At 36.3% G+C, this 57,671-nt stretch carries 53 protein-coding genes and 5 pseudogenes (1 of these 58 only partly in view); 27 read left to right on the top strand and 31 right to left on the bottom strand.

The window, feature by feature from the left end:
• The 4 genes from NSS70_RS17040 to NSS70_RS17055 form a co-directional block, all read right to left on the bottom strand.
• Positions 1-7, bottom strand: partial view of a DUF1835 domain-containing protein gene (locus tag NSS70_RS17040; RefSeq protein WP_340882021.1) — the beginning only. Its footprint begins 824 nt before the window's first position; 7 of the gene's 831 nt are visible here — the first part of the coding sequence; the start codon lies at positions 5-7; its stop codon lies off the left edge, out of view.
• Positions 8-37: 30 nt separating this feature from the next.
• On the bottom strand, positions 38-556 hold the full coding sequence (locus NSS70_RS17045) for a general stress protein (protein WP_144598223.1): 519 nt from the start codon (positions 554-556) through the stop codon (positions 38-40).
• Positions 557-1,548: 992 nt separating this feature from the next.
• Positions 1,549-1,854 (bottom strand): diacylglycerol/lipid kinase family protein, encoded by a 306-nt coding sequence (locus NSS70_RS17050; RefSeq protein WP_327856734.1) that lies wholly within the window; start codon positions 1,852-1,854, stop codon positions 1,549-1,551.
• On the bottom strand, positions 1,758-2,432 hold the full coding sequence (locus NSS70_RS17055; RefSeq protein ID WP_327856733.1) for a diacylglycerol/lipid kinase family protein: 675 nt from the start codon (positions 2,430-2,432) through the stop codon (positions 1,758-1,760). Before NSS70_RS17055 ends, NSS70_RS17050 begins: the two co-directional genes overlap by 97 nt.
• Before the next feature lie 677 nt (positions 2,433-3,109).
• Between NSS70_RS17055 and NSS70_RS17060 the strand changes: the two genes are divergently transcribed.
• Both NSS70_RS17060 and NSS70_RS17065 read left to right on the top strand, forming a co-directional pair.
• Positions 3,110-3,529, top strand: coding sequence for a hypothetical protein (locus NSS70_RS17060; RefSeq protein ID WP_340882023.1), 420 nt, complete (start codon positions 3,110-3,112; stop codon positions 3,527-3,529).
• Positions 3,530-4,401: 872 nt separating this feature from the next.
• Positions 4,402-5,237, top strand: a pseudogene (locus tag NSS70_RS17065) (class II aldolase/adducin family protein); the annotation flags it as partial.
• Positions 5,238-5,480: 243 nt separating this feature from the next.
• Here the strand turns inward: NSS70_RS17065 and NSS70_RS17070 are convergent.
• The gene (locus tag NSS70_RS17070) at positions 5,481-6,533 is read right to left on the bottom strand and encodes a 2,3-butanediol dehydrogenase (protein ID WP_094244530.1); all 1,053 of its coding nucleotides are present in this window, start codon (positions 6,531-6,533) and stop codon (positions 5,481-5,483) included.
• A 1,216-nt stretch (positions 6,534-7,749) separates the two neighbouring features.
• On the opposite strand from NSS70_RS17070, the pseudogene NSS70_RS17075 reads away from it, so the two are divergent.
• A pseudogene (locus NSS70_RS17075) lies at positions 7,750-9,231 on the top strand (NADPH-dependent assimilatory sulfite reductase hemoprotein subunit); the annotation flags it as partial.
• Here NSS70_RS17075 and NSS70_RS20915 read toward each other — a convergent pair.
• The 3 genes from NSS70_RS20915 to NSS70_RS17085 all read right to left on the bottom strand — a co-directional run bounded on the left by NSS70_RS20915 (position 9,138) and on the right by NSS70_RS17085 (position 11,874).
• Positions 9,138-9,344 (bottom strand): tautomerase family protein, encoded by a 207-nt coding sequence (locus NSS70_RS20915; protein WP_420534702.1) that lies wholly within the window; start codon positions 9,342-9,344, stop codon positions 9,138-9,140. The pseudogene NSS70_RS17075 and the gene NSS70_RS20915 overlap by 94 nt on opposite strands.
• 36 nt (positions 9,345-9,380) lie before the next feature.
• Positions 9,381-10,295 (bottom strand): catechol 2,3-dioxygenase, encoded by a 915-nt coding sequence (locus NSS70_RS17080; RefSeq protein ID WP_063388369.1) that lies wholly within the window; start codon positions 10,293-10,295, stop codon positions 9,381-9,383.
• Between the two features lie 463 nt (positions 10,296-10,758).
• Positions 10,759-11,874 carry an IS4 family transposase gene (locus tag NSS70_RS17085; RefSeq protein ID WP_003352762.1) on the bottom strand — a complete coding sequence of 372 codons (1,116 nt, stop codon included), beginning with the start codon at positions 11,872-11,874 and terminating at the stop codon, positions 10,759-10,761.
• Between the two features lie 372 nt (positions 11,875-12,246).
• Between NSS70_RS17085 and NSS70_RS17090 the strand changes: the two genes are divergently transcribed.
• The 4 genes from NSS70_RS17090 (at position 12,247) to NSS70_RS17105 (ending at position 14,681) form a co-directional block, all read left to right on the top strand.
• Positions 12,247-13,002 (top strand): S8 family serine peptidase, encoded by a 756-nt coding sequence (locus tag NSS70_RS17090; protein WP_340882029.1) that lies wholly within the window; start codon positions 12,247-12,249, stop codon positions 13,000-13,002.
• Positions 12,953-13,213 (top strand): hypothetical protein, encoded by a 261-nt coding sequence (locus NSS70_RS17095; RefSeq protein WP_063388371.1) that lies wholly within the window; start codon positions 12,953-12,955, stop codon positions 13,211-13,213. The genes NSS70_RS17090 and NSS70_RS17095 overlap by 50 nt, the downstream gene beginning before the upstream one ends.
• A gap of 110 nt (positions 13,214-13,323) precedes the next feature.
• Positions 13,324-13,794 (top strand): YrvL family regulatory protein, encoded by a 471-nt coding sequence (locus NSS70_RS17100; protein ID WP_235600456.1) that lies wholly within the window; start codon positions 13,324-13,326, stop codon positions 13,792-13,794.
• A 332-nt stretch (positions 13,795-14,126) separates the two neighbouring features.
• Positions 14,127-14,681, top strand: a complete 555-nt coding sequence (locus NSS70_RS17105) for a hypothetical protein (RefSeq protein ID WP_339210336.1) — start codon at positions 14,127-14,129, stop codon at positions 14,679-14,681.
• A gap of 160 nt (positions 14,682-14,841) precedes the next feature.
• On the opposite strand, the gene NSS70_RS17110 is transcribed toward NSS70_RS17105, so the two are convergent.
• Genes NSS70_RS17110 through NSS70_RS17125 form a run of 4 tightly spaced genes read right to left on the bottom strand, consistent with a single transcriptional unit; the run spans position 14,842 to position 18,971 of the window.
• The gene (locus NSS70_RS17110; RefSeq protein WP_445206638.1) at positions 14,842-16,194 is read right to left on the bottom strand and encodes an LLM class flavin-dependent oxidoreductase; all 1,353 of its coding nucleotides are present in this window, start codon (positions 16,192-16,194) and stop codon (positions 14,842-14,844) included.
• 27 nt (positions 16,195-16,221) lie between these two features.
• On the bottom strand, positions 16,222-17,043 hold the full coding sequence (locus NSS70_RS17115) for an ABC transporter permease (protein WP_232515604.1): 822 nt from the start codon (positions 17,041-17,043) through the stop codon (positions 16,222-16,224).
• 26 nt (positions 17,044-17,069) lie between these two features.
• Positions 17,070-17,897, bottom strand: coding sequence for an ABC transporter ATP-binding protein (locus NSS70_RS17120; RefSeq protein ID WP_339197349.1), 828 nt, complete (start codon positions 17,895-17,897; stop codon positions 17,070-17,072).
• Between the two features lie 39 nt (positions 17,898-17,936).
• On the bottom strand, positions 17,937-18,971 hold the full coding sequence (locus NSS70_RS17125; protein WP_063388410.1) for an ABC transporter substrate-binding protein: 1,035 nt from the start codon (positions 18,969-18,971) through the stop codon (positions 17,937-17,939).
• A gap of 626 nt (positions 18,972-19,597) precedes the next feature.
• Here NSS70_RS17125 and NSS70_RS17130 point away from each other — a divergent pair.
• Positions 19,598-20,500, top strand: a complete 903-nt coding sequence (locus NSS70_RS17130; protein ID WP_340882033.1) for a TauD/TfdA dioxygenase family protein — start codon at positions 19,598-19,600, stop codon at positions 20,498-20,500.
• 408 nt (positions 20,501-20,908) lie between these two features.
• Here the strand turns inward: NSS70_RS17130 and NSS70_RS17135 are convergent, their stop codons facing one another.
• The gene (locus NSS70_RS17135; RefSeq protein WP_063388408.1) at positions 20,909-21,229 is read right to left on the bottom strand and encodes a MazG nucleotide pyrophosphohydrolase domain-containing protein; all 321 of its coding nucleotides are present in this window, start codon (positions 21,227-21,229) and stop codon (positions 20,909-20,911) included.
• Between the two features lie 225 nt (positions 21,230-21,454).
• Here NSS70_RS17135 and NSS70_RS17140 point away from each other — a divergent pair, with 225 nt between their 5' ends.
• Both NSS70_RS17140 and NSS70_RS17145 read left to right on the top strand, forming a co-directional pair.
• Positions 21,455-22,039 carry a TetR/AcrR family transcriptional regulator gene (locus NSS70_RS17140; RefSeq protein WP_063388407.1) on the top strand — a complete coding sequence of 195 codons (585 nt, stop codon included), beginning with the start codon at positions 21,455-21,457 and terminating at the stop codon, positions 22,037-22,039.
• Positions 22,036-22,446 (top strand): DUF5367 family protein, encoded by a 411-nt coding sequence (locus tag NSS70_RS17145; RefSeq protein ID WP_063388406.1) that lies wholly within the window; start codon positions 22,036-22,038, stop codon positions 22,444-22,446. The genes NSS70_RS17140 and NSS70_RS17145 overlap by 4 nt, the downstream gene beginning before the upstream one ends.
• Positions 22,447-23,109: 663 nt before the next feature.
• Here the strand turns inward: NSS70_RS17145 and NSS70_RS17150 are convergent.
• The 13 genes and pseudogenes from NSS70_RS17150 to NSS70_RS17215 form a co-directional block, all read right to left on the bottom strand.
• Positions 23,110-24,201, bottom strand: coding sequence for an SDR family NAD(P)-dependent oxidoreductase (locus NSS70_RS17150; RefSeq protein ID WP_340882034.1), 1,092 nt, complete (start codon positions 24,199-24,201; stop codon positions 23,110-23,112).
• 35 nt (positions 24,202-24,236) lie between these two features.
• Positions 24,237-24,677 carry a MarR family winged helix-turn-helix transcriptional regulator gene (locus NSS70_RS17155; protein WP_340734185.1) on the bottom strand — a complete coding sequence of 147 codons (441 nt, stop codon included), beginning with the start codon at positions 24,675-24,677 and terminating at the stop codon, positions 24,237-24,239.
• Between the two features lie 246 nt (positions 24,678-24,923).
• Positions 24,924-25,370, bottom strand: coding sequence for a GNAT family N-acetyltransferase (locus NSS70_RS17160; protein WP_340734186.1), 447 nt, complete (start codon positions 25,368-25,370; stop codon positions 24,924-24,926).
• 220 nt (positions 25,371-25,590) lie between these two features.
• Positions 25,591-25,719 carry a hypothetical protein gene (locus tag NSS70_RS17165; protein WP_261308733.1) on the bottom strand — a complete coding sequence of 43 codons (129 nt, stop codon included), beginning with the start codon at positions 25,717-25,719 and terminating at the stop codon, positions 25,591-25,593.
• Positions 25,720-26,032: 313 nt separating this feature from the next.
• Positions 26,033-26,746 (bottom strand): FadR/GntR family transcriptional regulator, encoded by a 714-nt coding sequence (locus NSS70_RS17170; RefSeq protein ID WP_063388402.1) that lies wholly within the window; start codon positions 26,744-26,746, stop codon positions 26,033-26,035.
• The gene (locus NSS70_RS17175; protein ID WP_340882035.1) at positions 26,739-27,800 is read right to left on the bottom strand and encodes an Ldh family oxidoreductase; all 1,062 of its coding nucleotides are present in this window, start codon (positions 27,798-27,800) and stop codon (positions 26,739-26,741) included. Before NSS70_RS17175 ends, NSS70_RS17170 begins: the two co-directional genes overlap by 8 nt.
• A gap of 14 nt (positions 27,801-27,814) precedes the next feature.
• Positions 27,815-28,770: pseudogene (locus NSS70_RS17185) on the bottom strand (hydroxyacid dehydrogenase).
• A gap of 13 nt (positions 28,771-28,783) precedes the next feature.
• The gene (locus NSS70_RS17190; RefSeq protein WP_066248079.1) at positions 28,784-29,938 is read right to left on the bottom strand and encodes a UxaA family hydrolase; all 1,155 of its coding nucleotides are present in this window, start codon (positions 29,936-29,938) and stop codon (positions 28,784-28,786) included.
• Positions 29,928-30,221 (bottom strand): UxaA family hydrolase, encoded by a 294-nt coding sequence (locus NSS70_RS17195; RefSeq protein WP_232515603.1) that lies wholly within the window; start codon positions 30,219-30,221, stop codon positions 29,928-29,930. Before NSS70_RS17195 ends, NSS70_RS17190 begins: the two co-directional genes overlap by 11 nt.
• 374 nt (positions 30,222-30,595) lie before the next feature.
• Positions 30,596-31,690: a hypothetical protein gene (locus NSS70_RS17200; RefSeq protein ID WP_340882039.1), complete on the bottom strand. Its 1,095-nt coding sequence runs from the start codon at positions 31,688-31,690 to the stop codon at positions 30,596-30,598.
• A 20-nt stretch (positions 31,691-31,710) separates the two neighbouring features.
• Positions 31,711-32,673 (bottom strand): ATP-grasp domain-containing protein, encoded by a 963-nt coding sequence (locus NSS70_RS17205; RefSeq protein ID WP_339193332.1) that lies wholly within the window; start codon positions 32,671-32,673, stop codon positions 31,711-31,713.
• 91 nt (positions 32,674-32,764) lie between these two features.
• Entirely contained in the window at positions 32,765-32,968 is a 204-nt protein-coding gene (locus NSS70_RS17210; RefSeq protein ID WP_063388395.1) for a hypothetical protein, read from the bottom strand.
• A 338-nt stretch (positions 32,969-33,306) separates the two neighbouring features.
• Positions 33,307-33,912 carry a response regulator transcription factor gene (locus NSS70_RS17215; RefSeq protein WP_339193333.1) on the bottom strand — a complete coding sequence of 202 codons (606 nt, stop codon included), beginning with the start codon at positions 33,910-33,912 and terminating at the stop codon, positions 33,307-33,309.
• Positions 33,913-34,789: 877 nt separating this feature from the next.
• Between NSS70_RS17215 and NSS70_RS17220 the strand changes: the two genes are divergently transcribed.
• The 5 genes from NSS70_RS17220 (at position 34,790) to NSS70_RS17240 (ending at position 38,768) form a co-directional block, all read left to right on the top strand.
• The gene (locus tag NSS70_RS17220; protein ID WP_339193334.1) at positions 34,790-35,470 is read left to right on the top strand and encodes a YIP1 family protein; all 681 of its coding nucleotides are present in this window, start codon (positions 34,790-34,792) and stop codon (positions 35,468-35,470) included.
• A 16-nt stretch (positions 35,471-35,486) separates the two neighbouring features.
• Complete coding sequence (locus tag NSS70_RS17225) at positions 35,487-35,672, top strand: hypothetical protein (RefSeq protein ID WP_339193335.1); 186 nt, start codon at positions 35,487-35,489, stop codon at positions 35,670-35,672.
• An 83-nt stretch (positions 35,673-35,755) separates the two neighbouring features.
• Positions 35,756-36,271 (top strand): stage II sporulation protein M, encoded by a 516-nt coding sequence (locus NSS70_RS17230; RefSeq protein WP_311066486.1) that lies wholly within the window; start codon positions 35,756-35,758, stop codon positions 36,269-36,271.
• 15 nt (positions 36,272-36,286) lie between these two features.
• The gene (locus NSS70_RS17235; RefSeq protein WP_340882041.1) at positions 36,287-38,023 is read left to right on the top strand and encodes a hypothetical protein; all 1,737 of its coding nucleotides are present in this window, start codon (positions 36,287-36,289) and stop codon (positions 38,021-38,023) included.
• 13 nt (positions 38,024-38,036) lie between these two features.
• On the top strand, positions 38,037-38,768 hold the full coding sequence (locus NSS70_RS17240) for an ATP-binding cassette domain-containing protein (RefSeq protein WP_066248071.1): 732 nt from the start codon (positions 38,037-38,039) through the stop codon (positions 38,766-38,768).
• A 608-nt stretch (positions 38,769-39,376) separates the two neighbouring features.
• On the opposite strand, the gene NSS70_RS17245 is transcribed toward NSS70_RS17240, so the two are convergent.
• A complete protein-coding gene (locus NSS70_RS17245) occupies positions 39,377-40,531 on the bottom strand; it encodes an MFS transporter (protein WP_339193337.1) in 1,155 nt (384 codons plus the stop codon).
• A 1,066-nt stretch (positions 40,532-41,597) separates the two neighbouring features.
• On the opposite strand from NSS70_RS17245, the gene NSS70_RS17250 reads away from it, so the two are divergent.
• The 8 genes and pseudogenes from NSS70_RS17250 to NSS70_RS20920 form a co-directional block, all read left to right on the top strand.
• Positions 41,598-43,238, top strand: a complete 1,641-nt coding sequence (locus NSS70_RS17250; RefSeq protein ID WP_066248067.1) for an AAA family ATPase — start codon at positions 41,598-41,600, stop codon at positions 43,236-43,238.
• Between the two features lie 19 nt (positions 43,239-43,257).
• On the top strand, positions 43,258-43,704 hold the full coding sequence (locus tag NSS70_RS17255; RefSeq protein WP_066248066.1) for a hypothetical protein: 447 nt from the start codon (positions 43,258-43,260) through the stop codon (positions 43,702-43,704).
• 8 nt (positions 43,705-43,712) lie between these two features.
• Positions 43,713-43,925, top strand: coding sequence for a DUF2997 domain-containing protein (locus tag NSS70_RS17260; RefSeq protein ID WP_066248063.1), 213 nt, complete (start codon positions 43,713-43,715; stop codon positions 43,923-43,925).
• A complete protein-coding gene (locus NSS70_RS17265; RefSeq protein WP_339193338.1) occupies positions 43,926-44,642 on the top strand; it encodes a ComEA family DNA-binding protein in 717 nt (238 codons plus the stop codon).
• Positions 44,642-45,265: a 4Fe-4S single cluster domain-containing protein gene (locus NSS70_RS17270; RefSeq protein WP_339195827.1), complete on the top strand. Its 624-nt coding sequence runs from the start codon at positions 44,642-44,644 to the stop codon at positions 45,263-45,265. Before NSS70_RS17265 ends, NSS70_RS17270 begins: the two co-directional genes overlap by 1 nt.
• 1,326 nt (positions 45,266-46,591) lie before the next feature.
• Positions 46,592-46,869, top strand: a pseudogene (locus tag NSS70_RS17275) (hypothetical protein); the annotation flags it as partial.
• Between the two features lie 2 nt (positions 46,870-46,871).
• On the top strand, positions 46,872-47,801 hold the full coding sequence (locus NSS70_RS17280) for a hypothetical protein (RefSeq protein ID WP_339197393.1): 930 nt from the start codon (positions 46,872-46,874) through the stop codon (positions 47,799-47,801).
• 249 nt (positions 47,802-48,050) lie between these two features.
• Positions 48,051-48,161 (top strand): annotated as a pseudogene (locus NSS70_RS20920) (hypothetical protein); the annotation flags it as partial.
• A 238-nt stretch (positions 48,162-48,399) separates the two neighbouring features.
• Here the strand turns inward: NSS70_RS20920 and NSS70_RS17285 are convergent.
• The 4 genes from NSS70_RS17285 to NSS70_RS17300 form a co-directional block, all read right to left on the bottom strand.
• The gene (locus NSS70_RS17285) at positions 48,400-49,023 is read right to left on the bottom strand and encodes a hypothetical protein (RefSeq protein WP_340882045.1); all 624 of its coding nucleotides are present in this window, start codon (positions 49,021-49,023) and stop codon (positions 48,400-48,402) included.
• 103 nt (positions 49,024-49,126) lie between these two features.
• The gene (locus NSS70_RS17290) at positions 49,127-49,771 is read right to left on the bottom strand and encodes an ABC-2 transporter permease (protein WP_066248048.1); all 645 of its coding nucleotides are present in this window, start codon (positions 49,769-49,771) and stop codon (positions 49,127-49,129) included.
• A 7-nt stretch (positions 49,772-49,778) separates the two neighbouring features.
• Positions 49,779-50,627: an ABC transporter ATP-binding protein gene (locus tag NSS70_RS17295; RefSeq protein WP_066248045.1), complete on the bottom strand. Its 849-nt coding sequence runs from the start codon at positions 50,625-50,627 to the stop codon at positions 49,779-49,781.
• Positions 50,628-51,251: 624 nt separating this feature from the next.
• On the bottom strand, positions 51,252-51,431 hold the full coding sequence (locus NSS70_RS17300; RefSeq protein WP_130157211.1) for a hypothetical protein: 180 nt from the start codon (positions 51,429-51,431) through the stop codon (positions 51,252-51,254).
• Between the two features lie 346 nt (positions 51,432-51,777).
• Here NSS70_RS17300 and NSS70_RS17305 point away from each other — a divergent pair, with 346 nt between their 5' ends.
• From NSS70_RS17305 to NSS70_RS17320, 4 genes are all read left to right on the top strand, one after another.
• Positions 51,778-53,394, top strand: coding sequence for an alpha-glucoside-specific PTS transporter subunit IIBC (locus NSS70_RS17305; protein ID WP_130157209.1), 1,617 nt, complete (start codon positions 51,778-51,780; stop codon positions 53,392-53,394).
• Positions 53,395-53,582: 188 nt separating this feature from the next.
• Positions 53,583-54,941, top strand: a complete 1,359-nt coding sequence (locus NSS70_RS17310; protein ID WP_066250754.1) for a 6-phospho-alpha-glucosidase — start codon at positions 53,583-53,585, stop codon at positions 54,939-54,941.
• 404 nt (positions 54,942-55,345) lie between these two features.
• Positions 55,346-56,137 (top strand): MurR/RpiR family transcriptional regulator, encoded by a 792-nt coding sequence (locus tag NSS70_RS17315; protein ID WP_094244504.1) that lies wholly within the window; start codon positions 55,346-55,348, stop codon positions 56,135-56,137.
• A 526-nt stretch (positions 56,138-56,663) separates the two neighbouring features.
• Positions 56,664-57,164: a PTS sugar transporter subunit IIA gene (locus tag NSS70_RS17320; protein ID WP_066250760.1), complete on the top strand. Its 501-nt coding sequence runs from the start codon at positions 56,664-56,666 to the stop codon at positions 57,162-57,164.
• Positions 57,165-57,671 lie beyond the last annotated feature (507 nt).

Raw genomic sequence — 57,671 nt, forward strand, 5'->3', positions numbered from 1 at the left:
GTATCATTTATAATCTTCCTTCCGCTATCTTATTACTTTATCCTAATCTTTCAAAGTCTTTACGTAAACACGATTTTTTCAGCTTTTTCGACTTTAAGAGGTACTTCATATCAGAAAAATTGTCATATGAAAGCTGAATATGAAAATAGTTTATATACTCAAGTATGGCAAAAACATAAATAAATCCCGCTATGTACAATCCTGTTGCAGGTACCGACGGATACCATCTGACTAGATCGACAAAAAACATGAAAGGCGAAATGATGATAAACAGTGTATTCCATTTCTTTATATTTTTTAATCGATGGACGATATAAGCAGGAGTTATGGCAGTATTTTCTTTTTTTAATCGCTTCCATTTTGCAAACCAATACACACTACCCTGAAATAAGAGAAACTCTAACAGAAAAAACGAAATCCAAAAAGAGTACAGCGAATATAAATGCAAATGGGCAAAGACTTTATTCCAAATGAAACTAATGATAAAAAAAATGACTGCTGCCATTGCCTCCCCAGTATATAAATAGAAAAATCTCTTCTCCAATTTTCCCCTCAAGTGCATCACCTAGTTCCTTCGTCTCGGATGGCTGATTAATCGTTAAGGATGTAAATACGGTATAGCACCATTTTCATACGTCTCAGCTCTTGTTTTGTTTCACTAGATGCTGTATTCATTGATATTTAACGGAGAAACTTTATGTGCTTTTCGCACCGAACAATCCTAATTTTCCATTGCCAACATCTAGGACACAACTTGAATCGCAGTGTTTAAAAATTGACTAAGGTACTTTATTTTTTAATAAAAAATGGGTTAAAATTCTGAATTGATTCATTGCCCTTTTCCATGAAAATGTTTTATCATTTTTTTACTTTCTCCTATTTTTTGATTGAACGATCAAGAGCCTTCTCTTCAAACTATTTATTGGCAAATAATTTAAATTGCAACAATTTTACAATGAGAAGTGAGCAAAACATTATTTTGGATCCACGAACATATTCTCGTTCTAAATAAAGTTAGATTAAAAAAGAGACACAGATTAATATAGTAATAGACTAAAATCCATAAAAAATGCGTTATGAGTAAGCTGTAATCATCAAACAGTTCGTTAGCGAAATCAAATGTACAAACGCTCATGAACTCTGAGAAAAAATACAAACTTGTACGAAAAATATCAGAAACTCGCCACATCTTCCAAAGATTTTAATTTCCTGACTGTTTTTTTTGGCCTAAAACTAATATATCTGCAACGTTGAAAAGATTAAAATTTATTATATTTACAAACATTCAGTAAATAACTTTTGCATTTAAAGTCCAATAACGATTTTATAATTCCCCAATTTTCAAATTGATAATAAAGCTATCTTAAGAAAATCTTTTTATTGAGAGACATTTACATCCCTTATAAGTTAACAAGAAAAGACTTGGAATGCATGTGTATTAAATTGTTTTTCCATTTTATACTAATTATGATGAATGACTTCCTAAACAGAAATACCTAATTCGTGTTCTCACTAAGATCATTAATCTTTACAATGACCGGCCACTATTTAAATGATAAGCAACCCACCTCTTTGAATCGTCACACTCATCGGAGTTTTAGTGAGAATCTCGCCATCTCCTTGCACAATAACAGGTAATTCGGAGATAACTTCCACTTGTTTTCCTGTTATCATGGTTACACCAGGATGTAGTATATGTTTGCCTTTAAACGCCTTTGGAAAAGTGCGCAACAGCTCCCATTTATTCATGCCGTGTACTATACAAATGTCAAATAGTCCATCATTATAACAAGCATTTGGACATATTTTAATACCTCCGCATAGTTTGAGATATTGGCAATTGCAATTAACCATACATTACAAAAAACTAGTTTCTCCCCATCAACCATTAATTGAATGCTGACAGGACGATATTTTAATAAAACATGCAAGAAGCTAAGTCCATATGAAAGATTACCTAATCTAATAAAATTCAGCCAATTTTTATATTTCGAGCCATTGTTTATCTCGGCGACTTTACCGTCAAAACCGATCCCCATTACAGTAATGAAGTATTCGTTGCCAATTCTTCCAATATCAATTTTTCTTTGTTTTCCCATTAAAATACGTTTTAAAGCCTTTTTATAGTCCTTTGGTATATCAAGAGCCCTTGCAAAATCGTTTCCCGATCCTGCAGGAATAACACCCAAAGGTATATTCGAATTGATTAACCCGTTAGCAACATCATGGATTGTACCATCTCCTCCTACGGCTACAACAGCATAACATTTTTCAGAAGACAACTCCTTAGCAATTTCTGCTGCATGTTTTGGACGATTGGTAAAGCGCACTTGATAATTTATCTGTTTTTCTTGCAGCAACTTTTCAGTCTTTTTCCAAACTTTTAATCCTTTTCCGTTTCCTGAGATTTTATTGACGATAAAATAATACATACTAAAGATCTTTCCTTTATTAAAGATATGAAAGTTTTATATATTATGCCAAAACCGTTTTATTTGGCATGGTTTTATCATCTCCACATTTACTTCGTTTAGAGGTGGGTGTTTCTCGATGAAGCTTCTTGTACAGAAGAAGGTTGTCGGAAGTTTTCTAGATGGATTAGAAAGCAACAACTGCTTGTTTGCCGATTAAGCGGTTCAACCACTTTCCTGCTTGGTTACCAATCCGTTGATACATTCATCTCGTTTGCACATTCAAATGAAAGATGTTCCCATGCACTGTCTTGCCAAGTTTTTTGTAAATTCTCTATCTATTTTATTACAATTTTCTCCTATTTGCAGGAATCTATTCACACAACTCCATTTATGCTGTCAATGTGAAAAATCCCCAATGATCGTCGGCTATCACTTGAAATACAAGGAATTGATCTTTGTTTTTTCCTAAGTTTACTGGCAATCCTTTAAAAAATTTTTTGATGAGTAACAAAAGACAAAAGAAAAAACTTCTTTACTATCTTTGCAGAAAAAATGAATGAGACATAGATTGAAGGAGCTGTCTTATGTTGCAAAAGGGATGATTGCTTGACATATCCAATAAAATGTTATTTTTTGTAGCAAAGAAAAATTAGGTGAATACAATATAATCGAATTTCAGGAAAGGAGAAATCAATATGCAATATGATTATAACTTGAACTATGCTTATAACCTAGTTCAACAAGTTCCATATGCGAATCCTCAGGAGCCGTACGAAGAAAATATGCATGATCGGGATCATTATGATCACCATGTGAGCAAGCATGATTTTCGCAAAAGACATAAGCATTATTACGTCTTGCTGGAAATGGACGATGGAAAAATGTATGATGGCATTATTGATAAAGCCGATAATGATCATGCCTATTTATTAGTACCTATTGGCGACCAACGAGAAGAAGATAACGAAGAAGAAAGACAATTTGGCTTTGGTGGATTCGGATCTCCTTTCGGTGGATTCGGAGGGTTTGGGCATTTCCCATTTCGTTTTCGGAGATTTAGGAGATTCCGATTCCCGTTTTCAAGGATTCGTCGTTTTTCATTTCCGTTTTCTTAAGTTAATACATTTATGCGGTCGACAGCTTCCTTATGGAGTTGCCCGTTTTTTGCTTGAAAATTTGCTCCGCTTATATTGAAGCTATACTATTGTACACCCCTTGATTTAATTTTCTGCTACCACATATAATTTCCATTTATCCATCCGTTAAGTGTTTTGCGGCTTGTTCCAAAGCAACAATTTTTATTCTGATCTGCCGCCTTTTGTTTGGATTTACGCTTAACAGGATTAAGCGGTGGAAAAAGAGTACTGATTTGCTTCAAGTACTGATCGGAGAGTGGTTTTTACACTAATAATGGCTTGGCATTCTATTTTTATTAGTACAAAAAAATTTTGATGTTATCGTTATCATCAATATTTGCTAACTAAATGTCGTTTACGTCCTTTACGGTACCGTCAAGAATTTTGTGTGTAATGCAAGATAGATAGGGCAGTCTCCTGTTTGGAAAGGAAGAATCCCTTTTCCCCTTTTTTAATATAATAATATGGTTAAATGTAGCCATTTACAAACACATTCGCTGAGTTTCGATGGTAGCTTCTATGCCGTTCCTCCTGTTAGATTTCGAGGAAATTTTTGATTTCTTCCTGCTAAATCAGTTCTAGCTATGGGAGACTAACCTTTTTTGATTGCTGCAACACCATCATAAGTTTCATAACAGCCTCAGCAAATGCAGTATAAATGGAACTTTCAAGTTCATCTAAATACATCATTGGCCCAACAACAACTTTTTTTACTGGCTTTCGAATCCACTTTTTCGCATCTAGACAAATAATCGCAACCGGAAGAACAGGCGCTCCTGTTTTTAACCCGAAAAAGCTACCCCTTTTTTTCGGATTGACACTTCCCCGTTTTTACATCTTTTACCTTCAGGAAATCAGCCTATCCGTATTTAATCAGGTCTTTAGCAAATCATTTAATGTATATCTTACATAACGATAATGAAACAACAGATATTTATTTTCTTACACCTAAACAAGGTATTTATAAATTGGAGTATAGAAAAGGAGAAGAAGAAACATTTTTTAAACAAATTTTTGAAAGATTGGAACCGCTCGCAGCTTCGCAGTTAGTCATTGACAATAATTTTTATGATGATCTTCCGGAAGAGATGTGGAACGGAGATGAGATTACGAGATCATTAAGCGAATACGGAAAAAAGCTTGATCGCATGAATTTACTTCCCGCTCCATTTCCATCGGAAGAATATCTTACACCTCGTGGTCTTCGCCATTTAAAAAAACTTTACGGATTAGGAGGACTAAGCTATGGAAACCTCAGTGCCAGACGGGACAGTGAAAGCTTTTGGATGAGTGCAAGCGGAATTAACAAAGCAGATATGAAAACAGTCGGTGAAGATTTTCTCTTAATAAGTGGATATGATCCTGATAAAAATGCCATGAAAGTAAGCGTTCCCCCGAATATAACACCAAAAAGGGCATCTGTCGACGCTATTGAGCACTGGATGATTTATAAAGAACACCCGGAGGTAGGAGCGATTGTACATGTTCATGCTTGGATGGACGGCATAAAGGCTACAGAGATTAACTATCCTTGTGGAACAATTGAACTTGCAAAAACAGTGGCTGAACTTGTCCGAATTTCAAAAGAGCCTTCTAAAGCTATTATTGGTCTTAAAAACCATGGACTAAAGATGACATCTTTGAACGTATCGAAGGCAAAATTATCCCCCAAGTACCGATGTCTTAACGTATTTACATGTTTTTGAACCAACGGAATTTTTATGGAATGATTAAGGCTCCCGAAAAAAAATTTGGATAGAGAGAGGGGATTTAACCTTACTTATTTGGTTTGTATGTATTTTTAAGCATCGGCAAATCCCCTGCAACTTTCTCCCTGCTCGCCAAACGGTGCACCGCGTTTTTCACATTGCATCCATCTATTGAAGCATCAGCTTGTCCGCACCGTTTTCTCCCTACTCTGCTTAAATGTTTATTCTGGTTTTACCAAAATTTTCACTTGGTCTTTTTCTTTTATCAGCGTTTCAAATCCTTCTGCTACAATATCATCTAGCTTAATTCGTTTCGTAACGAGTTTTTCTGCTTGGAAGTAGCCTCGTTTCATTAATTCCATTACAGCAGGGAAGATATCGCGGTATGCAATAATTCCTTTTACATTTCTTTCTTTTAATACGATATTATTTGGCTGAATGCCCGCTTCTTTTTCCCATATGCTAACGATGACTGTTTCTCCTTCAAATGCAGTGCTGTCAATAGCTTGTTGTAAAACAGCCGGTATTCCCGTTACTTCAAACGCAACGTCGACTCCGCCATCGGTTAATTCATGAAGCTTTTGAACCGGATCTTCCTCTATTGGATTGATGACAGATGTAGCACCGAGTTCTTTCGCTTTTTGCAAACGTTCTTTGGAAACTTCTACTGCATAAATTTCTGCAGCGCCAGCTGCTTTTAATGCTTCAATCACAAGAAGACCTATAGGACCTGTTCCAAACACAGCGGCTTTATCGCCAGGTTTGATTTTGCTTAATCTAACAGCATGCAAGGCTACAGCCGCAGGCTCCACCAATGCTCCTTGTTCATAAGAAAGACCTTCAGGCATTTTATGCACCATATGCTCATCAACGACAGTATACTCAGAGAATCCGCCGCCGCCACCGGATAAACCGTGGAATCCTAAAGATTCGCAAAGATTGTACTTACCTTTTTTACAAGCTGGGCATTCTCCACAGCGAAGAATAGGTTCTACAACGACAGGATCCCCAACCTTTACTTTCGTAACGCCTTCTCCAACTTCAACTACTTGACCAGAAAATTCGTGGCCCATGATAATTGGCGCCACATCTTTACTGACAGGATGAGGCTCTTGAACAGGAACAAAAATTGGACCTGCCGCATATTCGTGTAAATCGCTTCCGCAAATTCCTGCCCATTCTACTTTAATTTTTACTTTTCCTTTCCCTGCTTTCGGTTCTTCTACTTCCTCTACTCGAATGTCTCTAGCGTTGTGCCATCTTGCTGCTTTCATTTCATTTCCCCTCCCAATTTTATAATCGCTTTCATTGTATCATTTTTTAGTCCTATTTTTATCATATCGAAAAAATTCGAAATTATTTTATAAAAGAAATTGCTTATTTTGTGATTGGCTCTTTTTCAAACTATGATATGTACAAGCTTCATGGAACAGGAGCATATTTGTCATGCGGCAATTACCATGATCATGAGGTCAGCTTAAGCCTTAAATGTCAAAAATATCTTATTATAAAAATCAGCCCTCTTCTTTCAAATGTTCTATTTGCCAAATGCCTCTTTACCTGAATTTAGTGACTATTTGATCAATCATATAGTTTTCTGCCAGCTGTCTGCAGCATGCACACACTGTTATGAGGGCAAGCACATTTTTCACAGGTTTTAGGGTTTGCAAATTCCCTTCCTTACCGGATCATGCCGGTTGAAAAAGGAAATTCTCATTTCCCTGACCATATATACAAAAGTCCTAAGTTTTTTCGCATCCCACCTCCTGATAGAACTAAAGTTCTATGAATCTATTTTCATTTTATTACAATATAGGAAGGTATTTCAAGAATATCATGATAAAAAAAACTGATTCCCCCCTTCATTACATTTAAAGGTGCGGGGTGAATCGGCAGAAATGAAATGCTAGTTTAAGAATGCACAAAAGTGATTGGACAAGATTTTAACATGCGCGACCTTGATTAATATTGTACATATCAAAATCACTTAAAGAGAAAAAAACATGTACACTCTTAAACAGTCAACAATGTACATGTTTATGGTTCTTACTCAATCTTGGTGATGGGAAGGAGGTTAATGGAGAAAATGAGTGTACAAATAAGTATTTTTATCTCTGTGTTATCAATGACCTCGATTTTTCACCAAAAGAACGTAAGAACCATGTTTATCCTGACTTTTACAGCAAAAAAAGAAATTCCATTCGTTTACTTTTTTGCGTGTTAATTAAATCTGTATCCTCTAGAACGATTTTTTCCCTGATCCTGCAAACGCAGATTTCACAAATCCTGAATCTGATCCGCACACATTTCCGTATGGAGACGCCTCCTTTCTTGATGACTGCTCCTAACAGCTCACTATATAGATCGGCTGAAAAATATAACAAGTTTTGTAGTGGATGGGTCAAATTGACGTCCTTTTGGATGGTGTGTTTTCGTCTTTTTCTTTATATCATAGTAAACAAATCAGAATTCAGGGAGGAGTGATTGTATTTGTCTACTCAAAACAAAAAAGAATCAAAAATCGAAGTGATTAAGCGACAAAGCCGCTATTTACGGGGGACAATCAAGGAAGCTCTTCAAGATGGCAAACCGATGTTTTCGGAAGAAAATGTACAGGTATTGAAGTTTCACGGTGTTTACCAGCAGGACGACCGGGATTTGCGGCACAAGCTTTTGAAAGAAGGCAAAGAGAAGCATTACTCGATGATGGTGCGTGCCCGAATACCAGGCGGGGTGTTGAATCCGGATCAATATTTGGTGTTCGATCGCTTAGCCGATGAATATTCGGAATACGGGACGCTGCGCATTACGACGCGTCAAACCATCCAGCTTCACGGCATACTGAAAGGGAACTTGAAGGCTACCATAAAAAGGCTGAACGAATCACTAATCACAACACTTGGCGCCTGCGGCGATTCGGGGCGGAACATCATCTGTTGCGCAAAGCCGGGCGATGAGCCGTTCCGCGCCGAGATGCGGGAAGATCTGCTTGCACTGACTGATCGGCTGAGTCCTAAGACAAATGCGTATCACGAAATCTGGCTTGACGGCGAACCGGTTCAGCTTTCTGATGGAGAGACTGAGGAGCCGCTGTACGGTGATGTATACCTCCCGCGCAAGTTCAAGGTTGCGATGGTACCGGAAGGAGATAACTGCATCGATGTGTACGACAATGACATCGGACTTGTGGCACATATCGAGAACGGACACGTTGCTGGCTATACTGTGCTGGTAGGCGGCGGTATGGGACGAACGGCGGTCGTTCAGGCAACTTATCCGAGGCTGGCGAGTCCGCTTTGCTATGTGCCCAGGAAGGATGTCGTAGACACAATCCTTGATACTTGCGTAGCCATTGTGACCATCGAACGGGACTTCGGAGATCGCTCAAACCGCCGTTTTGCCCGCATGAAATATTTAATCGACCGGCGAGGACTGGATTGGTTCCGGCAAGAGGTTGAGACAAGGCTTGGGCGTACTTTAGAGCCACCAAGAAAGCTGGAATGGTACAACGGGCACGACCATCTCGGCTGGCACCGTGAGCGTGACGGGATAAGCTACCTTGGCCTGTTTGTTCCATATGGTCGTATTAAAGATACTGAAACCATGAAATTGAAATCGCCACTTCAAAACATTATGCGCGAATTTCGTCCGACCGTTCGCCTCACCACGCAGCAAAATGTGATCCTGAGCGGCATTCCAGACGAATTTCGACCGGCGATTGAAGAGCGATTGCGCTCTGCGGGAGTGCCGCTTCCACATGAGCTATCAACAGTCCGAAAAAATACAATGGCATGTGTAGCCCTGCCGACCTGCGGACTTGCGCTGGCCGAGTCGGAGCGGGCTCTGCCCGATCTGTTGCCACAGTTTGAGCAGCTGTTTCATGAGCTTGGCCTCTCGGACGAGACCATCACCGTCCGCATGACTGGGTGCTCAAACGGCTGTGCGCGCCCGTACAACGCCAACATCGCTTTTATCGGCAATGGCACATTTAAGGCATGGGCTGCTGCGTCCGATGTTTCTTTTATTAACGCCTCTTTTTGTTCTACTGTAAGACTTCCAAACAATTGAATTTGAATAATCGGCATGTTTTTATCCTCGCTTATGATCAGTTTTGCTTTTTCTTACGTCAATGCCTTGGCGAATGACTCCGTCAACTCTCTTCTGTGATAAAAAATTCCTTGACCGATTTTGTCTTCAGTCCATGTTATAGTTGGAAAATCAGGATAAGTAATGTAACCGCTCGCAAAAGCTTCATTGCGATTGCCTGAAGGATCAAAGAAATAAGTTGTTTGTCCTCGCGTAATGCCATGGCGTGTCGGTGTAACATCGAATTGGACATTATTTTTTGATAAAATATCTGCTGCCTTTAGCACATCATACCAATTGTCAACATAGAACGCGACATGGTGCATCTTCTTGTCCGGTCCTTTAATAAAGGCAACATCATGCGGTTTTCCATTTCTAGCATAAATAAAGCTCCCCACCATTTGTTCTCCATCTACTGTTGTAATTTTTTCACTAACGAACATATCCAGGACTTCAGTGAAAAATCTCGTTACAGTGTCTATATCATCTCCTGTTAATGCTAGGTGATCGAGACGATGCGGCGCAATTCCCCGCAGTCCATCCGGCCATGGGTGAGGATTCCAATCTCCTGTTTTCGTACCGACACGCTCGATTTTATGATACAATTCAACTTGGTGGCCTGTTGGAAGTTCAAAACGAATTGCTTCTCCTTCCGCAATTCTTGTTCCTTTTGAAACCCGTTTTAATGTACACCCGAATTGTTCAATCTTCTTTTCGTACTTGGCTAAATCTTCTTCGTTTTCTACTTTAAAAGCAATGTGATCAAGGCCAGGAGAGTCAGCCTCCTGAAGAATAAGGCTATGATGATCGAATTCATCCCACGCCTTTAAATAAACTCTCCCTTCACTTCTTCTCATCTCTTCAAGACCAATTACATTTGTGTAATACTTGACTGATTCTTCAAGATCCATGACTCTTATTTCAGCCTTGCCAACCCGCATAATAGCCATTTCAACCACTCCTTATATTTGATTTAATTTATGGAATAATTTTAACAATTTTTATTTTCTGATTATACAAACAATTGTGCTGTTTTACCTTTAAATTCTTTGCCATTTTCGCAATAATGTACTAAATTTTCATGAGGAGCTTCGAGAAATACTGAAAAACATATACTTATATGGTAAGAACGAAATCATTGATGATATGTTTGATAAATCCCTGCTGCTTTCAGTTCCTAATCGAAATTAATAAAAACGAAAAATATAATCGAAGTTTAAATTTGTAAAATATATGAAAATATTGGAATTTTTTATAATAGTGTGATCATTAGCATTGCATAAATATAGTTAGAATTTTCTGTTAATTAATTTTTGTGAATTTGTGCCAAAAAGACAAAACCTAAAGAAAGGTGGCACTGCCCATTTGGTAAATATATACAGTTAAACCAGAGCGACAACGACAAAAGGGAGATTATGGACTGGCTCGCCCATCAAATTTTCGCAACCAAACATAAGCTGGTTTCCACAGAGCTCTCTTTAACCAACGAGTAATTCGAAGTAGGGATTTCTTACTTTTCATCTCCAATTGAATGAGAACATGTAAGCAATACGTGATCAGGGCTAAGAAAATTTGATTTTGAATAGCTGTTTCACTCATTCCATAAAAGTGCTTAATTTCTACGTGTTGCTTGAGCCATTTGAAAAAGAGTTCAATAGCCCAGCGAGATCGGTAAATATCACTTATCTCTTCTGGTTTTAAATCAAATCGGTTGGTGATGAAACGAAGTAAGTTCCCTTTTGTGTCCATAACTTCTAGTAGACGAAAGACATTTTCAGTACGATTTTGTGTGGTACCAATGTAGACCATTTTATCGGATAGAACGTGACAATCATCAGGAAGTGAAAATGTATAGACTTCACGAATGACTGCGTTTTTCTTCAGTCTTGAAACGAAGAAATAGCCATCATCTGTCATCCGATCAAAACGTTCATAGTCCACATAACCGCGGTCAAACACATACATGGCTTCTTGATCATCCACTAGGACTTCGAGTTGATTTCGGTCATGTTCTTTTGCTGTCGTAATCACTGCTTTTTCAGGATAGACGGTGTCTTTATCCATGAAAACGAGCCGTAAGTGTAGCTTTACACCAGCTTTTGTTTTCCGGAATTTTGCCCATTTATAATGGGTCAAATTCAACGGGAGTGTACTTGAATCAATGATTTTCAGTGGCATATTCTTTCCGTTTTTATAATGGTACCGTTGAATTTTCCAAACAAGATCCAAGAACAAATTTGCAAGAATTAGTGGGTGGATCTGATTGTTTTTTCGGGATAGCTGAGAGGCACTTATCGATTCAAATCCGAGTGCTTTTTGAAGATCTTCGTCTACAAGTGCATCACTCATTTCCTCTAAGCTCTTAAATTCGAGCAGCTGGGCTACCAATAAAAGTTTAATATAGGCTTCTGTTGTCAGCTTTTTTGTGTAATAGTCCTGTTTCAATTCTTTGACTTGTTCGCTAAGTTTTTGAATATTTATGGGTGAAACCCATTTACCAAATGATGAAATTAGTGTATTCTTGTCCATAACTCTTATCCTTTACGATTGGATTTGGGCAGGAACCACCTGTACTTCCATTGTAAAGGATTTTTTTGTTTCGAAATCAATAAAAAATTGAACATTCTTAGTATTTTGAATCATCAGATTTAATTACTGCAATGCTAGTGTAGTGTGATATACTACTGAATGTTTGGAAATTTTGAATTTGTATAAAGTGGGGTAGAAAAATAATTTAAGTAAAAAGTATTTGTTTGTTCTTCTAAGTATTCCTTTAATATTAGTCTCATTTCCGGTTTATGGTTCTGCCGAATCAAACAATACTGTAGAAAAAATAATTCTCTAGAAAACTACACATATTTATTAAAAAGTCCTAAACAGGCTAAAGAAGTTTTAGAAATAATGAAAAACCAATACCCGTCTTTGAATGTAACAGCAATCGAAGATATTGGATTAATATATGTAGAGAATTCTAAAAATATAGATGTAAATAAAATTGAAAATAAAATAATAGAATATATAGATGTACAAGGGGAATTACCAGATCTCATTTCCCCTTACGAAGATGCCGTTACACCAAATAGAATTCTAAACGAAGTGAAGCAATTAACACTCGATGAGTTTAAAGAATCTAATCAATTTGACACTAATATCGAGTTTCCATCACTAAATTCTGAAACATTTACGCCTTTTAATTGGTATTTAAAAGATGTGACAAGTGATTATAAGAATTTATCTATTGATACAGGGGAACATTCCACAATTGCTTTAATAGATAGTGGAGTAGATATAGAACACCCATTGATAAAAGAAAATATTGATTTAACATTAGCAAAAAATTATGTCACAAATGACATGGATATTACTGATGAATTAGGTCATGGCACAACTATTGCTGGGATAATGTCAAGTATTGCTCCAGATACAACAATTGTTCCTTACAAAGTTATTGGAAATGAGGTAGGGAAATCAGTATGGGTGATAGAAGCTATTATTGATGCAGCTAATAATGATAATGATGTGATCAACTTAAGCGTCGGTACTTATTTTATTAAGTCTGAAAAAGAAGATAAGTTACTGATTAAGGCATATAAAAAAGCTGTAAAATATGCAGAAAGTAAAGGGGCTTGGAATTCCTCAAGGATACACACTAACTGAAGGAACAAGTTATGCAGTAGCACAAGTCAGTGCTACTGCAGCTCTTATTATTTCAGAGTATACAGAACGAACAGGTAATAAGCCTTCTGTTAATAAAGTGCTTAAATATCTAGAGAAGGGAAGTTCTGATATCGGTAAGCCTGGTAGAGACAATTATTTTGGAGAAGGAAAAGTGAATGCATATAGTTCCTTAATGATGATAAATAAATAAAAATTAGAAAAGAGACTTTCTCAGGTTCTTTATATATATATAAATCATTTTTTACTAATAATTGGTAATGATAATTACCCGTTCTAATTTAAAATATTGAGAAAAATAATTTGAAGGAGGCAGTTCATATCAATAAATTTAAAACTGTTGGTATCTCTATTTCTATCGTACTGATAATATTACTCTTTATTGCTTTTTTTGAATACATCATTTTAAGAATAATAGGTTTCCAATATAATTCATTATTGGATTTAGTATTGTTCTTTATTTTGTATTTATTCCTTGAAATACCTCTTGCTTTTATTACAGATGCAATACCAAAAGCTTTAAAATCTGTTGGCATACTTCAAACGAGTAAAGGATGGCTACCATTTATTTTGAATACAACTCTTACCTTTTTATTGATTGAAGTAATAGATAATTTTATGGCAAATATTGAAATCGAATGGCAAGGTTCACTCATATTTGCGATGGTTACTGGATTTATTGGTTGGAAATTAAGAAAAGATGAGGATGAACCACCAGATATTGATAGTGAGGAATTTAAAGAAATAGATAATAAATTTAAACCCAAAAAATAAATCATTAAACATATGTGAATGCTTTATACAAATCTAGGTAACATAAAGCCAACTATGGGAAGTAATGAAAACCGCCAACCCCTTGATACGCAAGGAATTGGCGGTTTTCTGTTTTGACTCGTTTATGCAGGATTTTATACATCCTTGATGGATCAAGGGTTTTCCCCTTTTATGAAGCTCTAAATCTTGCATAAAAAAGGCGGATTTTATGCAGTCCTTCTCTCCCTTTTCCTCCTTACAGAACAGGTAAATGAATTATATCTGTCGAATGCTTCTAAAACGGATAGGAGAACGCTCTATATCCCGTCCCATCCCACTAGGAGGTTGAACGAATGAAATCGCAAGAACGAGCTTACAGTACCAAAGAAGTGAGCCATACCTTAGAAATTGGTGATAGTACATTACGAAAATGGTACCTAGCTTTGGAAAAGAACGGTTATACCTTCATCAAAAATGACCGAGCACAGCGATTATTTATTGAAAGCGACCTAGTCAAACTAAGACACTTCCAAACCCTTGTTCAACAACACAACATGCAGTTAGAGAACGCCGCGATCGTTGTCGTTGACCGGTTTGGGAAAGGGGCGTTCGAAGAAGTAACGGGCCACGTTCCAGCTGAAAAACCAAACGAAAATCGTTCGTTCCCTCATTCGGATGATCACATTTCTAAATTATTGAAACACATCGAGCAGCAAGAAACATTCAATCAAGAATTATCCTTCCAAGCTAGAAATATTTCCATAGCCTCTCACTCCTCGTATACTAAGTTTCAGAAAGTTTTTTTTATCGAATTTCCAGTCCATGCAACAAAAATAGAGTATGAACTTTTCAATTTAAAACATTTATTAATTTCTAAATTATATAAAAAAGATAATTTATATAAATGAATCTTAGTCTAATTCCAATAAAGAAGCGGCCAGCTCTTACTTCTAAAATAAAAAGGATGCCCTAAAGTTTTACTTTTTGGGACACCCCTAACTAATTGACTCGACCATTAAACTGTCATTTTCGCATGACTATTTTTTTAGATGCAATATTTCCCTTCATCTACAGTGTCTCTCCTATTTTAGCAATTAAAGTATTTTCAGGACGTTTTAGCCCTAAATGTTCTCGTAAAGTATTGCCCTCATATTCCGTGCGGAACAATCCCCGTTTTTGCAGTTCAGGTATCACTAAGTCAACGAAGTCTTCAAGTCCTCCGGGCAAATATGGCGGCATAATATTGAAGCCATCAGCTGCCCCATTTTCAAACCATTCTTGCAGTTGATCGGCAATTTGTTCAGGTGTTCCCTTAATTTCTCTATGCCCTCGTGCTCCTGCTATCCGTTGATATAGCTTACGAATCGTTAATCCTTCACGCTCAGCAAGGTCTTTTAACAGCTTAAAACGGCTTTTCCCTCCATTTATTTGTTCCAAATGAGGCAAATCAGGCAAGGGACCGTCGACAGGATACCCTGATAAATCAACACTTAACATTCCAGATAAAAGAGCAACTCCTGCTTCTTCAGGAATAAGTTCTTCCAGCAGCTTCTTATTCTTCTCAGCTACTTCTTCAGTACTTCCGATAACAGGAAAAACACCTGGCATAATCTTCAATTCATCTGGTGAACGCCCATATTTTTTCATTCTTCCTTTCACATCAGCATAAAAAGCTTGAGCCTCTTCAAGCGTCTGCCACGCTGTAAAAATAACCTCCGCGGTACGTGCGGCCAGCTCTTTTCCAGCTTCAGACGAACCTGCTTGGATCACAACCGGATGGCCTTGAACAGGACGGGAAACGTTTAAAGGTCCTTCTACAGAAAACCACTTTCCTTTATGATGAATGGCCTGTATTTTTGAGCCGTCCACAAATTGAGCCGATTCCTTATTAATCACTAAAGCGTCATCTTCCCAACTATCCCATAGCTTTTTCACTATATCTACAAATTCTTCAGCACGATCATAACGCTGTTCATGCGGAAGATGTTGCTCTAAGCTAAAGTTATGAGCTTCTGCTTCCGTATTGGATGTGACGACATTCCATGCTGCCCGGCCTTTGCTCAAATGATCAAGCGAGGCAAATCTTCGCGCTACATTAAAGGGTTCATTAAATGTGGTCGACACGGTAGCTGCAAGCCCAATGCGTTCGGTCACAGATGAAAGGGCTGATAACAGAGTAAATGGTTCAAAAAGTGTATTCACTGTCTGCTCAAATGCCTTGTGATTGCCTGTTCTTACTGCATACGTGTCCGCCAGAAAGATCATATCGAACTTTCCTCGTTCAGCCGTTTGCGCAAGCCTTTTGATAAAATCAAAGTTCATGACATTATGAGCTTCTGCATCAGGATGCCGCCAAGCTGCGACATGATGCCCCGGGATCATGAAAAATGCACCTAATTTCATTTCGCGCTTATTTGCCATCATTTTAATTTTCCCCTCTTTCCTTTATTATTGATTTGTCTTCCAAGCAGAGAACCGTTTTTCCAAAGATACTAAAATATAATTTAATACAAAGCCAAGTATGGCAATGGTAATAATACCGGCATACATTTCGGGAATTTGAAAATTCATTTGAGTATAATTAATTAAGTATCCTAATCCTTCTTTAGCCCCTACCATTTCAGCAGCAATTAATACGAGAATGGAAGCTGTTCCCGCCATACGTATTCCGGTAAAAATAGTCGGAATAGATGCAGGCAAAATAACTTGATAAAACAATTTATATGGCGGTAATCCCATTGATCTTGCCGATTTAATAAGTAACGGATCGACATTTCGAACGGCACTAATAGTATTTAGCAGAACAGGAAATGTACAAGCGAATAAGACAATCGCTACTTTCGATGTTTCACCAATGCCAAACACTAATATAAATACAGGCAATAACGCTAATGCAGCTGTGTTTCGGAATAATTCCAGCACCGGGTTTAACAAATCGCTAACGATCGGGTACCAGCCAATCAATAATCCGAGAGGAATAGCAATAAGCAGCGCAATTCCAAATCCAATAAATGAACGTACAATACTCGCTTGAAAGTGAGCCAATAATTCACCTGAGACAACTAATCCCCACCAGCCTTCAACTACTTTTGAAAAAGGCGGAAAGAACGTCGGATCGGTCACTCCAATGCGAGGCGCCACTTCCCAAAATAAAAGCAGCAGGATAATAACGGCTGTTTGCTTCACAAGTTTTTGAATCCAGTGAAAAGAAAAACGGATATGTTTTCTCGTTTCATATGTAGTTTGAATGGATTTGCTAACACTAGCCAATGTCATCACTCCTTTTATTAAATTTCCTAAGCTGAATGCTCTTTTTTATGATCATTTTGCGATTTACTGACCTCATCCCGAAGTGAATCCCAAATTTGATGGCGAGTCTTTACAAATTCCGGCGTGGAACGCGCATCGTCTTCCTTTGCTTGGGAATGAGCTGAGTTTGTAATAATTTGTTTTATCGTCCCCGGACGTGAAGTCATTACAGCGATACGCTGTCCTAAGTACACGGCTTCATCAATTCCATGAGTAATGAACACGATCGTCTTCTTTGTTTTTTCCCAGATACGAAGCAATTCGTTTTGCAATGTCTCGCGTGTTTGAGCATCCAAGGCCGCAAACGGTTCATCCATTAATAAAACGTCAGGGTCAAAAGCCAAACTTCTAGCAATAGCTACACGCTGCTTCATCCCGCCTGATAGTTCGTGGGGATAACGTTCTTCAAAGCCGGACAAGCCGACTAGCTCCAAAAAATGACGGGCGATTTCCGAACGTTCCTTTTTTGGCACACCTTTCGCTTTTAAACCAAACTCAATATTTCCCTTAGCTGTTTTCCAAGGAAACAAGGCGTACTGTTGAAAGACAATTGCTCGATCTAAACCGGGGCCGTCGATTTGCTTCCCATCTATCAAAATTTTCCCAGATGTTGGTTGAGACAATCCGCCGAGAAGATCAAGCAAAGTTGATTTTCCGCATCCTGACGGCCCGACTAACGTTAGAAATTCTCCATTTTTAACGGAAAAATGAACGTTCCTCAATGCGGTAAACTCTTTAAAGCTTCCTTTTCCCTTTTCAACATCCCGAATTTTAAAAATTTTTGTGACATGGTCAAATTGAATTTTATCTGTCACCTGTTGAACACCTCCTAAACATTTTTGTTCAAGCTTCCTTTAGTAAGGGTTGAATTCATTTGTATATAAGTCATCCAGCCCAATTTCGCCTTTTTTCAACTCACCGCTTTTTATTAGCCAATCGATCCACACTTGAAAATCTTTCTCCTGTATATAACCTCCTTTCGAGCCGATTCCTGTACTTTTCCAAAATTTAACTGTTTCACCATCTTCTTTTCGTTTTCTTTTTTCAATAATTGCTTCATAACGGGCAATGACTTCTTCTCTAGGGGTTGAACGCGCCCATTCAATTGCTTTCGCTGTTGCTTCAACGAATTTTCTCACAGTATTCGGATTTTCTTTAATGAATTTCTCAGTAAAAACATAACTGCCCGCATTAAAAGCACCAAACAAATCATAATCACTAAAGAGCTTCCGAATCCCGCCCCTTTCTAATGCCCGGTCTCGCAGCATTCCGCCTAACACAGCTACATCAATTTGTTTATTACGCAATGCTTGTTCTGCATTGACTGGCGGAATCACCACTATCGTTACTTTTTTAATTTCTTCCTCTGTTAATCCATTTTGACGCAAGTATTCTTTTAACACGAATTCATGGTGTGCACCGAGAGTATTCATCCCGACTTTTTTGCCAATTAAATCTCGCGCCTCTTTAATCGGACTATCCTCTAATGTATAAAACCCACTGAACGTATCTTCATCGCTGCCGTAATAACTGATCACGGCTTTAATCGGGGCGCCGCTGGCTTTTAATTTAATAATTGCTCCATTAAATGCACCGCCAAAATGAATTTCCCCTGTTGCAGCTGTTTGGATATCCTGTGGTCCACTCGTTGTATTTCCAACCCATTCAAGTTTGATTGGATCTAAATAACCTAAATCTTCCGCCAATTCCGGGAAAGTGACTTGTCCAGGAGATCCTTGATAGCGCAGTGTCAGCGTCTCATATTTGCCATCACCTCCGGCTTTGCCTTCTTTTTCAGCAACTGTTTTGTTCTGGCAGCCAGCAGATAAAACAACTGTCCCTACTAACAATAAAATTCCTATCACTCTGCAATTCTTCAACAACTTCATCTTACTCCTCCCTTTTGATTTCAATTGAATAGGAAGAGGTGACTAACCCCCGACCTCTCACACAACCGTACGTACCGTTCGGTATACGGCAGTTCAATTAAGTCCATGCCAGCCCGCATAAAAAAGGTCTTTACATTTTCTGTAAAGACCTCCAGTGTACTGGTCGGCATATTCATCTATTAAAAAAATACCGGAGACATTTTGCAGCAATGTCTCCGGTTGACCGGTGGGAACAATCAATTAACCGATATTTCCTATTGAATTAGTATACATTAGTTATCCTTAATGTTACTGAGCAAATGAAAAATAGTCAAGCTAAAATTTACTGTAAAATATTAATTTTTTATAAATAAAAAATTTTTAAAATTTAATATTGACATTTTTTTCTTGTGAATCTAATATTTTTACTAAACCGATATGAATTCATAGGATTTACAACTGGAATAAAAAGCTGACCAGCCATCTGGAAGCCGGAGCTCATCTGCTCTGGCTTTCTTGCTTATTATCGGTTTATTAAAATGGCTCACTCAACGAGCAAGGAGGTGGGGCTTCTATTAAGTGCCGATGAAATTTTGAGAAAGATGAATATTCCGTAGAATCATAAACTTTCTTGAGGAGGCGATCCTATGACTGATGTCAAACAAGTACAAAATGAATCAGAGATTATTGTCAAACCAGTTGCCGGACGAATTGGCGCTGAAATATCAGGCATCAAACTTTCCGATGAACTAGATGCTGAAACAATTCAATTTATTCGCGAAGCGATCTTAAAGTACAAGGTAGTTTTCTTCCGAAATCAGCATCATCTAGATGATGCGGGGCAGGAAGCCTTTGCACAGCTGCTTGGCAATCCTGTTGTTCATCCAACTGTTCCAGCAAAAGACGGCTCCAATTATATTTTTGAGCTAGACTCTGATCGTGGCGACCGGGCCAATTCATGGCATACAGATGTTACATTTGTAGATGCATTTCCGAAATTCTCCATTTTACGGGGGGTTGTGATCCCTGAAGCAGGAGGGGATACTGTTTGGGCGAACACAGCTGCTGCCTATGAAACTCTGCCAACAGAACTGCGGAATCTTGCTGATCAATTGTGGGCAATCCATACAAATGCCTATGATTATGCAGCACAGCGATATAATATATCTCCTGAAGCAAAAAAGCACTATGACGAAGTATTCACTTCCACTTTATATGAAACCGAGCACCCCGTTGTCCATATACATCCTGAAACCGGTGAACGCAATCTTTTACTTGGTCATTTTGTCAAAAAATTTGTCGGACTTTCCACCTTCGATTCAGCCCAATTGTTCACTGTCCTGCAGCAGCATATTATACAATTAGAAAATACAGTTCGCTGGAAATGGAGTGCAGGAGATGTTGTGATTTGGGATAACCGTGCAACCCAGCATTATGCAATAAATGACTATGGCGACGAACAAAGAGTTGTGAGAAGAATTACAATTGCAGGAGATGTTCCTGTTAGTATAGACGGCCGCCGCGGCATTACACGAAAAATAGAAAAATAGTCCCATCAGGATTTTTCTAACCAATAATTTATAAAAGCCTTTCAGTTAAAAAGTTAAACTTCAAAAATTTTTATAACCAAATAAAAACGGCATCTCCCTTATGTGAATATCAAGCTATATAAGTTCGGAACCGTTTTACGCAGAATCGTCATCCTCTGATGCGAACACTGCCTTTTATCTAATAACCTTGGAATCGTTTTTATCGCTAATGACTTTTGAAAATTGGGCATCCCCCCTATTGCCCGGAAAAGAAAGTTTATTTGCAATTGGTCGACCATAAAAAGAAATGGATTTCACAATCTATTCAACAATCGTTTGCGGCATCAAAGAATACGGAAGAATCCGTTCACCACGTGGAACAGCGATGCCGCAATTTTACCTTATTACGGAATTTTTAAGACATAAAACTTAAACAGTAGAATAACGATCTAACAGCTTCTTTTTATGTGAATGAAATACTTCTTCCAAAGGAATATTGTATTTGTTTGCAATCACTATGATGTTTCCTAACACATCTCCCAGCTCTTCGATTAATGCCTGTTTATTTTCCTCAACTGAACCTGTTGATTCGTCTGGTCTGTCTCTGCCAATTTCAAGCGCTCTTATAGCTCGGGCAACTTCCCCCGTTTCTTCGGCTAAAAATCCAATGCGGACAAAAATATCTAATTCAGCCCAGCCCCTGCTGTCATAATACTCCTTCACCCATTGTTGAAACTCATTGATATCCATTTTGTTCACCTGCCCTTTCTCTCTTAAAAGAGTCAACATGAAAACTCTTTTCTTGTCAATATTCAAATGAGAGAATTCAAATGACTTTTGAAAAGATAGTAATTATGACCATTTTATATTGTGGTACTGTCAAGAATTTTGTATAATCTAAAATGAATCAGTGAATAAACGGTAAATTTTTTTGAGTTAAGTTAGTTATATGAATAACTAATAAGGAGTGATCATATGGCAAAGCCGAATGTTATTAGTAAAAATGAATTAATTCGTTCCGCGAAGAAGTGTTTAGTCAAAAACGGAATTGAAAAGTTCACATTGAGGGCAGTCGCCGAAACGGCAGGGGTTACGCAGGGGACTGTTTATTATCATTTTCGAACTAAAGAACAATTATTATTGGATATTGTAAAAGATATTTGCGACAGTTCTTGGGACGAATTATCGAAAAGTGACGGCAACATCATTAAACAAGCGATTGAGACAGCGAAAAGCCGTTGTTCTCATGATTCTTTTTTTCATAAATTGTTCTTAACGCTCGTCGTTTCAGGTTTTCATAATGATAAAATCAGGGAACAGCTTGAGGGGATTATTTTACAAGAAAATAAAGCTCTAGCGGAAAATTTATTAAAAATATGGCCTTCATCACCAATTAAAGGAATTTCGCTTGACACATGGGCGATCATTTTAAACGCTGTTGTAGACGGAATCGCCTTACAGGCTCTATTGTCAAAAAATTTTCCGGTAGAGAAAACATACGCAGAACTTGAGAAATTATTTATAGCATTGAGCGGCTTACAAGAGGTGGAGAACAAATGAAAGGATATTTGTACACAGCATGCTGGAGCGTTTTTGTTTGGTTTTTTGCCACAATGTTTTTTGTTATGTTTGGGGACAGCGTTCTTTTCAGACCGGGTACAGCGGAGTTTGCTGTCAGCCTCTCTTTGCTAATAGCTGGAACAGGGGTGTTATTGGCAGGAGCCACGTATTTATATGTATTGTTTGACAAAGCCGAAAATGCACCGCTGAAATTTGGATTCATCGGCACGATTGTTGGTTTAATTTTAGATACTTTTTCTTTATCCAACCACCAGCTGATTTTTCCTAAGCTTGATGAGCCGCAGGTTATCGCTTTTGCAGCATGGATGTCTTTTGCCTACGCATTGTATTTATTAATACCTGCCATAATAAATGAATTAATGAAAAAGAAGCTTAAAACCGAATGAATTAAAATGCAATCACAAAATGGGGGTGTCTAATAAGTCATTTTTACGGCTTATTGACGCCCCATTAATGTTTTAGAAACGTTGATATATCGTGGTTATCAATGACGATTTGACTTTCTAAGACAGCCCCTTTAGGGCATTGTATGACTGTTCGAATTTAAAGGGATTTCGCCTTATCAAAACGTAAGTCTTTTCTTTTCCTTATTTAAATAATCCATGCTGCCGCCTGCCTAATAACCGAATCAACATTTAGAAGAAAGCAAGATAGATGTTGAGGACGTCTTTCTCACTAAAAAGAATTTCAAAATGTCCTTTTACGCTATTTATAAGCTGCCGTCTACCTGATAAAGCTCCGAAGAACCTTTTATTTTAACTTACACGTTTGGATCATCAATTTTATCATTGAAGCTAGACAAACTGTTCCAAATAAAACAACATATAAGAAAGGCCGATTACTAAAATCATTCGTATTTAGTACAGCAAAAATTAAAGCTGTAAAAGTGAGAGTCAGCAAAAAATACAAACTATATTTACCCAATAATTTTGAAGTGAATCCTATTCCAACAACTAACAATAAGAATATGCCAATCTGGCAAAAAAATTCCAAGCTCCTCACTTCTCGCATAAAGTTTAGAATTCCAGCTGATGGCACTTTTCTAATCTTTAAATTGTTTTTCTTTTACAGGAAAACCAAGTGCACGGATTAAGATATTTTTTGTACTTGGCAGCGACTTCCCGACCTGCGATTGCCAGCCCGGCCCACCAAACGATTTCGCCAATTGCAATCAGCGCCGGAACAGCCGCCGCTTTTTGAGTAAGAGTGAGCGGAAGCAATGGGACAACGGCGGCTAGTCCATACAAAATAAACGAGGCGATAATAAGAATGACAGCAATCTTGCGGAGATAGCCTCTTTTATGCCTACTCGGCTTTTGCTGTCCGCCATCCTCTGTCCTGTAAAAAAATTGTTGAAGCATTTTTCCATATTTTCTCATCATGATAGCATCAGCCAGCTTCGGTGATATGGAGTTAACCTTGGCAAAAAGGATCGTGGACATCCCTCCCATAATTCGTACTGTCTTCTTTTTTTCAATTGTTTTAAGCAAATCCTCTGCCACTTTTTCAACAGGCATAATGGAAACACCCATTTTCCTCCAAAGCGGATGAAATGGTCTTTCAGCTTCAGTATCTGCAGGACTTGGCGAAAAAAAGGCAACCCTTGCTTGACTACCTTCCAACTCCAATTCACGGTTTACAGCTTCAATAAATGTGAACAGCCCTGCTCGTGATGCAGCATCGACACTATAATATGGAAAAGCCAAGCGGCCATCTGCAAATCCCCCGATATGCATAATCGTGCTGCCTTTTTGTTCTCTCATATGCGGCAGGAATGCCTTCGTTATAAGAATCGCTCCTAAAAGATTGATATCAAGCGTGTTCTTCGCTTCTTCATAACTATGCTCAGCTAAAGACTTTCTCACGTCATAACCCGAAGCATTGATGACAATATCAATATGGGCCGACCACCTTTTTACAATATCTTTCAGTTCTTCAATCAATTGTAAATCAGTAATGTCAAAAACGGCTGTTGTTATATCTCCAGTTATTTGCTCTGCTGTCTTTTTAACCTTTTCTTCATTCCTTCCAACTAAAAGAAGCCTTGCACCTTTATCGGCAAAAGCTTTTGCAAAGCTTGAACCTAATCCCCCTGAAGCGCCTATGACAATAACAGATTTACCCTCAAAACTCCTTTTCATGAACAGCTCCTCCATGTAAAAATGTATATGATGCATTAGCGATCTGTTTTTTGCAAATAACGAACGATTTCTGCCAATAAAGTTTCCAGAAATTCATATTTATGATCGCTTCCTAAACACTCTTTTATTTGCAAGTCAATTTTCTTGTAGAGCTTTTCATCACCTTCGACAATGTTCTTTCCTTTTTCTGTAACACTTACATAATAAACTCGTTTGTCCTCCTGCGATTGTATTTTTTCTATAAGGCCCATTTTTGACAGCTTTCTAATCATCGCTGAAACAGCCGGCTTCGTGAGGTTCAAAGCTTCTGCCACCTGAGAAAAATTGGGTTTCCCCATATAGTAAATAGTCGTTAAATAATAGTAGTCATTGCTGCTGAAATTTTTAATCTCCGCCTCCGTCAAATGCATATGTAAATTTTTAATCGATTCCCTCCACAAATAATTTGCAATAAACGCAATGCTGTCTTTAACCATAAAATCCCCCAATAAATAGTTAAATATATTTAATTAAATACATTTAACTATTTACCATTATTTTTTGTCAATCACAAAAAAAATTTCCCCAAACATAAGCGTGGGGAATAACACTTGACAAAATTTGAATTCGTTTCTCGTTTTAAAACATTATCTCATTCGGTTTCATATGCGCACAGTGATTGCATGATTCTTTGGCGGAGACCGAAAATTGGCTGGATAAAATTTCAGCTAGGAAAAAACTGTCTAAAAGAAATTTTTTTTCATCACAATTCGATTGTTATTCACAGCATAACCATTTTTTCTGTAGAAGCTTTCTGCAAGTCCTCCAGTGGATGTTAAGAGGTAAATGCTTTTAACTTGTTTCTTTTGTAAATCTTTCTCTAAATATTGGAGAAGCTTAGAGCCATAGCCTTTACCTTGAATTTCATGATTGATGCATAATTCCGCTAAATAAAAAGTTATTCCTTGATATGTTTTCTTGCTGTTCCCTGCTATAAAACCAATGGGAGTTCCATCGATTCCCCAAAAAAATCCTGTAAATTTCGGAGTATGCAGCAAATCTGTAAGCCTTTCTTTAGCCGTTTCATATGTCCAGCTTTCATTCCAAGGGTCACGATTAAAAACTTTCATATATAGTTCAATACATTGTTCCAAATGTTTTGCCGTCATTGGTGCAATTGTTTCTGCCACAAAAATTTCCCCCTATAGTAAATAGCTGGGGAGTGCATCCTGACTCCCGTCTGTTCGAAAACACTCCCCATTAAACTATTCGATTTGGTGTTGCCAGCACAGAAAACTTTCTCTGTTGTTTTTGCTTACCATTTTCTATCTATTTTAAATCTTAAAATCATTTTAATAGAAAATGGCCTTCATGTCATTTGCGGATTCTAGTCTTTTCGGCTAATTTTGTTTATGCTTCCGTTTCATTTTGTACATCTTTCGTAAAATCTTCAGAATTTAAATAGCCTGGTTCTAGGATAAGTTCCTCATCATCATAAAAAAATCCAGCGAACGGATACCGCTGACGGACTGGCTGCACAGCCTATGCTCATAATTAAGAAGCTTAATAAAGAAGGTGAGGCGAATTTTTCCTGCTGGCAGCTCTGCCTTTTTCCTTTCAAAACACAGCCAATTCCAAATAGCACAAGAAGTATCTCAATGAATCTCGGAAAAAATGGCGCCTGACAATATATTTTTGCTATAAAAATCAGCGAATGACAAGCGTCGGCGCTAAGGTACATCAGCTCATATATAAGGGTGATAGAGTTTTGCTCTCATTTACCGATAAGAGGCCGAACAATACAGCGGTGAACCCGTCGATTTTTTCTCGGAATAAACTTAAATGTCATATGTTAGCCGTTATCCCTCTTGGCGTTTTCTAAAGTCTGCTCGACACTTTGTAAATGCTTCTCCATACTTTTCCTTGACCTAATTATGTCGCGTTTTTTGATCATTTCGACAATTTCTAAGTGCTCCAGCCACGAATGGTGCATCCGATCAGGTATTTTAGATGTCTCCACCCTGATATTGTTAAAAAGGCTAGTGAGACTGTTCATTATCCGATAAGCAATTGCGTTCTTGGAAAGCTCCGCAATTCTAATATGAAATTTGTGATCTCGTTCAGACAATATCTTTTCATTCACTTTATTTTCGCTGATTAATTGTACAGTCTCTTTCACAAACTGATACAAAACGTCAATTTCCGAATCGGATGCCCGTTCAACAGTCCATACTACCGCTTGCGTTTCAATGAGCATTCTTATTTCAAATAAATCTGCAAATTGGTCGCTTTTGACAAAGTAATGATTGGCTAATTGAGCTAAATTATTCGTCCCATCCGCTACAAAAACGCCATTCCCCTGTTTAATTTCAATAAATCCGAGCGTAGAGAGAACTTTGTAAGCTTCCCTTATTGTATTTCGACTCACATTTAATTTAAGAGAAAGCTCTCTTTCTGACGGCAGCTTTTCCCCGGGTTTCAACTTATTTTCTTGAATAAGTGATTTCAATTCTTCAACAATCTTATTCGGAACAGTGGAACGATCAAAACGAATATTTTCAAACATAATGATCACCTGTGGTAGGAAATTCCAAATGCAACTGATTAGCCAGCTGCACTAAATCCTTTTCAACTTCCTGAGATAAATGAATACCACAATGTAATTTATGAATATAAGATTGTTCTCTTCGTTCCCCAGGGTACAAAATTGTATGGACTTCTTCTTTTTTAGGAACATCTTTCATTTCCAAAAGCATTTTTTGCAGAAGAGAGGTAAATTGATCGACAGGCATAAATTTTTCTATATCGATTAAAATAAAAAAATGTCCTACATTTGCTATTTGGCCGTTATCGTCATATATATTTTCGACATGTGGGCCGTAAGCAGCACCTGTTAATAGCCCTGTTAATATTTCCACTGCCAAAGCCCAGCCATACCCCTTTACTCCTCCTGAAGGAAGAACGGCTCCGTTTAATGCTTCTGCAGGATCTTCCGTATCATTGCCTCTTTGATCGATTGCCCAGCCTTTTGGAATGGCTTTTCCTTCCTTTGCCGCTTCTATAATTTTGCCTCTTGCAACGACGCTTGCAGACATATCGATAATAACATCCGGTCCGTTTTTGACTGGAAAGCCAAATGCTATCGGATTCGTTCCAAAGAAAGCTTTTTTGCCTCCCCAAGGCGGAATCCCAGCCGGAGAATTTGTCATCACAATTGCTGCAAGGTTTTCATCGCAAGCTGCCTTGCAATAATATGATGCACATCCAAAATGGTTGCTTTTTCGAATGGCGATGGCAGCAACTCCCGTTTCTCTTGCTGTTTTGATTCCCTCTTTAATGCCATAATATGATGCAATCTGGCCCAATCCGTTATCTCCATCGACAGTTAAAATGGATAACCCTTTTTTTTGTATTTTTATGGACGGGGTCGGATTAATCCGCCCCTCTTTTAAACGTTTTGAATAGATCGGCAATCTGCTGATTCCGTGGCTTGTGATACCTTCAAGATCTGCCCTTATTAATGAATCTGCTACAACTTCAGCATTCTCTTTTTTAACGTTTTGCTTCACCAAAACATCTTCAACAAATTTTTTTAAAGCTTTCGCATCATAAACAGTCAAACTTCACTCACCCTTTAAAAATCAGATGAAACTAAAAATAGTGATTCTTTTCCCTCAAGTACTTTCATAATTTCATCTGAAATAATGTTAGTGATTCGTTCTTGGGACTCTTCTGTTAATCCAGCAATATGCGGAGTTACAGTAATCTTGCTACTGTTTAATAGAAAATAGTCTTTTTCGACCGGCTCATTCTCAAGTACATCTAAGTAAGCACCAGCTATTTGCCCGGATTCCACCGCCTTGAATAAGGCGGATTCATCAACAATTCCCCCGCGAGAAGTGTTGATAATAATTGCATTTTTTTCATTAAGTTAAATTCTTTCGTACTAAGTAAATTTCTTGTTTCATTCGTTAGCGGAACATGAATGCTTACAAAGTCGGACTCTTTTAAGCCCTCTGCTAATTCAACCTTTGTAATCCCCGTTTCAGAAAAAGGATAATCGAATTCTCTTATATAAGGATCATAGCCGATCACTTTCATTCCAAATGCAATGGCTCTTTTAGCAAGCCTGTGGCCAATCTCTCCCGTTCCGATTAATCCCAATGTTTTCCCGTATATCTCATTTCCCGTAAATAATTTCCTATTCCAATTTCCTTTTTTAACGTCTTCTCCGGCTTGTATGATAGACCTCGATGCCGTTAAAATAACGGCCATAACATATTCTGCTACTGAAACCGAATTGGCATTTTTGGCGGAGACGATTTTTACATTACGTTGTTTTGCTGCAAGTAAATTTATATTATCAAGCCCGACTCCTAATCTGCCGATTACCTTTAATTTTTTCCCTGCATCCAGTATTTCCTGATCAACAATTGTCTGGTTTCGAACGACTAATGCGTCTGCATCTATTATTTTGTTTATTAATTCCTGTTTATTTCTCCATAAATCCGGATTGTATTCGACCTCCGCTATTTTCCTCATCCTGTTAATCCCGGATTCAGGCATATATTCAGAGATTAGTATTTTCATTACTTTCCTCCGCTCATGCACTGCGATAAAGTTTCGTCAAAACAAATTCTCTATGCCCTAATGTTTCCGCTGCAGTTAAACGTCCGTTTATTGTTCGGATCAAAATATCAAGCAGCAAATCGCCAGCCTGCTGGAGATTATATTCCCGTTTCAATAATCCTGTAACGTCTACATCGATATGCTCTGACATAGTAGAAACTGTAATTGGATTTGCCGAAAGCTTAATAACGGGTACTATTGGATGACCAATTATATTGCCTTGACCGGTAGGAAAGAAATGTACGACCGCCCCTCCAGCTGCCATTAAAGTAATACATTCAGCTGCTGCAGAGGAGGTATCCATAAAATTCAATCCCGCTTTTACTGGAGCCTCCGCAGGTCCTAAAGCATCAACCACCGGTTTTGTGCCCGTTTTTTCGATATTGCCGAGCGCCTTTTCCTCAATTGTTGTGAGGCCGCCTCTTATATTTCCTTCTGTCGGCTGGCTGCCAAGCAGATCAACACCTTTTGATGCGATTTCTTCAACATAGTTTTGATAAAGGCTTAAAAATTTTTGTTTTACTTCTGGAGTGGCACAACGCTCTGCAATTAAATGCTCGCCGCCAGTTAATTCGGAGGTTTCACCGAACAAAACAGTTCCGCCTTCGTCGATTAAACGATCAACTACATTTCCTACCGTAGGGCATGATCCTAACCCGGTTGTCGTATCCGACTCTCCGCATTTAATACTTACTAAAATTTCTGATAATTCCACAGGCTCTCTGCGAATTTCAGAAGCATCCTGCAGAAATTTTTGTGCTGTTCGAGCTGCTTTTTCAATCGTAGACAAATCGCCATAACGTTCAATTGAAAATCCAGCTACCGGCTTGCCTGTTTTTTGTACCTCCTCAACAATTCGATTTGTCCAGTTAGGCTCAATACCAATCACAACAACAGCTGCTACATTTGGATTAGAACAGTTGCCGATAATCGTTTTAAAAAACAAGTCTAAATCCGGCCCATATTGTAATCGCCCGTATGCATGCGGGATCGCTAAAGTACCAGGAACAATTTTAGCAACCGCTTCTGCTGCCGCATTAGAAATGTCATCGACAGGCATGATCACTACATGATTCCGAATACCAACTCTTCCGTTCTCTCTGCGATAACCCCAAATTTTATTCTCCATATTTCCACCTCGCCGTTTTTAAATTATGAGTATGAACATAGCTCCCTTTATAGATTTTTTTTGTAGCTACACCAATCGGTACGCGATATTCAATTACTTTGCTGTTTTCATCCAAATCCACTAAAGCAATCTTATGACCAAGAGGAATAAAATCTCTAGACTCTACTGAAACAACTGAATCGTCTTCTAAGATGACCCCTTGGATTTGCTCGCCTGCTTCAATGTCTTCTATTGCGACTCCCACAGAATCGCCGACATTATGTACTAAAAACTTGTGTGACACTATGAACCACCCCTCCATTTCCTTTTTTACAACGCATTTGGTTCAGACATTCAATGGTCCAACCAATTTCTTTAAATTAAATAAAAACAGGCCTTGCACGCCTGAAAATATATTATTTCCAAGCATTGCAAGGCCCTTCAGTCGTCTGATCGAACCTAAATTATTCCTATTGATTTACTGCGGTTTAAAGATTACCATGGATTGAATTTTTTGTCAATATTTTTTCAAAAAAAAATCAATTAAATTATGTTCAAGATTGGCTCCGTTCCGGGAATAATCATTCAAAAATTCCACTCTTGCAATCTTTTCAACAACTCGAGAGCCGTTTATGGCGAATCATTAAGTTATGATTATCATAAAATGGCGAAAAATCGTTACCGTTCCAGAGCCCGTTCCGCCTTGCCCAGCCGCCTTATATGCTTGATTCCGAGGGAAGTAATGAAAATCAACTGATAGAAAAGGTTCAGGAATAACAACAACGGCGCAGGCTGTAAAAAGAATAAAAGAACGTCTTCAAACGGCCTTGTGAATATGATAGCTGACCACAAAAAAATGAAATACGTATATAAAATCCAAATAAAGATATGAAAGGCAATCCGCACAAAAGCATAGAAGGAAAGCCAATTAATTTTCAATTTCTTTAGTTGATCTATTGCATTTTTCCACAAATTCGGCTGATTCAATAGATCAACGATCATCCAGTAGCCGTCTCCAGGAAGCAGCGGGAAAATCGCAAACAGCATTCTAAACATATGAACAATAAGAAAGGACCAAATCCATGGTGAAAGCTGTGCAAAGCATAAGCCGATCACTGATGTTAATCCGCATACAATCAAATCTGCCGTAAAGCCCGCGATGTTGATCCGCATGCGCTGCCATTTTGATAGCTTCCAAGCTTCATTGCAAACAATGCTAAATAACGGGACAGGCCCGGACCATTGAACAGAAATGGAAATGTTCCCTGTACGCGGCATTGTTAATAAGTGCCCAAGCTCATGGATGAGGACTGAAAATGTTAAAACTCCGGCGATGATCCATTGACCTTTTAGATCAGTGACGAGAAAAAATGGAGTGTTGATCATGAACAAAACGGTGCTGATGATCGAAATCAAAACAGCACCTGCGGTAATCCAGTTAAACCATTTACGCTCCAGCCAAGGATTGTAATAGGTTATGAGCGGCTTTTGATACGGCTCAAAATCAGATTGTTTTTCTTCAATAAGGGAAAAGGCTGCATCCTTATCGATGCCTAACTTTTCAAGAAATAGTAAAATTTCCTTCTCCGATACTTCCATTTTATCTGCAATAGAAGATATAGGCTCTTTGTTTGCCAACTGCTCCAACAATTTTTTTGAATAGTTATCTATTTGCAATAAAAGTCCATCCGGTCGTTCAATCCAGTACCGATCTTCTTTTATCTTTCCTATTTTGTATACTAACGGTTTTTGAAATGACTGTGAGTAATTCACAAATACTCCCTCTCCAAACGTCAGTTTCTCACTTTCAGTTTATTTTCCTCTTTAAGAATGGCTTGTTTGATCAAGTATGAAGCCAGCTGGGAAACAATTGAAACAGGGGCAACCCGATCGAATCCTTCGAACATTGGGCTTGGATTACATTCAATGCATATAACAGAACCGTCTGGACGTAGTTTTAAATCAATTCCGCTGAAAATAAGCCCTAATGTTTCGCATGCCTCTATACATAACTGAGCGATCTCTGGCGTTATCTCAAAGGGTTTGACTTGATGGGCGCCTTCACGATAATCAATTCCTTCTCCCTCAATGATAAATGATGCGATGACTTTTCTGTCCAGGACAAATACACGTACATCCTGACCTTGTATGTATTCTTGGAATTGCACCGGTGCTGTGCTCAATGCTTCTAATCTTTCAGGTTTTTTATCTTCCTCTGTCAATAGACGGCACAATGCTCCTCCAGCAACGGGTTTATAGATGACATCGCAGTTATGGCTGAATTCCAAAACTTTTTCCGGATTGCTGGTTACTAACGTTTTAGGAACGGGAATACCTGCTCTTCTTAGACACTCAAGGTGATAAGGCTTTGCAAAATGAATGAGCAGTGTATCAACAGGATTGACGATGAGTCTGCCGAAGTAAGAGGAAGATTTTAACCAAGACAGCCAAGCAGCATATCTCTCCCGCTCCGCCGCATATGCCAAAAATCCATTCTCCTTGATTTGTTCCTTTATTTGAGAAGTATCGAATGCAGGAGTAGGAACAAATAATGCTCTCAAAAAGTAAACGTTCGTTTCCGATAAATCACGGTTTTCATAATGGCTGTCTTCACCCCCAAAGCTTAAGGGGTAGGGGACATCCGGCGAATTATCTAAAATGAATGCTTGGGCGCCTTGTCGAACCAATTCCTTTTGTAAATAAAGACAATGCCTTTCAAATTGTGAACCGATAATACCAACAGATACTTCCGCCATTTCGCACCTCCGATGAAATAAATGAGAATTTTCCGAATTTTAGCGCCCCAGAAAACATTCTCTGGGGCGCTTGTCCAACTTTTAACAAAACCTATTTTATAAAACCGCCTTCTTCGCCAAGTGCATATGTGGTAACAATTGGCCCGCCTTCTTCCCCGATAGCTTGAGTTGTATATCCTCCTTCTTCGCCTAAAGCTAACGTTGTGGCATATCCCGGATCCACAATAGGGCTCACAAATAACGGAGAGCTAGATTGCCTTACTTCCAATTCTTCAATAAACAATTTCTTTTTCATTTTTGATTCCTCCTATTCAAAATATTAAAAAATTTTCTGTTTAAAAATAACATATTTACCTTTATCTTCCTATAGATAAAATATCCTATTCTGAATAGTGCTTAAGAATGAAATTGAGAGAACAAATAGGTCTTTTTGCTAAATCCTCCACCTGGAAAAGTCAAGTTTATACATTTCGGCTTTAAAAAATAAGAGAATCACTATGTTTGATAGACACTCTCACACACGGTACAGCGGTTTTGTTGTTTAAAGCGCAATTGAGTTCAGACACAATATCCATGTCTTGAATACCTACATGCTGGAATGTAGGCTTCCGATTTGAACAAAATATAACGATTTTAAATAGTTTTTAATAGTCCCAGTTTTATTCCTTTTACCACTGCACCAACTCTTGAGTACACATTCAGCTTTTTAATAATTGATGAAACATGGTGTTCGACCGTTCTTCTGCTTACCATCAAAATATCACTGATCTCTGCGTTCGTTTTATCTTCAGAAATCAGCTTTAAAATTTCTAACTCAGTTTTGGTTAAATAGTGATTCTGATATTCTATTTTTTTTCTAGGAATGATATTGTTGCCCAAAAAACTTTGTCTGATCGCATTTGCAAGTTCTGTAGCAGAGTTTTCCTTCGTAATGAACGCATAAGCACCGGCATGATAAGATGCGTCAATATATTCATCATCGTTATAAGCTGATAATATGACAATCTTCAGATTCGGATAGCTTTCGATTAATTTCTTTGTCAACTCAATTCCATTGTAGCCTTTCATTCTTATGTCCATTACCACAACATCCGGATGATTTTTTGATATTGCTGCATTGATTTCGGCAGGGTCGCAAATGGTATCTACAACTTCAAGATCTGATTCGTGTTCTAATAATTGTTTGATTCCTAACAAGACTAGTAAGTGATCATCTACCAGTAGTACTTTAATTTTCATTTCAATCATCCTAATCTCGGCAAAGTTATCAGGAAGTTACAATGCCCAGTTCTGACTGCATTTAAGCGTAGCCATCTTCGTCGAAGATTTTAGATCGTCACTCACCCTAATTGATTTTTTCGGAAAACTCAATATAAACACCCTTTTATTTTTAAAGCATTTTATAAGTCTAAAAAACATTGAAGAGAACAGATGTGAGAATAATTCACAAAATTTCCATTAAAAGAATTTCAATTAGAACAGAATGTATTTAGACTAGCTTCACTAAAATCAGATGTACATTGGCATCAGCATAAACAATTAGCGATTATAGACTAAAAACGTATACACATCTCGAAAAAAATAATCTTCGTTTCCAAATCATTTTCCTCTAAAGGCGCAACAGTTTAAAGATGCCTTTTTTAAAGCTTAGAGCTAAACAAGTGTTTTTTTCAAAAACTCATTTACTTTTCCGTTAACTGTCCGTCTGTTTTTCATATATACACAAGTGAGAGAACACATCCAAATCCAATCTTTTCTTTTGCGAATGCAAAGTTCAGTGAATCCTATCGATTCTCGCTTTTTATCCCTCCTTCAACTAGTATTTATAGTAAAAATTTTACACTAAATGACAGTTTTTTTCATTGTTTTTTCTAAAAATAGGTATTTTCCACATCATTTTTTGTGGAAAATACCGATGTTTTTTTAGAAGATTTGTAATATATTTTGAATTAAGAAGAAGAAATTGTAAATTCCACCAAAAATATATCAATTCTTCTCTTCTCTCTAAAACTTTAAACAACAAGCCGGAGCATTGTGATCATATGAAATATTGACATTGTTTTTTAGCAAATAAATATCGAAAACTCATTAAATTATGTAAGCAGGTGATTTGATAATGCGTCTTGAAGAGCAAGAGCAATTGGTAAGAAACCCTAGTCATGTTTTTATCAAAAGGATATTTTATCCATTTAAAATCATTTATTCGCCGCAAAAAACTTTATTGAACATACATAATGAAAAAAAACTAGGAATACTAGCTACTTTGACATTAGTTATATTGTTTGCCGCAATAAGTATTGTTATAAGTCAAAATTTATTGGAATCCGAATATATAGCAGATCTTTTAGGAAACAATCCATCACAATCGTTTAAAAATGCTCTTACTATTTTTGCCGCAATTATGCAAGTCTTCTTATTTTTCGTTAATATTCTTTTACTTACAGCCTTAATAAAAATAGTTCTCTCCATCGTAAAATTGAAAGTAAAATTCAGGGAATTATTGAGATTTGTCATCATCGCTCAATCCCCTGTTATTTTGGGGCTCGGTATAAAATACGTGTTATCTGATCCGTCTCAATATCATATTCCTGTCACCAGCTTGGCCTACCTATTTTCAGGATTAAACATGAATCAATTTGTGCAAATATTTTTATCGAAAATTGAATTATTTAATTTGTGGTCATTATTTCTAATTTGTTTAAGCTTAACAATTGTTACAAAGCAGTCTTTAACAAAGATAGTTTCCATATTATTCCCAGTAATAATTATATTTAACACACTAATTGAACTTATTTGAAAGGAGGTGAATTATAATGTTGGAACTTGATCTTTTAGTTGCTTATGGCATTAATGAAACTACTGCAAAAACTATTGCTGCATTTTTGGACGCCGGTTTAGGAATAGCTTCATTCTTGACATTGATAACCGGAGCAGGTCTCACATTAAAAGCCTTGCAGATAGCTCTAAGAGCCGGAGGCAAAAAAGCTGTAGTAGCATAATGTTTTTAGGATAGGATAGAGAGCCGTTAGTCTTTCTCTATCCTACCTTCTATTTAATTTAAGAAAAAGTTAGCGAGTGAGTGATGTTGAACTATTTTTCCCGTCTACGAAACACTTTTATCCTTTCTGCCATTGTATTTGGCATAGGTTTAATTATTGGGGTCATGATAATTTTTTCGACTTCGCCTCAAATGGAGGAGGCAGCTGAGCTCCAAAGAACTTATAAAGCTGGCTGGTACTCAGTGTATTCTATTTTTTTAAATAATATACTTGTTTGTCTAGTTTTAATGCTGGGTTTATTTACATTTGGGATTCCTACGTTTATTTATTTACTCATTAATGGCATATCTATCGGAGCAGGTCTAACTCATCTTATTTTATCTGATCAACCTTTATTAAATATATTTTTAAAGGTTATACCTCATGGAATATTTGAAATCCCCTTTTTTTTATTAGCAGGAGCTATCGGCTTTTTAGGATTTACATTTTATTTTAATAGAAAATATGGGTTGAAATTTTTATTAAAACATGTCGTAATGGTAATTATAGGAATCCTTCTAGCTTCCATTGTAGAGGGATTGATTACATTAAATTTATGAAAGTCGGGAGTCAAAATGAGAGCAGCATGGATTAAATGGAAGATTTATATAAGATGGAAAAATCAATGGGGTAAATTTTTAAATAGAAGAGGGTATTCAGGATATATATTTGCGATCACAGCTTTTTTTCTTGATGTCATAGAGGCTATTTTTTATTTTTTTTCTGCATATGCTGTATTAAAACTGGTAATTATGAATGAATTTTTACATACAGCAACGACAGGTGCGCCATTTTTGGACTTTTTATTGCAAAAAATTTCCCAAATTAACAACAATGTTTATATTCTCTGGCAGTTTTATTTTGTATATGTAATAGTTTTCTCTGTTATTGCTGGCATAAAAGCTTCCAAGTGGAATTTAAGCTCAATGGACAAGGAGTGGCTGCTGTCACATTTTAAATTGAGTTTAAGTAAAGCCAACTCTATGGTTATTTTCGAAACAATCTGCTGGAACATAAGAAGTTTCATCATACATATTTTAACATTGCTTTTTAGCTTATCATACGCAATCGGTTTAAACATATCTATGGTAATTGGATTAACACTGCTCAGCTTTTCTTTATATTTGTTTGTCAGCATTGCTGTCTCTTTTTCGCACACATTTTATGTATACAAGTTTATAATAGAAAAACCTTTCGTAAACAAAGTAGCCAAAATTGTCATATCAAGAATGATCATATTTTCAATAGGCTATTTTTTCGCTGCAAAGTTTACAGGATGGCTTATTGATATTCCCTTTATTAAAGAAAATCCCACATCCGAGTCATTTGAAAAATGGTCTAACAAAGGTTGGGAAATTCTGTTTGACAGTGTAACGACGATCAAAATCAATTTAAGCTTTTTTGATATTCTCACTGCTGATTCTCTATATACATATATTGGCACGATATTGATGTGTATGTTTACTATGGTATTTTACTTGTTATTTATCATTCTTTTTAAAGAAAACCCCAACAGGCGATCAGCGGAGTATTTTGATCGGCTGCCTTCCCCGTTATTAAAAGTGCCGTTTTTAAAGAAAAAAGCTTTTATGATTCTTTTATTTATTAGATCGAGCTTTTTTCAAAAGAGGCTTCCGTATATGTTTGGCGATTTCGTTTATTGGTTTTCTGTTGGCATATTTAGCGGATTGCTCGCCAATTTAGATGATGAGTACAAAGTGCAGCAATTAGTACTTTCATTTTTTATTTTGTACCATATTTATTTTTTGGCGGAACGTCATTATCAGCATTTTATAGGGGGAATGGCCTTAGAAAGTGATGGCACCAATGTCTTAATTTATTTAAATGCTGGAAAAAATCTTTGGTATGTATTTAAACAAAAGTTTTTTGTCTACATCATCACGTTAATTCCTTTAATCGTAATAGGTGATTTCATTGTTTATATACTCACTCCCATTTCATTAACTACTATTATATGGTTGCTCTCAATGCAAATTTTAGCTTTAAATGCTTTTGGCGCTTTAAATTATATTTCCAGCGCCTTCTATCCTCATTTTGAATTTCGAAACGCTGAAGAATTGAATGAATTTGGCGATAAAAAAATGGTCGATTCTATCTTAGATGCAATGTCTTTATTTATCATACTTCCTAGTATGACAATCCCCATGGTTTTATTTATCATGGGTTATTTAACAAAATCACAATATTTGTTCATCAATCCTATTTTTCTTGCTATTTATCTATTCGGAATGCTCTTTATATCACTTTTATTAGTAAAAAGAAAGCTAAATAAAAAACAATTTATTTATTAGGAGTGAAAATCCAGTGGGAGCAGCATCTTCTGATTATTTATTGAAAGTCCATAATCTGACCAAAATTGAAAATGGGAAAAAAATATTAGATCAAGCAACGTTTGAAATTGCTGAAAATAAAATTGTCGGATTTCTCGGACCAAATGGAGCGGGGAAAACCACAACCTTTAGAATTTTATCTGAATTGACCGGCTACGATGATGGAGAAATTTACGTCAATGGTGTAAAACTGTCAGATCTGGATCGAAAAGAAATCATGTTACTTCCTGATGCCCCATTATTATTTTCCGTGCTGACCGGAAAAGAATATTTAAAATTCATGAGCGAGTTATTAAATTTTGATATAGACAGCCCGGAAATTAAAGAAATGCTCCAGTTATTGGGATTATTAAATTCCTTAAATAAGCAAATTTTCAATTATTCGCTTGGGATGAAAAAGAAACTCAATCTTATTCCATTATTAATGAAAAAACCGAAGCTGCTTTTGCTAGATGAGTATTTATCAGGAATTGATCCTGTCAGTATGAAAGATATTAAAAACATCTTAATTCAATACGCACAAAATGGATGCAGTATTTTTATGTCTACACACCAACTAGAGGTTTGTGAAAGATGTTGTGATTCAATTATTTTAATTTCCAATGGGAAAATATTAAAAAATAATATATCTATTTCCGAGATCAAAGAGACAGCTAGCAGTCTTGAGGAATATTATTTAAATGTATTTTCAACTGAGGAAGGATGAGGAATGTGTTCAAATATATTGGGGATATACTTCTCTTTATACTTTTTGCATTTGCCTTTTATTACGCAATTAAGGGATGGAAAGAAAACCGAAGCGAAAGTATATGGTATCTCATATTTAGTTTATTTATTTTGGGAGGAATCATCGTTAGATTTATATTTTAAATCACTACCATTGCAAATAAATCCGATGATTCCACCACACTAACAATGTTCAAAAATGATAAAGTACATAACCCTTGGAAAAGGTGGTTCCTATTCGAAAAGTTACACTTAATCGAACAATAAAATGAAGTTCTTATAAAGTTAAGAAAACCATGGGGAAAAATCTTTCATGCACCACCGATCAAACGAAAAACTTTACGTTGAGTGGTAGGTAAGCTAACAAGGTTGAATTAGCTAACTGTCTTCCTGGCTGAAAAAGCATACACAGTGGCTCAAAATCAAATCGCAGTATGTTCCCGTCTGCTTCACCTTAATTCATTAAGGAGACGATACAAGTCAAGTTTCAATGACTTTCGGGACAATCCCATTGTGGAAAAAGAATCCTTATTTTAGTCATAAATATTCACTATGATTCGACAAGGAAATAATACTGTTTTGTTCATATCATAATTCAGAAACTTTCAATCTCCCTGGGGTTCTTCCTGCGAGAAATAAATTACTTAATAGTGCCAAAATGATTGTTCCAATTGTTAAAAAAACGACACCATGCCATCCGTAATTTTCCCATAAAAGGCCGGGAATCCAACCGCCAAGGCTTCCTCCTAAATAGAAAAACACCAAATATAAAGACGTAGCAGCTCCCCGTGAATCGGCGGCCATATCTGTCACATAAGCTGTTGTTGCTGATTGAGAAGCAAAATTTCCGAGCGTCAACAATGATGATCCCACAACAAGCGCAGGAATCGTTGGCCAAAGCGTTATGAAAATACCGATTCCGCCAAGAATATGCCCCATACTCATTGTCCAACGCCGGCCAATCTTATCAGATATCATGCCGGCTATAGGAGCGGAGAAAATGCCGAACGCATATGTAGCATAAAGCAACGAAATTTGTGTATTGCTTAACTGAAAAGGAGGTTGAGCAACATAAAAAGGAATATATGTGAAAAAGCTAATAAATGCGAAGAATTGCGAAAAACCTATAGTGAATGTACCTATCAGAGCAGGATTTTTAAAATGTATGCCAAAACTTTGTTTCTTCCTTTCTCTTTGATAGTTAGGTTTAGGGAGATATTTCCAAACTAAAAAAGCAACGACCATGGAATACACCGCGATTATTGAAAAAACAGTCTTCCAGGAAAATGTGTCGGCTATCGGTCCAGAAATAACCCGTCCCAGCAATCCGCCCGCCACATTAGCACTTACATATACTCCCATCACTCTTCCACGTTGATTTAGAGGAAATTCTTCAGATACATATGCCATCATCACAGCCAAGATGCCAGGTATGATGAGACCATACATACATCTCCAAAATAAAATTGATGAAAATGATTCACTAATGTAAATCATCATACTCGGAAAAATTAATAATATACTTGCAAAAAGAATAACTTTTTTTCGATCCCATTGGTCCAATAATTGAGCAAATACAAAAGATGACACGGCTAATGAAATAATGGTAATCGAAATAGCTGAGCTTGCCGTTGCTATCGATATATTAAATTCTTGAGTCCACAACGGGAGTAGAGGCTGTGGTGCATAAAGAACAATGAACGCATTTGCTGTAGCTACAAAAATAATGAATAAACGTAACATATAGCGACTACTCCTCCGCTATCTTTTATTGTTGAAGTCATCTTTTTAAATGTTTACTGAGAGCATCGGCCGGTTCATATTCAATAATGCAGCCTATACAATGAATGACATCCTTATATGGAAAACAAATTACCGAGGATGAGAAGAGTTCTTTTCGTTTAACAAAAAAGTAACTCTTTTAAATAATTCGAGATACGAAAGAAATATCCTTCATTTTTTTATCCTCACGCCTCTTTCAATCTATAATCGTTCCAAATATATAGAAAAAAGAACAGCCAACCATATGAATGCGGCTGCACTTTCGAATCCTATTTAATAGAATCTACTTTTTTCGAAAATACAAATTCAGAGTCGCCAACGCCACTTATTCTATAAATCGTATCATTTTCCTCAAGAACAATATTGTCTCAGCCAATTCACTTGAAATAACCGTTGCTATCAGAGCCTGTATCAACCAATATCCGATTGTATTTGATAATTGAATTTTGGGCCACTCCGATCTAACTTTGCAACTGGTAAATCTGCATAAATCTTGATGTCAAAAAAGCTTCCTTGTCTTATAATAGGCATAGGGGGTCAACCTTAGGTCGATAGATTGTTTGACCGCTTACTTATTTCGACATTTTCGGGAGTACTTCTTATTTAGTGCTTAGAAATCTTTGAGTCTGGAGGACTAATATTTATAAAATTCATTCAATTTATTATTTTTAGTATTTTTCAAAATTAATGTAATATTAATGATGAAGAGAAAGGTAAAATTACAATACTAAACTCTACACTTGCTTAAATGCCTTGAACAAGAAACTTATTACAAAGCTTTGATTTATTTAGACTGCTAGCTTTTATCAGTATGGGAAACTTATTTGATATACCCAAAAACGGTTAATTCCAGTAAAAATATCCAAAGTTAAGGTAAAAGAAAGTCATTCCAAAATTATCTAGGTAAGCTACCTTTTATCACGGATTCAGGTATCTATAGGATATATGGGTAAAGATATATTTTAAACATTACAACTGCTTATAAAATTCTTAATAACCCAAAAATCTAAAGGAAGAAGGGAAAGCATTGAATTACTTATTAAAGCAAAAAAGATTTGTAGCTAATTTGTTTAAAGCTAGATTCCCATTTATATATATTCCAACTTGGGAAGAGCAAAGAGCACTAGCACTTATTAATGACATTGCCTATGATCAACAGTTGATTAAAACAACAAGAAAATTATTTACTTGGAAGATTACGGAAGGGATTGTAGGAGAGGGTATACGTAAAGACGATACGAAGGTTCCTGTAAAAGCATTAGAATTTATTGAAAAGTATGATGAGCCCGCTATTTTTGTACTGCAAGACTTCCATGTTTATTTTGGTGATCAAGGAAGATTACCAGATCTTCTTGTGATAAGAAAACTACGTGACATTGTAATGAGTTTAAAACAAAGTGTTAATCCAAAGAATATTGTATTTTTATCTCCAATTCTTAAATTACCGCAAGATTTGGAGAAAGATATTACAATTGTTGATTTTCCTTTACCAACCTTTACTGAAATGAAGCAACTGCTTGATGAAATGATTGAAGTAAACCGACAAACAGGAAGAATTGAAATTAACTTAAATGAAGAAGAAAAAGAAAAACTCGTAAAAGCATCATTGGGTTTAACACTTTCGGAAGCCGAAAATGCCTTTGCACGGGCAATGGTTGATGATGGAAAATTATCAATCAAGGATGTTGAAGTAATCCTTCAAGAAAAAGAACAAATCATTAAGAAAACAGGGATACTAGAATTTATATCGAGTAATCTTAATATGGATGAAGTCGGTGGATTAGAAAATTTAAAACGTTGGTTGAAAAAAAGAGATAAATCTTGGTTAGAGTCTGCGCAACAATATGGTTTACCAGCTCCAAAGGGTGTGCTCATTACAGGTGTTCCAGGTTGTGGTAAAAGTTTAATAAGTAAAGCGATTAGTGGAATGTGGCAGCTTCCATTACTGCGATTAGATATTGGAAAAGTGTTTAGCGGCATTGTTGGTAGTAGTGAAGAAAATATGAGAAAAGCGATTCAAACAGCTGAAGCCATTGCTCCTTCCATCTTATGGATTGATGAAATCGAAAAAGGATTTAACGGAACTAGTTCATCTGGAGATAGCGGGACAAGTTCTCGTGTTTTTGGACACTTTTTAACTTGGATGCAAGAAAAAGAAAAATCCGTATTTGTAGTTGCCACTGCAAACAATATATCGGCACTTCCTCCTGAAATGTTGCGAAAAGGTCGATTTGATGAAATTTTCTTTGTTGATTTACCAACACATAGAGAACGTATTGAAATCTTCCGAGTTCATTTAAAGAAAAGATTAAATAACCCAAGCGTAAAAGGTAATTTTGAAATTAGTACTGAAAACCTGGAAAAATTGGCTGACATGACGGAGGGGTTTGTAGGAGCAGAGATTGAACAAGTTGTCATAAATGGATTATTTGAGGCATTTTATGAAGAACGAAGTGTTCAATTTAGTGATTTTGAAAAAGTTTCGAAATTAATTGTACCACTTGCGGTGACACAGGCTGAACAAATTAAAGAGATTCGTGAATGGGCTAGTGTTAGAGCGGTTGCGGCTACGCCTAGAGAAGATCGAGCGGAGTATTGCGAATCAAATAGCTCTAACATGGATATGGATATTAAGTCCACTCGTGGCGGTCGTGCGATTGACTTTTAATAGAAGTAGGTGAATGAATTTGAGCATTGAACTTTTGTTAGTTCCAATTGGTATTGCAACAATTAGTTCGATTAAAGCCTTTGCAAATCAAAAAAATGATTCCTTTATCATTCCAACGATTATGAAGAAAGAAGATTTACTTCAAAAATCGATTGAACAGTATGGTTGCAAAGTGACAAAATTGACTGAACAAAATTACCAAACGACAATTGAAGATCTTCAAATTTATTTTCAACTAACTGAACAGGGGTATTTTGAAGCGATATTTAACAATAGTGTTGACACACAAGCTGCCATGGAATTTATTGAAAATTTACAGACAGAATACAAATATCTAATACAACAAGAAACTTATCAACATTTACTGAAACAAGCAGCAGAACATGGCTTACATCTGGAATCGGAAATTATGCAAGAAGACCGAACAATTGTTTTAACTTTTAATGTCAACAATATTTCTAAATAGGTGATGCTATGGGAACCAAAAAAATACAGATCAAATTGACAGAAGACGGTAAAATCTTTGCGGAAACAATTGGCATGAAGGGACAAGAATGCATCAAGTATATTGACCTTTTGGAGAAACTACTCGAATCGGAAACAGTTGATTCAAATTATAAAGAAGAATATTTTCAATTTGAAGAAACTATAACTGAACAAAATAAATTGAAGCTAAAGGAGGAGTGAATGATGCGGAGTATAACTGAGAAGGGGATAGGTTGGGAATTACGTAACTCCATCTGGATGCTATGGGTCTTTTTCCCTTTTGCTTTTTTTAATTATATTTCTTTTTTCTATGCAGCTTTCAGAGTAAGACAAAGAAAATGGTTTTTTGCAGGACTCATATATACTTTACCTTTTATCATATTTTTAATTGCAGAAGAAGGACATTTCTTATTTGATATCGCGTTTGCATTAGCACTTATTAGTTGGGTTTCTTCCATCTTTCATGTTTTTAGAATTAGACCTGAATATTTACTCCGTCTTGAATCACAGCAAAAAGTACAAGAAAAAAATTTAAAGCAATTAAAAGAAGCTATTGCGAAAGAACATATCCTTGAATCGAATGATGAACAGCAAGTGATTTCTCCAAAGGAAGAATTTATAAACCCAATGCAGCCATCAATTGAAAACGAAAGCGTAAGTAAACAAATCGATGTTAATCATGCTTCAGCAGAAGAAATTGCAAAGGTACCTGGGGTTGGATTGATTTTTGCGAAAAAAATACTTGCAGAGAGAGAAAGGGTAGGATTCTTTCAAAATTTCGAACACTTTATCCAAGTTCTTGGGATTAAGCCTCATGTAGCTGAAAAAATGAGACCATATTTACAGTTTAATACAGACGATAATAATCAAGGAAATCAAAAGAAAAAAATGGAACGAGGAAGAGTTGTGGACTTTTGATGGAACTGTACATACATCGTTATATTCCAGTTACTGAAGTGGAAGGACCAGGTAAAAGATTTGCAATTTGGGTACAAGGTTGTTCAATTCGTTGTAAAGGGTGTGCCGTTCCTTGGACTTGGGTAAATGAAAACGGTACAAAAATGAATGTGGAGAATTTATTTGAATTCATTAAAGATAGTAAAGAGCAAAACGAGATTGAAGGCGTCACATTTCTTGGAGGAGAACCGTTTGATCAAGCTGAAGCCTTAGGGGAACTAGGAAGAAAAGTGAAACAGCTCGGCTTAACAGTTATGACATTTACAGGGTATTTATATGATGATTTGAAAAAACAAAAACAAAATCAACGGCTGCTATCAGTGACAGATTTGCTAATCGATGGACCTTTTATCGAAGAAAAATTAGATTTAAGCCGTCCTTGGGTTGGTTCATCCAATCAAAACTATCATTTCCTCACGGATGTTTATAAACATTTAGAAACGAACTTTCATCAATTCCAAAATAAAATTGAAATTCGAATTTCTCAAAATGGTACAATCTCAGTGAACGGAATGGCAACGAAAGATACATTGAAAGAAATATTGAATCAGCACACTTTTAAACGTATCCGATCAAATACTTAATTTTTATTTGTTAGGTGCACTTGATAAAGAAACAATAGATAATCCCCTACCTTTCAGGTACCGTCAAAAATTTTGTGTAATACAAGATAGATAGGGGGTCTCTGAAATGGATTTGGAATGTTTCTCCACACGGGGCTGTCCAGAAAATCAAATCCCCATAAAAAACAAAAAATCATAAACATCAATATATCAACGTTTCTAAAACATCAAAGGGGGCGTCAATAAGTAGTAAAAACGACTTATTAGACACCCCCATGTGGAAAGTGGGAATCCTCCTATTTTTTTGATTTGCATTATTTAGTTCTTCAAACATTTGCTCGAGGGCTGCTTGTACTTCGGCCAATCCTGGCAACTTTCGCTCTGCCCATTTCTCATTAGCTGATACAGGATTAATTTACCAAATCCTCAATCATAAGGTTGTGGTTGCCAGGTCATTTTCACCTAGGCAATCGATTACTTTCTCGTATACCAACCGGCGGCAGATGTTATTGCGAAGCTTTATAATGCAGGATGATAGGCTTATTTTTTTCATTGTTGCTTTATATAAACTAATTTCACCAGTTGTATGTTCGGAGTCTGCGTAATCAGCCACAAAATTTTCATTTAATGATATAGTCCAAATCTCTTCGTTATGTCTCATTAAAACGACAGCAAGAGTGCCAAACTGAGTAATATGATCCCAGTAAAATAATTTCCTTTTTACCATTTATGAGTAACAGAAATTCCTTCTGAATGGCTCACAACCTCAACGTTATTTCCTTGCCATCGACCATGGATTTCAGCCCCGACATAATAATAGAACCTTCCGTTTCCGCGATCACCATAAGTCCAGATAAATTGTTGAATCGTATGATCAACGGTTTTATATGTAACGGCGGCAATAACATTCGCTAACTATTCCACTTTAAAATTCCCCATCTGTTTTATAGGGAAGCCTTTCTTTTGGACGAGACAGAATTCCGTAATAAGACCTCAAGTAAACGGCATCCCCACTCTAATTGATAATACATGTTTAAAATCAGGCGATATACTTATGATATTTTTAACTTTTTTACCATTTGCAACAAACAATCCCTCATTGACTACTTATTCCATCCAATTTCTGGATGACGCGCCTCAAATCCTAGGATATTTTACTTAAAATAGAAAGTTTTAGGTAGATTATTTAAATTTTTCCTTATAATCATTTAACTATTTATTTAAAAAGCCGATTATAAATAATGAAATTGTTTGGTTTTCAATTTAATTATCACTTTGATGACTATTGTGTGCAGAAAAGCTTTGCGGAAGACCAACCAAACATGAACTCTGCAAGTTCCGATTTTTGCAATTACGGGATATCTGGAAGTAGGTACGCTTTTTACATAGCACGAATCACAATATTAATCTGGTCCAAACCCGTACTACTATAGTTCGTTTGTTGATACTTTAAAAAAACAACACAACGCAGACTGGAAACTGGCGATTTTAACTATGGCAATCACATTTTAATCGTCGATTTAAAAACAGGTAAATCAATCGATTTCTTTAGTGCATTGAATTTTTACTATGAAAGCAAAGTTGAACCATTGCCTTCCATTAATTATTTAGATAGGAGGGAATAACCGTGAAAATTGATCTTGGATATATCGGAGCAATAGTCGCTCGAAATAGAGCCAAAATGCCATCCGTACACGAAATCAAAAATCCATTGGCCGGACAACAAGTGGAAGTCATCCGAAACGGACAAGCCTATAAACTTACGATTTCGGATGAAATCAAACAAGTTCAAGGCTTGATGGCCATACCGATGGAAAAGTTTTTTCACGTAGAAAACGCTGACCCTTCTGATATTTTCTCTTATCGGCCAAAGGATCAATGGCTTGTGTTCAGCCAATATTTATATGAATCCAAATACTTTGATTCGCTAAGTAATGAAGAAGTAAAAAAAGTAGAATCCATCTTACAACACATAACGGACGGAGTAGATAGTTTGTCGCCATATCTAGGGATTAGCCTTTTTGGAATTAGTAAAGAACAACAGCATTCTTATGAAGCCCATCTTGAATTGGCTTCTTCAACAGCTGCACTTCAATACTTCAGTGATACGTTTTTAAGCGGTGATGTAAAAAAAGGATTTGATCAACTGATTCAAGATTATGTCCGCCACAATACGAAAATAGCCATAAATCACCAATCGGTAGAGGAGCGATTCATCGCAGCACGAGCCAAAATCAGGTCACTAAATGCTCCTTTAACATACCAACAAAGCCGTGAGCTGTCCATGACGAATAAACTTGGGAAAACGGTATATACACAAGCAGAAATTGAATCAGTCATCAAAAATTATCAAGAAATGTTTGAGAGCATTCAAAATGAAGAAGATTTGTCTGGAGTGCTTGCAAAAGCAAAAGAACAACTGCTTTCATTTGCTACGAAAGGCATCTCACCAAGGGATATAGATTACCAATTGGCAAGAGATTTTGTTGCACAGCGTGCCGATGACACATTCAATCGAATTGAAAATTACTGGCGTATGTTATTGCAAGAAAAATAAATTGTTCATTTGATCCGTGTTAAAAGATAGGGGGAAGTTTTTGTACTTTTTAACAAAAGTTGAGCAAAATATTGAAAAAGCTCAACCAACAGAAAATTGCTTGCAATGAAAATTACCGCTTAATAACTGAAGAAATCAATAATCTGCTTTCGAATAAACTGAAGCTTAAGCTGGAAAAATCTACTATCAATCCAAACGTGAACGAAAGAAATATGAGGAAAGACTACAAAATGATTTAATAGACATTTCAATGAACTAACTTCTGAGATGCTTCACCGTTTGGTTGATCGAATCGAAATAAAAGAAGATGCTTCACCAAAGATTTATTATCATTTCAAAAATGATGGTTTAAAAGAATAAAAGATATAGGAAAAGCACGTTTCATGATTTCCAGAAACGTGCTTTCAGCTTATCGACAAAGTCGACAAACTGGGATTAGTTTAAAAAGCTAATCTTTTTGATTCCATTAAAAACGAGTTACGAGTGGCATAGGGGGATACCGCGATAATAAAGAAAAAGCTGAGGTTCTATGAATTAAGACTTCATATTTTAGTGTTTATGATAAATTAAATCAGTTTCGTAACTATCACCGCTGTAATTATTTTTTTAAATACAATCTCTTTAATTCTTTTGTTTCTTCTTTCTTTAATTTTAAATTGTAATGTGAAATGATCTTTTTCATTAAGGAGTCAAATTGCTTTAAATAAAAGCCATAATTGTAAATTATCACAAATGCACTTGGCAATCTTTTGTTTCGGACAATTGGGATTATATTATTCTCAAGAGACAAGTAAAAAACATCACAACGATCTTCATTTATTTTATCAATATTTATTTTTCCAATTTCTTTCCTATACAAAGAAAAATAATTTTTCCCTATATGATCTTCAAGGATTTTATTTGCTTTATTAACATTAACATCTTCTCCTATATTTCGCAGCATTTTTCTTACGCTATTACTTGGTTTATCTTGATTAAAGTAACTATACACAACAATATAAAATGCCAATTGGCCAAATTCCGAATCGGCATATTGTCCAATCAAAAATTCTTTATTTCTTTGGACTTCATATAATCTCATTTTTTTGTTGACAATATTAGTTTTACATTTTATAGACATATCGAAATACACATTGTCTTTATCATAATTTTTTTGATAGACAGAAACTTTGTAATGCACCCCTTTGTCAAGACACAAATTGATAATATTTAAGTTATCCATTCTCTCCTTTCGCTATGAATGTGGTGCGTGTGCAAAAAAGGCTTGACATGGAGCCTCTACGGGCACGATTTTTTGCGCCTACTTGATGTACTAATCACATAGTCTAAAATTCTTTCTTTCGATAAATAATTACAGCAATTAAATATGAGAGAGTAAATACAGTAATACCAAGTACTATAAATAAAATCGGAACTAATAAAGACGAATCTATGGATAACGGTAATTTGTCTATTAAATCTTCTACTAAGAATTTGATTCCATAATAAACAAATAGACCTACAAATCCTCCTCCAAGTACAAATGCATCAGATTTGTCTGCACCAAAGATATAGAGGAACGGGTATATAAGCGCACCTGCTAAAAGAACTACGAAAATTCCAGAAGAAATAATATTAATTATGCCATTTATTTGTGTTTCAAAAATTAGATCATATGTATAAATAACAATATATGAAAGAAATGCTCCGATAATCACAACCGATAAGTAAAAAATATAGTGACTTCGGACAATATTAGACCTACTAACCGGTAAGGTAAGTACATATTTATCATAACCAGACTTACTCTCTATTTTTATAACTTCAAGTGAAGGCAAAGTCATTAATAATATAATTAACATAGCGGCCACACCACTTACCATAGGCCCTGCAAAAAATAAAAGTACACCAGAAATCAATAATGCGAGACCTACATATGCAAAAATACTTCGATAAACTAGGTAATAGTTTGTCAATAATAGACCTTTCACTTAAATTTCACTCCCTGTTAGTTAGTAAGAGACTAAGTTCTTCCATTGAAATCTTTTTAGAGCTAAGGTCCTTTGGCAATTCCATTTTATTTGATACAAGTATTCTAGAATAAGAACCATAGTCCCTTTTTGCAACAACTATATTTCTATTTAGTAAAGATAATCGTTCCTTTTTGATATCAACAATTGCAAATTTTTCAAGAATCTTGTCCTTTCTCTCATTTAATAAAATTTCACCATTTTTGATAAAAACAATATGACTAGCAATTTTCTCAATATCACTCATAATATGAGAAGAAAGTAATATCCCACCACTACTCTCTCTCACAAAGCTTTTTAACTCACCTAAGACTTGTTCTCTTGATGAGGGATCAAGCCCTCCTGTTGCCTCATCTAGTAATAGTAGTTTTGCATTATGTGACAGTGCAACAGCTATAGAAAGTTTCATTGACATCCCACGAGAAAATTTATATATTTGTTTATCTTCGGGGAGAGAAAAAGAATTAACCAATCGGAAAAAATCATCTTGATTCCAAGTATTAAATATTCTCAAAAAAACTTTATTTAGTTGTTTGATTGTTAGGTGCGCCGGTAAATTCATAGCATCGAACACAACTCCAATTTTTTCCTTCATCTTAGGCTGTTTATGTATATTTTCTTTGCCAAAGATTTTAATTCTACCTGAATCCTGAGAAACTAGACCTAGTATTGTTTTAAATGTAGTAGATTTACCTGCACCATTATCACCAATAAAGCCAACTATTGATCCTGACGGAACATTGAATGTAACATTTTTTAAAACAACTTTATTGCCATATCGCTTTGTAATATTTTGAACATCTAATAAGTACGACATTTTCTCACTCCAACATATTATCTTAGTATATATATGTATTCTACTTACACCCGTTAAATCATTTATTTTTTCAAAAATTATCTTTCTATTCAGAATAATAATGTAGAATAATACATTTTAAAAGGGGCTTTTGAATCGTTTTGTTTTTTTATTAGGTCTAAGAGCCTATGTTTTTACTTATTTTTGTTTGTACATCCAAGGTTATGAAAATAATATAGAGAATAAATAGTATTTTTCCATTGATTGATGTTAAATTAATAGATGGATACTACCTTGACACTACATTAAATAAAAAAATTTATAGAAAAATAACAAGTATCATTTACTTAATGATTAGTGTCGAACTCGATTCATCAGAAAAATGTAAGTGTAGTACTTCTTCTAGGTCCTTTTCGGTTAATTTTTCTAATATTTTTACGTCAAATAAATTCGTCCCATTGAAATGATAACGTGTGAATTGATTTGCAATAAATTGAGGCGAATTAATAGACCTTAAAAAGCAACCAATTTCCTTATTTATTACACGTTGTGCATTATCTCTTTTTATCGGATCCCTTTTAAATCTAAAAACCGTTTCATATACAGTATTAATAACTTCTTGAGGCTCTTTACTTTCCCCACTAATTATGGAGTAACCAAAATTCCCCTCAATTCCGCCGGAACCTTAACATCCCCAACCCCTTCCATGGCGAATCCTATTTGCCGGTCAGGGTTCGTATTTTTCAGATTTGTTATGGCGTTGTCTACGAATCGGCCGACTTTAGGCGCACCGTTTGCTGCGCCGGTTTTCAAATGCTGCGGCACTTCTAATTCATTAGCCTCCTACTCGATGTTTAGGGAAGCTAAAGCTACATAGTGAATAACCGTGAGAAAGAAATTTTATATGTTTTTCCAGTTTGAAAAGTTCGTGAAATTTTTCAAACTGTGGGAAAATGTTCAAATGGAAAGGATAAGTCCCGACATCTTGCCAAGTTATTGTTAAAAATTAGATTTTAATATAAATTAATTGTAAGCGCTGACAGTTTATAGTTGCAACTATAAGCACCTTGACATTTTTGCTATGGCAATCATCTTTTGCATGAAATAACAGATCCCACAAATTTCTTCTTAAGTATTGTTATTTAATTGCTAGAAAAGGAGTGGATCAAGGATGATGCAAAAAATCCAACGGTTCGGTGGGGCGATGTTTGTGCCAGTATTATTATTCCCATTTGCGGGGATACTTGTAGGTCTCACAATTTTATTTAAAAACGGGGATATTATGGGTTCTTTGGCTGATCCAGATGGAGCATGGTATAAATTCTGGACGGTAATAGAGGAAGGTGGATGGACAGTATTTAATCAAATCCCGTTGCTTTTTGTTGCCGGCATCCCTATTGGATTAGCGAAAAAAGCACACGCGAGAGCTGTTTTAGCAGCACTCGTAACCTATTTAACTTTCAATTATTTTGTAAACGCTATTTTAACGATTTGGGGGGAAAATTTTGGTGTCGATTTTAGCCAAGAAGTTGGAGGAGTGAGCGGGTTAACGGAAATTGCCGGTATTAAAACTTTAGATACAAATATTATCGGTGCGATTGTTATTTCTTCCATTGTTGTTTTAATCCACAATCGATATTTTGACAAAAAACTACCAGATTTCCTAGGTATCTTCCAAGGAACATCCTTTGTTGTCATTGTTTGTTTTTTTGCTATGTTGCCTCTTGCCTTGCTTACCTCGTGGGGATGGCCGATAATTCAGAACGGAATTGCTTCTTTACAAGGGTTTTTGGCTTCCTCTGATGTATTAGGGGTTTGGTTGTATACATTCCTTGAAAGAATCTTAATTCCAACGGGGCTGCACCATTTTATATACGGTCCTTTTATCTACGGCCCGGCAGTTGTTGATGGCGGAATTGCAAAATATTGGATGGAGCATTTATCGGAATATGCAACAAGTGCTCATTCATTAAAAGAAATGTTCCCGGAAGGCGGTTTTGCTTTGCATGGTATGCCCAAAATTTTTGGAATCCCTGGCATTGCATTAGCGATATACGTAACAGCAAAACCTGAGAAAAAGAAAATCGTATCAGGTATGTTGATTGCAGCAACTTTAACATCTGTTGTAGCCGGGATCACAGAACCGATAGAGTTCACATTTTTATTTGTTGCTCCTCTTCTATTTGCTGTACATGCATTTTTAGCAGCTTCTATGGCTGCGGTGATGTATGCGTTTGGTGCAGTTGGTAATATGGGTGGTGGATTGTTAGAAATTGCCAGCTCCAACTGGATTCCGTTATTCAAATACCATACTTCCACTTATATCACTCAGTGGATAATTGGATTGGCATTTACGGTTATCTATTTTTTCACGTTTCGTTATTTAATTGTAAAGCTAAATGTAGCTACCCCAGGTCGTGAAGCAGATGACCAAAAAGAAGTAAAACTGTATACAAAAGCAGACTACAAAGCTAAAAAGCAAGCAGAAAATAAAAATAGTGCAAATAAAGAAAATGCTTATTTTGTTCAAGCTAGTGAATTTTTAGAAGCTCTAGGCGGATCTTCTAATATTGCCGATGTAACAAACTGTGCTACAAGACTCCGCGTAACAGTAGTAGATGAATCAAAAATAGCGCCTGATAGCCGATTTAGATCAGCTGGAGCCCACGGAATTGTTAAGAATGGGAAAGCAATTCAAGTGATAGTCGGTTTATCGGTTCCACAAGTAAGGGAACAATTTGAGAATTTATTGAGTGATTCTAGCAAAAAACAATATAAAGAAAACTGAAAGGCTCCACATTTACTTGCAAATTCTAAAATGTTGTTTATTTGACAAGCGGGAAAATTCCCTTCTTATGGGAAATAGAACTGAACTTGAGATAGCGACCAGAATGGTTAAGAAATATTGTTTTCATACAAATGAATTGTTATAACTTGGATGAAAGAGGATATTGCATTAAAGGAGGAAACCTAAAAATGAAAAAATTCTCGGTATTAATTGCAGGCGGGGGAAGTACTTTTACTCCAGGGATTGTTTTGATGTTATTAGATAATTTATATAAGTTTCCAATTCGGAAATTAAAACTTTATGATAATGATGAGGAACGTCAAGCAACAATTGCAGGAGCTTGCGAAATAATTCTCAAAGAAAGAGCTCCGGAAATAGAATTTTTGGCAACAACAAATCCTGAAGAAGCCTTTACAGATGTTGATTTTGTCATGGCGCATATTCGTGTAGGAAAATATGCAATGCGTGAATTAGATGAAAAAATACCTTTGAAACATGGTGTAGTTGGTCAAGAAACATGCGGGCCAGGTGGAATTGCATATGGAATGCGTTCTATTGGAGGAGTATTAGAATTAATTGATTATATGGAAAAATACTCTCCTAATGCATGGATGCTCAATTATTCCAACCCAGCAGCGATTGTAGCTGAAGCGACGCGCCGTCTCCGTCCTCATTCGAAAGTACTTAACATTTGTGATATGCCTGTCGGGATTGAAGAACGTATGGCGCGAATTTTAGGGTTAAAATCTCGCAAAGAAATGACGGTAAGATATTATGGATTGAACCATTTTGGATGGTGGACGGATATTCGCGACAAAGAAGGAAATGATTTAATGCCTAAATTAAAGGAGCATGTTGCAAAGTACGGGTATGTTGTCAATGATAGCGGAGACAATCAGCATGTTGATGCTAGCTGGCAAGATACATTCTTAAAAGCGAGAGACGTATATGCATTAGACCCAGATACGTTGCCAAACACATATTTAAAATACTATTTATTCCCGGATGAAGTAGTGGCAAATTCTAACCCGAATTATACAAGAGCAAATGAAGTAATGGAAGGCCGTGAAAAATTTGTTTTCGGCGAATGTAGAAAAATAATTGAAAATCAATCCACAGAAGGCAGTAAACTTCATATAGATGAACATGCAGCATATATTGTAGATTTGGCGCGTGCCATTGCTTATAACACTCATGAAAGAATGTTGCTTATTGTAGAAAATAAAGGGGCTATTTCCAATTTTGATCCGACCGCAATGGTGGAAATTCCATGCATTGTCGGCAGCAATGGTCCTGAACCGCTATCGATCGGGGAAATCCCGCAATTCCAAAAAGGATTAATGGAACAACAAGTATCTGTGGAAAAGCTAGTGGTAGAAGCATGGATAACAAGGTCTTACCAAAAATTATGGCAAGCAATAACATTATCAAAAACAGTACCGAGTGCAAAAGTTGCTAAAGAAATATTGGATGATTTAATTGAAGCAAATAAAGATTTCTGGCCTGAACTTCATAAAGATGATGTGGTAGTGAGCGAATTTTTTTAAGATGATCGATTTTATCAAATAAAAAGGGGCTGTCCAGAAAGTCAGATCCCCATTGAAAACAAAAAATCATAAACACCGATATATCAACGTTTCTAAAACATTAATGGGGGCGTCAATAAGCCGTAAAAACGAATTATTAGACACCCCCTTTTTTTGTTTCACTCCTCCTTCTGTTAATGAAAAATTATTTTTTGCCAAGCAGCAGACTTACACCTTTTTTTCCTTTAAACTAAGTATTGTAGTGTTCTGGCATTACATTTGGCTGCTTCCGAAGGAATGTAAAGGATAATAATCCAGTACAGTTCCATATAGTTCTGCCAGCGAATTTATTCGCAGTTAACGGCACGGCCATTTGGAGATGACAAGAGCAAACATAAATTATTTATTGAAGGAGGGGATATGGCTTGAGATTAGAAGAACTTATTAATAAACATTATAAAAAATTAAATGAGACAGATTTACACATCTTAAAGTACATTATGAATAATAAAAATACTTGTTATTCGTTAGGGATTAATAATCTAGCTGAAAAATGCAATGTTTCCCGCTCTTCAATATTGCGGTTGGCACAGAAATTGGAATTTAGTGGATATAGTGAATTCCGAGTGTTCTTAAAATGGCAAGGTCGAGAGGATCCGGTAGAAGAAAAAAGCGGTGTAGAAATTTTGCAGGAAGATCTTCATGAAACAATCAAATATATTCAAACCAAAGATTTTTCGGATGTTTGTGAATTGATATATAATGCCAATCAAGTATTTGTTTTTGGGACGGGCACTGCACAATTACATTGTGCATTAGAGTTGCAAAGAATGTTTCTGCCGCTTCAAAAGTATTTGAATGTTATCCACTCTCAATTGGAGTTTGAAATAATTGTAAAGGATTTGCAGAAAAACGATGTTGTGATCATTTTTTCTTTATCAGGAGATACACCAACAATTTTTCCTGCAGTGCAAAATTTAGTTGCCAAAGGAATTCCTTTTATCTCTATAACAAATTTAGTAAATAATCGTTTGGCTAGAATGACTCCGTATAATTTATATGCCAGGAGTTCAAATCTCGCAAGCCATAACGGAACAAAATTGAAAACATTTGCCCCTTTTTTTATTATTGGAGAAGCTATTTTTAGCCATTATGTTGACTACCTGAAAGAGAAAAAAGAAACAATTGAAAGGGCGGGAAAAGATGAAGACGCATAATACAACGTGCCAACAAAAACATTCGAATGATTCCCCTTCCATATTACAAAGTTTGCGCATTTTTAAAATATCGGTCATCTTTTTTATACGTCCCATTTCTCTTTCTTAATTATTTATATATAATGTCGCTGCAGGCAAACCAACCTTTTTTTGCTCAAGTAAAAGAGGATCCTTTCATTAAAATTTGTTTGTGTTTGCCATGTTAAATCTTTTTTTGGTGTATTGACAAGAATGGTGTTGTCAGATTTATAAAACAGATCCAGTTAGAAATAGGAAGGTTGGCGATTTCATTATTGCTGGTTGAAATATATTTGGCAGTATGTTGCTTCTTTTAGCTATTAGCAAATACCGGAAAGCACATAAAGAATTCATAAAAAATAGTACGTTGAACCGGAAGGAAAAAGGAGCAAATTTAAGATTTGTCGGAAGTACCATTATTGTTGGATTGCTGTCTGTTCTTTGTCTTGTCTTTATTATTAAAATACAATTTTCATAAAATTATTATAGATAGAAAGAAGGAATTAGTATGTTAAAAAAAATATTTGCGAAAAATCCCAAAACTATTATAGAAGAAATTTTTTCACCTATGTATGGCGAAGTAATTTCATTATCAGAAGTACCGGATCCCGTGTTTGCCCAAAAGATGATGGGGGATGGGATAGCGGTTATTCCTAAAGACGGAAAGGTGGTGTCCCCTGTAAAAGGACAAATTATTCAAGTATTTCCTACTAAGCACGCAATAGGTATTCGAACAAAACATGGGTTAGAAGTATTAATTCACGTTGGACTAGATACGGTTGAATTAAATGGTGAAGGTTATGAAGTAACTGTGAGTGAAGGGCAAAAAGTAAAAATTGGAGATCCCATAATGAATGTTGATATAGAATTTATTGAAAAAAATAATAAAGAAATCGTAACGCCAATTATTATTACAAATAGCGCTGAAAAGACTGAGAAAATAGTTGTGCGGGAAGCTGGTGAAATACAAAGGGGAGAGTATATATTGAAATGCTATGTTGTAAATTAGGGCAATTTCATCCTAACATCCGAAATACCGCGAAAAATTTTGCGAATCCCCTAGATGATGCACATTCTTACCAAGCATTTGTGCATTTTCCAAATATATTTCTGTAAAATGATGCAAGGTATTTTCTGCAAGAAGAAAATTCAGAGTGTCGCAGTATATCTTTATCAAAATTTTGTATAAATATACATATATGTGATCTATCCATCAAGGGCTTGACATGGATCTTCTGTAGCCATGATTCTTTAGCCAAGCGCCAGCTTCAACAGTTTTGGCAAAACCAAAAAAGGTTATCATGGCTCCTCCTCCATGTAAAGCTCCTTTGCATATCACTGCATAAGGATTTTGCAATTCTCTGCACTTTTATTTTCAAAAAACAAACCTATTGTAATTAAGTTTATTATAATCTCCCTGTTCTCCGTGTCTAATTTTTAGACTAACATCAATTTTATGTTTCTATTACTTAAATACCTTATTGTTCTTAGCTAATATTATATATCCTAAAATAAC

The organism is Aeribacillus sp. FSL K6-2848 (assembly GCF_038004325.1).
In the GTDB taxonomy this organism is placed as follows: domain Bacteria; phylum Bacillota; class Bacilli; order Bacillales; family Aeribacillaceae; genus Aeribacillus; species Aeribacillus composti.

Excerpts from the sequence above, each read along its gene's own strand:
- NSS70_RS17050 (WP_327856734.1), bottom strand. The coding sequence starts at position 1,854 with ATGGTTAATTGCAATTGCCAATATCTCAAACTATGCGGAGGTATTAAA.
- NSS70_RS17055 (WP_327856733.1), bottom strand. The coding sequence starts at position 2,432 with ATGTATTATTTTATCGTCAATAAAATCTCAGGAAACGGAAAAGGATTA.
- NSS70_RS17060 (WP_340882023.1), top strand. The coding sequence starts at position 3,110 with ATGCAATATGATTATAACTTGAACTATGCTTATAACCTAGTTCAACAA.
- NSS70_RS17070 (WP_094244530.1), bottom strand. The coding sequence starts at position 6,533 with ATGAAAGCAGCAAGATGGCACAACGCTAGAGACATTCGAGTAGAGGAA.
- NSS70_RS20915 (WP_420534702.1), bottom strand. The coding sequence starts at position 9,344 with ATGCCGATTATTCAAATTCAATTGTTTGGAAGTCTTACAGTAGAACAA.
- NSS70_RS17080 (WP_063388369.1), bottom strand. The coding sequence starts at position 10,295 with ATGGCTATTATGCGGGTTGGCAAGGCTGAAATAAGAGTCATGGATCTT.
- NSS70_RS17085 (WP_003352762.1), bottom strand. The coding sequence starts at position 11,874 with ATGGACAAGAATACACTAATTTCATCATTTGGTAAATGGGTTTCACCC.
- NSS70_RS17090 (WP_340882029.1), top strand. The coding sequence starts at position 12,247 with ATGAAAAACCAATACCCGTCTTTGAATGTAACAGCAATCGAAGATATT.
- NSS70_RS17095 (WP_063388371.1), top strand. The coding sequence starts at position 12,953 with ATGCAGAAAGTAAAGGGGCTTGGAATTCCTCAAGGATACACACTAACT.
- NSS70_RS17105 (WP_339210336.1), top strand. The coding sequence starts at position 14,127 with ATGAAATCGCAAGAACGAGCTTACAGTACCAAAGAAGTGAGCCATACC.
- NSS70_RS17110 (WP_445206638.1), bottom strand. The coding sequence starts at position 16,194 with ATGGCAAATAAGCGCGAAATGAAATTAGGTGCATTTTTCATGATCCCG.
- NSS70_RS17125 (WP_063388410.1), bottom strand. The coding sequence starts at position 18,971 with ATGAAGTTGTTGAAGAATTGCAGAGTGATAGGAATTTTATTGTTAGTA.
- NSS70_RS17130 (WP_340882033.1), top strand. The coding sequence starts at position 19,598 with ATGACTGATGTCAAACAAGTACAAAATGAATCAGAGATTATTGTCAAA.
- NSS70_RS17135 (WP_063388408.1), bottom strand. The coding sequence starts at position 21,229 with ATGGATATCAATGAGTTTCAACAATGGGTGAAGGAGTATTATGACAGC.
- NSS70_RS17140 (WP_063388407.1), top strand. The coding sequence starts at position 21,455 with ATGGCAAAGCCGAATGTTATTAGTAAAAATGAATTAATTCGTTCCGCG.
- NSS70_RS17145 (WP_063388406.1), top strand. The coding sequence starts at position 22,036 with ATGAAAGGATATTTGTACACAGCATGCTGGAGCGTTTTTGTTTGGTTT.
- NSS70_RS17150 (WP_340882034.1), bottom strand. The coding sequence starts at position 24,201 with ATGAAAAGGAGTTTTGAGGGTAAATCTGTTATTGTCATAGGCGCTTCA.
- NSS70_RS17155 (WP_340734185.1), bottom strand. The coding sequence starts at position 24,677 with ATGGTTAAAGACAGCATTGCGTTTATTGCAAATTATTTGTGGAGGGAA.
- NSS70_RS17170 (WP_063388402.1), bottom strand. The coding sequence starts at position 26,746 with ATGTTTGAAAATATTCGTTTTGATCGTTCCACTGTTCCGAATAAGATT.
- NSS70_RS17190 (WP_066248079.1), bottom strand. The coding sequence starts at position 29,938 with ATGGAGAATAAAATTTGGGGTTATCGCAGAGAGAACGGAAGAGTTGGT.
- NSS70_RS17205 (WP_339193332.1), bottom strand. The coding sequence starts at position 32,673 with ATGGCGGAAGTATCTGTTGGTATTATCGGTTCACAATTTGAAAGGCAT.
- NSS70_RS17210 (WP_063388395.1), bottom strand. The coding sequence starts at position 32,968 with ATGAAAAAGAAATTGTTTATTGAAGAATTGGAAGTAAGGCAATCTAGC.
- NSS70_RS17215 (WP_339193333.1), bottom strand. The coding sequence starts at position 33,912 with ATGAAAATTAAAGTACTACTGGTAGATGATCACTTACTAGTCTTGTTA.
- NSS70_RS17220 (WP_339193334.1), top strand. The coding sequence starts at position 34,790 with ATGCGTCTTGAAGAGCAAGAGCAATTGGTAAGAAACCCTAGTCATGTT.
- NSS70_RS17225 (WP_339193335.1), top strand. The coding sequence starts at position 35,487 with ATGTTGGAACTTGATCTTTTAGTTGCTTATGGCATTAATGAAACTACT.
- NSS70_RS17230 (WP_311066486.1), top strand. The coding sequence starts at position 35,756 with ATGTTGAACTATTTTTCCCGTCTACGAAACACTTTTATCCTTTCTGCC.
- NSS70_RS17235 (WP_340882041.1), top strand. The coding sequence starts at position 36,287 with ATGAGAGCAGCATGGATTAAATGGAAGATTTATATAAGATGGAAAAAT.
- NSS70_RS17245 (WP_339193337.1), bottom strand. The coding sequence starts at position 40,531 with ATGTTACGTTTATTCATTATTTTTGTAGCTACAGCAAATGCGTTCATT.
- NSS70_RS17260 (WP_066248063.1), top strand. The coding sequence starts at position 43,713 with ATGGGAACCAAAAAAATACAGATCAAATTGACAGAAGACGGTAAAATC.
- NSS70_RS17265 (WP_339193338.1), top strand. The coding sequence starts at position 43,926 with ATGATGCGGAGTATAACTGAGAAGGGGATAGGTTGGGAATTACGTAAC.
- NSS70_RS17270 (WP_339195827.1), top strand. The coding sequence starts at position 44,642 with ATGGAACTGTACATACATCGTTATATTCCAGTTACTGAAGTGGAAGGA.
- NSS70_RS17285 (WP_340882045.1), bottom strand. The coding sequence starts at position 49,023 with ATGGATAACTTAAATATTATCAATTTGTGTCTTGACAAAGGGGTGCAT.
- NSS70_RS17295 (WP_066248045.1), bottom strand. The coding sequence starts at position 50,627 with ATGTCGTACTTATTAGATGTTCAAAATATTACAAAGCGATATGGCAAT.
- NSS70_RS17305 (WP_130157209.1), top strand. The coding sequence starts at position 51,778 with ATGATGCAAAAAATCCAACGGTTCGGTGGGGCGATGTTTGTGCCAGTA.
- NSS70_RS17310 (WP_066250754.1), top strand. The coding sequence starts at position 53,583 with ATGAAAAAATTCTCGGTATTAATTGCAGGCGGGGGAAGTACTTTTACT.
- NSS70_RS17320 (WP_066250760.1), top strand. The coding sequence starts at position 56,664 with ATGTTAAAAAAAATATTTGCGAAAAATCCCAAAACTATTATAGAAGAA.